Source organism: Enterococcus timonensis (genome assembly GCF_900104595.1).
GTDB lineage: Bacteria > Bacillota > Bacilli > Lactobacillales > Enterococcaceae > Enterococcus_J > Enterococcus_J timonensis.
Map to the genome: position 1 here is coordinate 575,887 of NZ_FNVY01000004.1, position 57,671 is coordinate 633,557.

At 37.9% G+C, this 57,671-nt stretch carries 60 protein-coding genes (2 of these 60 only partly in view); 49 read left to right on the forward strand and 11 right to left on the reverse strand.

Features of this window, described 5'->3' with window-relative positions:
• Positions 1-2,157 carry the 5' portion of an ATP-dependent Clp protease ATP-binding subunit gene (locus BQ5341_RS07465; RefSeq protein ID WP_071131386.1) on the reverse strand. 192 nt of this gene lie to the left of the window's left edge, so 2,157 of the gene's 2,349 nt are visible here — the first part of the coding sequence; it begins with the start codon at positions 2,155-2,157; its stop codon lies off the left edge, out of view.
• 306 nt (positions 2,158-2,463) lie between these two features.
• Here BQ5341_RS07465 and BQ5341_RS07470 point away from each other — a divergent pair, with 306 nt between their 5' ends.
• The 12 genes from BQ5341_RS07470 (at position 2,464) to yihA (ending at position 14,985) form a co-directional block, all read left to right on the forward strand.
• A complete protein-coding gene (locus BQ5341_RS07470) occupies positions 2,464-2,730 on the forward strand; it encodes a phosphocarrier protein HPr (protein ID WP_071131387.1) in 267 nt (88 codons plus the stop codon).
• Positions 2,730-4,457: a phosphoenolpyruvate--protein phosphotransferase gene (gene ptsP, locus BQ5341_RS07475; RefSeq protein ID WP_071131388.1), complete on the forward strand. Its 1,728-nt coding sequence runs from the start codon at positions 2,730-2,732 to the stop codon at positions 4,455-4,457. Before BQ5341_RS07470 ends, ptsP begins: the two co-directional genes overlap by 1 nt.
• Before the next feature lie 73 nt (positions 4,458-4,530).
• Positions 4,531-6,231: a M3 family oligoendopeptidase gene (locus BQ5341_RS07480; RefSeq protein ID WP_071131389.1), complete on the forward strand. Its 1,701-nt coding sequence runs from the start codon at positions 4,531-4,533 to the stop codon at positions 6,229-6,231.
• A gap of 130 nt (positions 6,232-6,361) precedes the next feature.
• Positions 6,362-7,390, forward strand: coding sequence for an LTA glycolipid anchor biosynthesis glycosyltransferase, IagA/BgsA family (locus BQ5341_RS07485; RefSeq protein WP_071131390.1), 1,029 nt, complete (start codon positions 6,362-6,364; stop codon positions 7,388-7,390).
• Positions 7,391-7,392: 2 nt separating this feature from the next.
• Positions 7,393-8,619: a glycosyltransferase family 4 protein gene (locus tag BQ5341_RS07490; protein WP_071131391.1), complete on the forward strand. Its 1,227-nt coding sequence runs from the start codon at positions 7,393-7,395 to the stop codon at positions 8,617-8,619.
• 17 nt (positions 8,620-8,636) lie between these two features.
• The gene (locus tag BQ5341_RS07495) at positions 8,637-9,515 is read left to right on the forward strand and encodes an NAD(P)-dependent oxidoreductase (protein ID WP_071131913.1); all 879 of its coding nucleotides are present in this window, start codon (positions 8,637-8,639) and stop codon (positions 9,513-9,515) included.
• Positions 9,516-9,606: 91 nt separating this feature from the next.
• The gene (locus tag BQ5341_RS07500; RefSeq protein ID WP_071131392.1) at positions 9,607-9,837 is read left to right on the forward strand and encodes a YkuJ family protein; all 231 of its coding nucleotides are present in this window, start codon (positions 9,607-9,609) and stop codon (positions 9,835-9,837) included.
• A gap of 129 nt (positions 9,838-9,966) precedes the next feature.
• Positions 9,967-10,320 carry a hypothetical protein gene (locus BQ5341_RS07505; RefSeq protein ID WP_071131393.1) on the forward strand — a complete coding sequence of 118 codons (354 nt, stop codon included), beginning with the start codon at positions 9,967-9,969 and terminating at the stop codon, positions 10,318-10,320.
• The gene (locus tag BQ5341_RS07510; protein WP_071131394.1) at positions 10,310-10,924 is read left to right on the forward strand and encodes a hypothetical protein; all 615 of its coding nucleotides are present in this window, start codon (positions 10,310-10,312) and stop codon (positions 10,922-10,924) included. Before BQ5341_RS07505 ends, BQ5341_RS07510 begins: the two co-directional genes overlap by 11 nt.
• 645 nt (positions 10,925-11,569) lie before the next feature.
• The gene (tig, locus tag BQ5341_RS07515) at positions 11,570-12,853 is read left to right on the forward strand and encodes a trigger factor (RefSeq protein ID WP_071131395.1); all 1,284 of its coding nucleotides are present in this window, start codon (positions 11,570-11,572) and stop codon (positions 12,851-12,853) included.
• 198 nt (positions 12,854-13,051) lie between these two features.
• Positions 13,052-14,299 carry an ATP-dependent Clp protease ATP-binding subunit ClpX gene (clpX, locus tag BQ5341_RS07520; protein ID WP_071131396.1) on the forward strand — a complete coding sequence of 416 codons (1,248 nt, stop codon included), beginning with the start codon at positions 13,052-13,054 and terminating at the stop codon, positions 14,297-14,299.
• Positions 14,300-14,397: 98 nt separating this feature from the next.
• Positions 14,398-14,985, forward strand: coding sequence for a ribosome biogenesis GTP-binding protein YihA/YsxC (gene yihA / locus BQ5341_RS07525; protein ID WP_071131397.1), 588 nt, complete (start codon positions 14,398-14,400; stop codon positions 14,983-14,985).
• Positions 14,986-15,041: 56 nt separating this feature from the next.
• Here yihA and BQ5341_RS10595 read toward each other — a convergent pair whose 3' ends face one another.
• Positions 15,042-15,191, reverse strand: a complete 150-nt coding sequence (locus tag BQ5341_RS10595; RefSeq protein ID WP_162840227.1) for an SPJ_0845 family protein — start codon at positions 15,189-15,191, stop codon at positions 15,042-15,044.
• Between the two features lie 241 nt (positions 15,192-15,432).
• Between BQ5341_RS10595 and BQ5341_RS07530 the strand changes: the two genes are divergently transcribed.
• Complete coding sequence (locus BQ5341_RS07530; RefSeq protein WP_071131398.1) at positions 15,433-16,764, forward strand: hypothetical protein; 1,332 nt, start codon at positions 15,433-15,435, stop codon at positions 16,762-16,764.
• Positions 16,765-16,800: 36 nt separating this feature from the next.
• On the opposite strand, the gene BQ5341_RS07535 is transcribed toward BQ5341_RS07530, so the two are convergent.
• A complete protein-coding gene (locus BQ5341_RS07535) occupies positions 16,801-17,289 on the reverse strand; it encodes a hypothetical protein (protein WP_071131399.1) in 489 nt (162 codons plus the stop codon).
• Between the two features lie 138 nt (positions 17,290-17,427).
• On the opposite strand from BQ5341_RS07535, the gene BQ5341_RS07540 reads away from it, so the two are divergent.
• From BQ5341_RS07540 to BQ5341_RS07585, 10 genes are all read left to right on the forward strand, one after another.
• On the forward strand, positions 17,428-18,789 hold the full coding sequence (locus BQ5341_RS07540) for an MATE family efflux transporter (RefSeq protein WP_235836385.1): 1,362 nt from the start codon (positions 17,428-17,430) through the stop codon (positions 18,787-18,789).
• 176 nt (positions 18,790-18,965) lie between these two features.
• Positions 18,966-19,493: a YqeG family HAD IIIA-type phosphatase gene (locus BQ5341_RS07545; protein WP_071131400.1), complete on the forward strand. Its 528-nt coding sequence runs from the start codon at positions 18,966-18,968 to the stop codon at positions 19,491-19,493.
• A 16-nt stretch (positions 19,494-19,509) separates the two neighbouring features.
• Entirely contained in the window at positions 19,510-20,610 is a 1,101-nt protein-coding gene (yqeH, locus tag BQ5341_RS07550; protein ID WP_071131915.1) for a ribosome biogenesis GTPase YqeH, read from the forward strand.
• A gap of 10 nt (positions 20,611-20,620) precedes the next feature.
• Positions 20,621-20,932, forward strand: a complete 312-nt coding sequence (gene yhbY, locus BQ5341_RS07555; RefSeq protein WP_071131401.1) for a ribosome assembly RNA-binding protein YhbY — start codon at positions 20,621-20,623, stop codon at positions 20,930-20,932.
• A 35-nt stretch (positions 20,933-20,967) separates the two neighbouring features.
• The gene (locus BQ5341_RS07560) at positions 20,968-21,600 is read left to right on the forward strand and encodes a nicotinate-nucleotide adenylyltransferase (RefSeq protein ID WP_071131402.1); all 633 of its coding nucleotides are present in this window, start codon (positions 20,968-20,970) and stop codon (positions 21,598-21,600) included.
• Complete coding sequence (gene yqeK, locus BQ5341_RS07565) at positions 21,590-22,168, forward strand: bis(5'-nucleosyl)-tetraphosphatase (symmetrical) YqeK (protein ID WP_071131916.1); 579 nt, start codon at positions 21,590-21,592, stop codon at positions 22,166-22,168. Before BQ5341_RS07560 ends, yqeK begins: the two co-directional genes overlap by 11 nt.
• Positions 22,169-22,183: 15 nt before the next feature.
• Positions 22,184-22,552 carry a ribosome silencing factor gene (gene rsfS, locus BQ5341_RS07570; RefSeq protein ID WP_071131403.1) on the forward strand — a complete coding sequence of 123 codons (369 nt, stop codon included), beginning with the start codon at positions 22,184-22,186 and terminating at the stop codon, positions 22,550-22,552.
• A complete protein-coding gene (locus BQ5341_RS07575; protein WP_071131404.1) occupies positions 22,553-23,287 on the forward strand; it encodes a class I SAM-dependent DNA methyltransferase in 735 nt (244 codons plus the stop codon).
• Between the two features lie 34 nt (positions 23,288-23,321).
• Complete coding sequence (locus tag BQ5341_RS07580) at positions 23,322-24,467, forward strand: nucleotidyltransferase (RefSeq protein ID WP_071131405.1); 1,146 nt, start codon at positions 23,322-23,324, stop codon at positions 24,465-24,467.
• 95 nt (positions 24,468-24,562) lie between these two features.
• Positions 24,563-25,285: a YebC/PmpR family DNA-binding transcriptional regulator gene (locus tag BQ5341_RS07585; protein ID WP_071131406.1), complete on the forward strand. Its 723-nt coding sequence runs from the start codon at positions 24,563-24,565 to the stop codon at positions 25,283-25,285.
• A 29-nt stretch (positions 25,286-25,314) separates the two neighbouring features.
• Here the strand turns inward: BQ5341_RS07585 and BQ5341_RS10715 are convergent, their stop codons facing one another.
• Positions 25,315-25,449, reverse strand: coding sequence for a hypothetical protein (locus BQ5341_RS10715; protein WP_268873196.1), 135 nt, complete (start codon positions 25,447-25,449; stop codon positions 25,315-25,317).
• 291 nt (positions 25,450-25,740) lie between these two features.
• Between BQ5341_RS10715 and lplA the strand changes: the two genes are divergently transcribed.
• The 5 genes from lplA to BQ5341_RS07610 all read left to right on the forward strand — a co-directional run bounded on the left by lplA (position 25,741) and on the right by BQ5341_RS07610 (position 29,644).
• Positions 25,741-26,769 carry a lipoate--protein ligase gene (lplA, locus tag BQ5341_RS07590; protein ID WP_071131407.1) on the forward strand — a complete coding sequence of 343 codons (1,029 nt, stop codon included), beginning with the start codon at positions 25,741-25,743 and terminating at the stop codon, positions 26,767-26,769.
• A complete protein-coding gene (locus tag BQ5341_RS07595; protein WP_071131408.1) occupies positions 26,762-27,496 on the forward strand; it encodes a methionine ABC transporter ATP-binding protein in 735 nt (244 codons plus the stop codon). The genes lplA and BQ5341_RS07595 overlap by 8 nt, the downstream gene beginning before the upstream one ends.
• Positions 27,493-28,179, forward strand: a complete 687-nt coding sequence (locus BQ5341_RS07600; protein ID WP_071131409.1) for a methionine ABC transporter permease — start codon at positions 27,493-27,495, stop codon at positions 28,177-28,179. The genes BQ5341_RS07595 and BQ5341_RS07600 overlap by 4 nt, the downstream gene beginning before the upstream one ends.
• An 8-nt stretch (positions 28,180-28,187) precedes the next feature.
• Positions 28,188-29,003, forward strand: coding sequence for a MetQ/NlpA family ABC transporter substrate-binding protein (locus BQ5341_RS07605; RefSeq protein ID WP_071131410.1), 816 nt, complete (start codon positions 28,188-28,190; stop codon positions 29,001-29,003).
• Between the two features lie 209 nt (positions 29,004-29,212).
• Entirely contained in the window at positions 29,213-29,644 is a 432-nt protein-coding gene (locus tag BQ5341_RS07610) for a hypothetical protein (RefSeq protein WP_071131411.1), read from the forward strand.
• A 109-nt stretch (positions 29,645-29,753) separates the two neighbouring features.
• Here BQ5341_RS07610 and BQ5341_RS07615 read toward each other — a convergent pair whose 3' ends face one another.
• The gene (locus BQ5341_RS07615; protein WP_071131412.1) at positions 29,754-31,040 is read right to left on the reverse strand and encodes an ISL3 family transposase; all 1,287 of its coding nucleotides are present in this window, start codon (positions 31,038-31,040) and stop codon (positions 29,754-29,756) included.
• Positions 31,041-31,243: 203 nt separating this feature from the next.
• On the opposite strand from BQ5341_RS07615, the gene BQ5341_RS07620 reads away from it, so the two are divergent.
• Positions 31,244-32,248 carry a nucleoid-associated protein gene (locus BQ5341_RS07620; protein WP_071131413.1) on the forward strand — a complete coding sequence of 335 codons (1,005 nt, stop codon included), beginning with the start codon at positions 31,244-31,246 and terminating at the stop codon, positions 32,246-32,248.
• A gap of 46 nt (positions 32,249-32,294) precedes the next feature.
• On the opposite strand, the gene BQ5341_RS07625 is transcribed toward BQ5341_RS07620, so the two are convergent.
• From BQ5341_RS07625 to BQ5341_RS07640, 4 genes are all read right to left on the reverse strand, one after another.
• Positions 32,295-32,753 carry a GNAT family N-acetyltransferase gene (locus tag BQ5341_RS07625; RefSeq protein ID WP_235836386.1) on the reverse strand — a complete coding sequence of 153 codons (459 nt, stop codon included), beginning with the start codon at positions 32,751-32,753 and terminating at the stop codon, positions 32,295-32,297.
• Positions 32,740-33,516 (reverse strand): class I SAM-dependent methyltransferase, encoded by a 777-nt coding sequence (locus BQ5341_RS07630; protein WP_071131414.1) that lies wholly within the window; start codon positions 33,514-33,516, stop codon positions 32,740-32,742. Before BQ5341_RS07630 ends, BQ5341_RS07625 begins: the two co-directional genes overlap by 14 nt.
• 57 nt (positions 33,517-33,573) lie before the next feature.
• Complete coding sequence (locus BQ5341_RS07635; protein WP_071131415.1) at positions 33,574-34,413, reverse strand: helix-turn-helix domain-containing protein; 840 nt, start codon at positions 34,411-34,413, stop codon at positions 33,574-33,576.
• 558 nt (positions 34,414-34,971) lie between these two features.
• Positions 34,972-35,718, reverse strand: a complete 747-nt coding sequence (locus BQ5341_RS07640) for a peptidylprolyl isomerase (RefSeq protein WP_071131416.1) — start codon at positions 35,716-35,718, stop codon at positions 34,972-34,974.
• A 191-nt stretch (positions 35,719-35,909) separates the two neighbouring features.
• Between BQ5341_RS07640 and BQ5341_RS07645 the strand changes: the two genes are divergently transcribed.
• Positions 35,910-36,998, forward strand: a complete 1,089-nt coding sequence (locus BQ5341_RS07645; RefSeq protein ID WP_071131417.1) for a DUF871 domain-containing protein — start codon at positions 35,910-35,912, stop codon at positions 36,996-36,998.
• A 326-nt stretch (positions 36,999-37,324) separates the two neighbouring features.
• Here the strand turns inward: BQ5341_RS07645 and gap are convergent, their stop codons facing one another.
• The gene (gene gap / locus BQ5341_RS07650) at positions 37,325-38,335 is read right to left on the reverse strand and encodes a type I glyceraldehyde-3-phosphate dehydrogenase (RefSeq protein WP_071131418.1); all 1,011 of its coding nucleotides are present in this window, start codon (positions 38,333-38,335) and stop codon (positions 37,325-37,327) included.
• A 259-nt stretch (positions 38,336-38,594) separates the two neighbouring features.
• Here gap and obgE point away from each other — a divergent pair, with 259 nt between their 5' ends.
• From obgE to BQ5341_RS07715, 14 genes are all read left to right on the forward strand, one after another.
• On the forward strand, positions 38,595-39,905 hold the full coding sequence (obgE, locus tag BQ5341_RS07655) for a GTPase ObgE (RefSeq protein WP_071131419.1): 1,311 nt from the start codon (positions 38,595-38,597) through the stop codon (positions 39,903-39,905).
• Positions 39,906-40,017: 112 nt separating this feature from the next.
• A complete protein-coding gene (locus BQ5341_RS07660; RefSeq protein WP_071131420.1) occupies positions 40,018-40,755 on the forward strand; it encodes a polyphosphate polymerase domain-containing protein in 738 nt (245 codons plus the stop codon).
• Positions 40,745-41,428: a DUF4956 domain-containing protein gene (locus BQ5341_RS07665; RefSeq protein ID WP_071131421.1), complete on the forward strand. Its 684-nt coding sequence runs from the start codon at positions 40,745-40,747 to the stop codon at positions 41,426-41,428. Before BQ5341_RS07660 ends, BQ5341_RS07665 begins: the two co-directional genes overlap by 11 nt.
• A 12-nt stretch (positions 41,429-41,440) precedes the next feature.
• A complete protein-coding gene (locus tag BQ5341_RS07670) occupies positions 41,441-43,441 on the forward strand; it encodes a carbohydrate-binding domain-containing protein (protein ID WP_071131422.1) in 2,001 nt (666 codons plus the stop codon).
• Positions 43,442-43,550: 109 nt separating this feature from the next.
• Positions 43,551-44,234 carry a response regulator transcription factor gene (locus BQ5341_RS07675; protein WP_071131918.1) on the forward strand — a complete coding sequence of 228 codons (684 nt, stop codon included), beginning with the start codon at positions 43,551-43,553 and terminating at the stop codon, positions 44,232-44,234.
• A gap of 1 nt (position 44,235) precedes the next feature.
• Positions 44,236-44,658 carry a hypothetical protein gene (locus BQ5341_RS10335; RefSeq protein WP_083378641.1) on the forward strand — a complete coding sequence of 141 codons (423 nt, stop codon included), beginning with the start codon at positions 44,236-44,238 and terminating at the stop codon, positions 44,656-44,658.
• A gap of 39 nt (positions 44,659-44,697) precedes the next feature.
• Positions 44,698-45,564, forward strand: a complete 867-nt coding sequence (locus tag BQ5341_RS07680) for a sensor histidine kinase (RefSeq protein WP_083378642.1) — start codon at positions 44,698-44,700, stop codon at positions 45,562-45,564.
• 66 nt (positions 45,565-45,630) lie between these two features.
• On the forward strand, positions 45,631-46,560 hold the full coding sequence (gene rnz, locus BQ5341_RS07685; RefSeq protein ID WP_071131423.1) for a ribonuclease Z: 930 nt from the start codon (positions 45,631-45,633) through the stop codon (positions 46,558-46,560).
• Positions 46,557-47,357, forward strand: coding sequence for an SDR family NAD(P)-dependent oxidoreductase (locus tag BQ5341_RS07690; RefSeq protein ID WP_083378643.1), 801 nt, complete (start codon positions 46,557-46,559; stop codon positions 47,355-47,357). Before rnz ends, BQ5341_RS07690 begins: the two co-directional genes overlap by 4 nt.
• Before the next feature lie 11 nt (positions 47,358-47,368).
• Positions 47,369-47,794: a LapA family protein gene (locus tag BQ5341_RS07695; protein WP_235836387.1), complete on the forward strand. Its 426-nt coding sequence runs from the start codon at positions 47,369-47,371 to the stop codon at positions 47,792-47,794.
• A gap of 150 nt (positions 47,795-47,944) precedes the next feature.
• Complete coding sequence (locus BQ5341_RS07700; protein ID WP_071131425.1) at positions 47,945-48,598, forward strand: ABC transporter ATP-binding protein; 654 nt, start codon at positions 47,945-47,947, stop codon at positions 48,596-48,598.
• Entirely contained in the window at positions 48,595-49,353 is a 759-nt protein-coding gene (locus BQ5341_RS07705; protein WP_071131426.1) for an ABC transporter permease, read from the forward strand. Before BQ5341_RS07700 ends, BQ5341_RS07705 begins: the two co-directional genes overlap by 4 nt.
• Before the next feature lie 74 nt (positions 49,354-49,427).
• Positions 49,428-51,704, forward strand: coding sequence for a single-stranded-DNA-specific exonuclease RecJ (gene recJ / locus BQ5341_RS07710; protein WP_071131427.1), 2,277 nt, complete (start codon positions 49,428-49,430; stop codon positions 51,702-51,704).
• A gap of 11 nt (positions 51,705-51,715) precedes the next feature.
• Positions 51,716-52,234: an adenine phosphoribosyltransferase gene (locus BQ5341_RS07715; protein WP_071131428.1), complete on the forward strand. Its 519-nt coding sequence runs from the start codon at positions 51,716-51,718 to the stop codon at positions 52,232-52,234.
• 41 nt (positions 52,235-52,275) lie between these two features.
• Here the strand turns inward: BQ5341_RS07715 and BQ5341_RS07720 are convergent, their stop codons facing one another.
• Positions 52,276-52,707, reverse strand: a complete 432-nt coding sequence (locus BQ5341_RS07720; RefSeq protein ID WP_071131429.1) for a hypothetical protein — start codon at positions 52,705-52,707, stop codon at positions 52,276-52,278.
• Between the two features lie 205 nt (positions 52,708-52,912).
• Between BQ5341_RS07720 and uppS the strand changes: the two genes are divergently transcribed.
• The 5 genes from uppS to BQ5341_RS07745 form a co-directional block, all read left to right on the forward strand.
• Positions 52,913-53,704: an undecaprenyl pyrophosphate synthase gene (uppS, locus tag BQ5341_RS07725; protein ID WP_071131430.1), complete on the forward strand. Its 792-nt coding sequence runs from the start codon at positions 52,913-52,915 to the stop codon at positions 53,702-53,704.
• Positions 53,701-54,501 carry a phosphatidate cytidylyltransferase gene (locus tag BQ5341_RS07730; protein WP_071131431.1) on the forward strand — a complete coding sequence of 267 codons (801 nt, stop codon included), beginning with the start codon at positions 53,701-53,703 and terminating at the stop codon, positions 54,499-54,501. The genes uppS and BQ5341_RS07730 overlap by 4 nt, the downstream gene beginning before the upstream one ends.
• A gap of 69 nt (positions 54,502-54,570) precedes the next feature.
• The gene (gene rseP / locus BQ5341_RS07735; protein WP_071131432.1) at positions 54,571-55,845 is read left to right on the forward strand and encodes an RIP metalloprotease RseP; all 1,275 of its coding nucleotides are present in this window, start codon (positions 54,571-54,573) and stop codon (positions 55,843-55,845) included.
• 11 nt (positions 55,846-55,856) lie between these two features.
• Positions 55,857-57,518: a proline--tRNA ligase gene (proS, locus tag BQ5341_RS07740; protein ID WP_071131433.1), complete on the forward strand. Its 1,662-nt coding sequence runs from the start codon at positions 55,857-55,859 to the stop codon at positions 57,516-57,518.
• A 111-nt stretch (positions 57,519-57,629) separates the two neighbouring features.
• On the forward strand, positions 57,630-57,671 hold the 5' portion of the coding sequence (locus BQ5341_RS07745; protein ID WP_083378644.1) for a PolC-type DNA polymerase III. The gene runs 4,287 nt beyond the window's last position; 42 of the gene's 4,329 nt are visible here — the first part of the coding sequence; the start codon lies at positions 57,630-57,632; its stop codon lies beyond the right edge, outside the window.

The following is a 57,671-nucleotide window of genomic DNA, read 5'->3' on the forward strand; positions in this document are numbered from 1 at the left end:
CAAATGATCTTGAATTGTTCGACGCAAAGGACGAGCGCCCATGGCCGGATCATATCCTAAATCGACTAATTTTTCTTTAACTGTTTCATCAACAGCTAAATGTAAATTCTGTTCAGCCAACATGACATTGACTTGGTCGATCATCAAGCTAACAATTTTCAAGAGGTTTTCTTTAGTTAATGATTTAAATTCCACAATCGCATCAAAACGATTTAGAAATTCTGGTTTGAAATAATCTTTTAATTGTCCTAAAACAGAATGGGTTTGCCCGCTTAAAATCGCTCCAAAGCCTACATTGGCTTCCGCATTTCCCGTGCCAGCATTACTCGTCATAATAATTAAAGTATCTTTAAAGCTGACGGTTCGTCCTTGGGCATCGGTGAGGCGGCCGTCATCTAGAATTTGTAAAAACATATGCATCACATCAGGATGGGCTTTTTCAATTTCGTCCAGTAAAACTAATGAGTAAGGATTGCGGCGAACTTTTTCAGTTAATTGACCCGCTTCATCGTAGCCAACATAACCGGGAGGTGAACCAATCAGTTTTGAGACCGAGTGTTTTTCCATATATTCACTCATATCAAAACGAATCATCGCATCTTCTGAGCCAAACATTTCTAAAGCTAGTTGTCGTGCCAGTTCAGTTTTCCCGACACCAGTTGGTCCGACAAATAAAAATGAACCGATTGGCCGATTTTTTTGACCTAAACCAACGCGATTACGGCGAATAGCTTTAGCCACTTTTTCGACGGCTTCGTCTTGACCAATAACGCGTCCTTCTAAATCTTGGGCCAAATTCTTCAGTTGAGTTTGTTCTTTTTCTTTTAAATCACCAACTGGAATACCGGTTTTTTCTTCAACAATTTTTTCCATTTCTTTTTCAGTAATGACGGGTGTTTTTTCATCTGAAACTTGTTTTTCTTGCATTTTTTTCAATTTATTTATTTGATCACGGTAGTAGGCTGCTTTTTCGTAATCTTCTTCTTGTGAGGCGACTTGTTTTTGATCTTCTGCTTCTTTTAATTTGCTTTCAATGACTGCTGGATCCAAACTTTGAATCGTTAAATTTAATTTTGATCCAGATTCATCTAACAAATCAATAGCTTTATCAGGTAAGAAGCGATCTTGAATGTAGCGATTGGATAAAGTAGCTGCAGCGACAATGGCCGCATCAGTGTATTTTACATGATGATAATCTTCATAACGCGGTTTCAACCCTTTTAAAATTTCGATTGTTTCTTCCACAGAAGGTTCATCCACGCGGACGGGTTGCATCCGGCGTTCCAAGGCGGCGTCTTTTTCAATAATGCGATATTCTGAAAGAGTGGTGGCCCCAACTAATTGCAACTCGCCACGAGCAAGCGCTGGTTTTAAAATATTTCCAGCATCCATATTGCCATCGCCAGCAGAACCGGCGCCTACAATTTCATGGACTTCATCAATAAATAAAATAACGCGTTTATCGGCGGTAACTTCACTAATCAGCTGTTGCATCCGTTCTTCAAATTGACCACGAATGCCAGTTCCTTGAACTAAAGAAGCAACATCTAAACGAATGACCTCTTTATCAAGTAATTTTTGGGGCACTTCACCGTCAACAATTTTTTGGGCTAATCCTTCGACGACAGCTGTTTTACCAACACCAGGTTCGCCAATTAAAACAGGATTATTTTTCGTCCGGCGATTTAAAATCTCAATGACGCGATTAATTTCTTCATCCCGTCCAACGACAGGATCAATTTCCCGATTCCGTGCTTGTTGGGTAATATTAATCCCATATTGACCTAGCAGGCTATCGTCTTGTTGCGGATTGGGACTCTTTCTAGAAGGTCGACCACTGCCGCCGCCAGATCCACCAGGGAAGTTAGGACCGCCAAAGAAATTATTGCCGCCATTTCCACCACCAGTTTGTGTTGGCGGGGTAGGATCGTCTTGATTTTGTGAACGTTCTTGTAATGATCTAAATAAATCATCCAAAGTTCCAAAGCCAAATGGATCACTGGCAGACATTTGCGGATTATTGCCACCGTTTGTATTTTGCATTTTTTTAATTTTTTGATAGCAACTTTGACAATAATCTAATTGTTTACGTTGACCATTTACATTGGCATATAAATGGATTGTTGCTTCGTTTTTACCACAGTTTTGACAGAGCATAAGTGCACGTCCTTTCGTTAGGAAAGTTAAAGTCAAAAAGTTATTTGACCTTTATTGACCTTTGAAATTAATTATAGTCACTCGCTAAATAATTGGCAAGTAAAGTGCAATGGGCGGGATTTTTTTTTTTATTTTTCGATTATTTTAAAAAAAAAGCAGTAAAAACCTAAAAAGCAGTAAAAAAGCGATTATATTAGTTGTATCTCGGTTTAAAAAATGGTAATCTTGATAATTGAAGAGGGCTTTCTTTTAAAAAAGTAACCCCTCACAAATACTATTTTTACACACAAAGGAGACCGATTTATTATGGAAAAAAGAGATTTTCACATTGTAGCTGAAACAGGGATTCACGCTCGTCCAGCAACTTTATTAGTACAAACTGCTTCAAAATTTAATGCCGATATTAACCTTGAATATAAAGGTAAATCTGTTAATTTGAAATCAATCATGGGTGTAATGAGCTTAGGCGTTGGCCAAGGTTCTGACGTGACTATTTCAGTTGAAGGTTCTGACGAAGCTGATGCTATCGTTGCTATCGAAGAAACAATGAAAAAGGAAGGACTATCCGAATAATGTCTGATACGTTGAAAGGGATCGCAGCTTCCGACGGCGTTGCCGTTGCTAAAGCCTACATGCTCGTTCAACCGGATTTGTCTTTTAACAAAAAAAGCGTCACAGATACTGACTCTGAGCTAAAGAGACTAGATGATGCCTTGACACAATCCGTAAGCGAACTGCAAGTGATTCGCAATAAGGCCGCTGAGAATTTAGGTGAAGAAGAAGCCCAAGTTTTTGACGCCCATATGATGGTTTTGTCTGATCCTGAGCTCATTGGCCAAATTAAAGAAAATATTAAAACCAAAGCTGTAAATGCCGAATCTGCTTTAAAAGAAGTAACGGATTCATTTATCGTTATTTTTGAAGGTATGGAAGACAATCCTTATATGCAAGAACGAGCTGCGGATATTAAAGATGTAACTAAGCGCGTTTTGGCTCATCTTTTAGGTGTTACTTTACCGAACCCGGCCATGATTAACGAACAAGTTATCGTGGTGGCTCATGATTTAACGCCAAGTGATACAGCGCAATTAGATGGCAAATTTGTTCAAGCTTTCGTAACAGATGTCGGTGGGCGCACTTCGCATTCAGCGATTATGGCGCGTTCTTTAGAAATTCCAGCAATTGTTGGGACTCGGGAAATCACCCAAAAAGTTACTGCCGGACAAATGCTTGCAGTCGACGGCGCTGCAGGTGTGGTTATTATTGAACCTACAGAAGATGAAATTTCATCTTTTAAGGAAAAGAAATCTGTATTTGTTGCTCAAAAAATAGAACTTGAAAAGTTGAAAAATACTGAAACCTTGACTCAAGATGGTGTGCATTTTGAATTGGCTGCTAATATTGGAACGCCTAAAGATTTAGATGGCGTTATTAATAATGGCGCTGAAGCCATTGGTTTATATCGGACAGAATTTTTATATATGGATTCTCCTGATTTTCCAACTGAAGAAGCACAATTTAAAGCATATAAAGCTGTTCTTGAAGGCATGGAAGGTAAACCTGTTGTCGTCCGGACGATGGATATTGGTGGCGACAAAAAGTTGCCATATTTAACTTTACCTGAAGAAATGAATCCTTTCTTAGGGTATCGGGCGTTGCGCATTAGTTTATCTGACTTAGGTGAAGGGATGTTCCGCACGCAATTGCGGGCACTTTTACGGGCTTCTGTTTTTGGTCATTTACGAATCATGTTTCCAATGGTAGCGACAGTTGGCGAATTTAAAAATGCTAAAGCTATTTTTGATGAAGAAAAAGCGAAATTAGTCGCTGAAAAAATTGATGTAGCCGATGATATTCAATTAGGAATTATGATTGAAATTCCAGCCGCAGCTGTTTTAGCTGATAAGTTTGCAAAACATGTCGACTTTTTCAGTATTGGAACCAATGATTTGATCCAATACACAATGGCTGCTGACCGGATGAATGAAGAAGTTTCTTATTTATATCAACCGTATAATCCTTCGATTTTGCGATTAATTAAACACGTCATTGACTCAGCACACGCTGAAGGAAAATGGGCTGGTATGTGTGGTGAAATGGCGGGCGATCAAATGGCGGTTCCAATTTTAGTTGGACTTGGTTTGGACGAATTCTCCATGAGCGCAACTAGCGTATTGAAAACACGGAGCTTAATGAGTCGATTAGACACGAAAAAAATGGCTGAATTAGCTAACAAAGCAGTTAACGATTGCGACACACTTGAAGAAGTAGTGGCACTTGTTAATGAGTATGTAAAATAATTTTAAAAAAATTAAACCGAAATGTCGTGAGATGTTTCGGTTTTTTTAATTTATCAAAAAGGAGTTATTGAATATGCAATTTAAAGATTTTCCTTATACGCGACCTGATTATAAAACTTACGAGAAAAATTTTAAACAAGCACTGGAGACTTTAACAAAAGCACAATCACCTGAAGAAGCCGTTCATGCGATAACGACGATCAATGTTTTGCGGAGTCAAGTAGATACGATGGCCAATATTGCCTTAATTCGTTATTCAGTCAATACAGAAGATAAATTTTATGAAGGAGAAGACACGTATTGGAATGAATATTCGCCGTTATTTGACGCATTAGATGCAACGTATTACAGTGAACTTTTAGCTAGTTCTTTTCAAGAAGAATTGCGGGCTGTTTTTCCAGCAACGATTTTTCTAATTGCTGAAGGCAAAAAACGTTTATTCGATGAAGCAATTATTCCTTTACAACAAAAAGAAAATCAATTAGTTTCCGCCTATAGTAAATTGGTGGCCTCAGCGCAAATTTCTTTTCAAGAAGGAATTTATACGTTAAGTCAATTAATTCCATTTTTGCAAAGTAGCGACCGCAGTGTGCGGAAAGCAGCTGAAGCGGCGCGTTTTGGTTATTTTGCAGAACATGAAGATAAATTTGATGATATTTATGATCAAATGGTCCATGTCCGCACGGAAATTGCCCATAAGTTGGGATTTAAAGATTATGTAGATTATTCTTATGTTGCGATGAATCGTTGGGGTTATGATCGAACGATGGTAGAAACGTATCGGAAAAATATTTTGCAAGATGTTGTCCCGGTAGTGGATAAATTAGACGCCCGCCAAAAAGAGCGTTTAGGTCTTGATAATTTGTATTCTTATGATTTGGATTTCACTTTTCCTAGTGGCAATCCAAAACCTCAAGGCACACCAGAAGAATTAGTGGAAAATGCCCGCCAAATGTATCATCAATTGTCTAAAGAAACGGGAGAATTTTTTGATTTCATGGTGGAAAATGGTTTGCTAGATTTATTAAGTAAACGTGGCAAACAATCTGGTGGTTATTGTACGTACATTATGAATGAAGAAGCGCCGTTTATTTTTGCTAACTTTAATGGTACTTCTGGAGATGTGGATGTTTTAACCCACGAAGCTGGCCACGCGTTTCAATGTTATCAATCGCGCTGGATTAAAGAGCCGGAAATTATTTTTCCTAATAATGAGGCCGCTGAAATTCATTCCATGTCGATGGAATTTATTACTTATCCTTATATGGATAAATTTTTCGGCGATGAAACAAATAAACATAAATTCAATCACTTAAGTAGTGCAGTGAAATTTTTACCATATGGTGTTTTAGTGGATCATTTTCAACAAGTGGTTTATGAAAATCCCGACTGGTCTCCTAAAGAGCGGAAAGATGCTTGGCGTAAATTAGAAAAAATGTATCAACCAGGAAAAGATTACAGCGAGAATCCAGATTTGGAACGTGGTTTATTTTGGATGAAACAAGGTCATATTTTTGAATCACCTTTTTATTATATTGACTACACGTTGGCTCAAGTTTGTGCTTTCCAATTTTGGCAACGATTCAATGTTTCTAAAGACGAAAATGCTTGGAAAGATTACATGGCAATTTGTCAGGTAGGTGGCAGCCAAACATTTATGGAAATTTTAGAAACTGGACATTTAACATCGCCTTTTGAAGACGGGGCAATGACTGGCATTATCGAAAATATTTCCAATTATCTATCCAGTATTTCTGAAGATCAATTAAAATAAAAAGTAAAATGTAAGACGCCGGCCAAAAAAATGGTCGGTGTTTTTATTTTGCCATCTATAATTCAGACTTAAGGAGGAAGTTTCTCTTAAGAGTTATGCTATAATTGGAAATAGTTTAGGAGGGGTATGTTTGAAAGTATTGCTTTATTTTGAAAGTGAAAAAATGTTGTCGAAATCCGGAATTGGTCGGGCTTTGGAGCATCAAAAAAAGGCCTTGAAGAGTGTCGGAATTGATTACACTTTGGATCCGGATGATACATATGATATTTTACATATCAATACGTACGGGGTGAACAGTCGAAATATGGTGAACAAGGCCCGTAAAGCAGGCAAAAAAGTGATTTATCACGCCCATTCCACCGAAGAAGATTTTCGCAATTCATTTATTGGTTCTAATCAATTATCGCCGATTGTTAAAAAATATTTGATTTCTTTATATGAAAAAGCCGATTGCCTAATCACCCCGACGCCTTATTCAAAAGAACTATTAGAAGGCTACGGAATTAATTTACCAATTCATGCGATCTCAAACGGAATTAATTTAAAAAGATTTGCTCCTAGTCCAACAAAAGAAGCTGCTTTTTACGATTATTTTCATTTGACACCGCAAGATAAAGTAGTAATTTGCGTCGGATTATTTTTTGAGCGCAAAGGAATTATTGATTTTGTCGATATTGCCCGCCGGATGCCAGAGTATACTTTTATTTGGTTTGGTCATGCGCCGCTTTTATCGATTCCTAAAAATATTCGCCAAATCGTTAAAGAGGATCACCCGGAAAATGTTATTTTTCCAGGCTATATTAAAGGGAAAATTATTGAAGGAGCTTATTCGGCAGCTGATTTATTTTTCTTTCCTTCTTATGAAGAAACAGAAGGGATTGTCGTTTTAGAAGCGCTCGCTAGTCGGCAAAATGTACTCGTTCGAGATATTCCTGTTTATACGCCTTGGCTTAAAAATAATGAAAATTGTTATATGGCAAATAGTAATGAACAATTTCAAGAAAAAATTTCAGGTATTGTCGAAGGGCTTTTGCCTGATTTAAAAGAGGCCGGCTTTAAAGTTGCCAAAGAGCGAAGTATTGAACAAATTGGGCTCCAATTAAAAGAAGTATACGAATCAGTTTTAGATCAAACCAACCAGCTGGAAAGTGAGGCATAATAATGAAGATTGGTTTATTCACCGATACCTATTTCCCCCAAGTGAGTGGGGTGGCTACTAGTATTAAAACGTTAAAAGAAGCCTTAGAGAGTCGCGGACATCAAGTGTATATTTTTACAACGACAGATCCTAATGTCCTGGAGCAAGAAAAAGATATTATTCGCATGCCGTCAGTGCCATTTGTTTCATTTAAAGATCGGCGGATTGTGGTGCGGGGGATGTTGTCGGCTTATTATATTGCCAAAGAGTTAGGTCTAGAAATGATTCATACTCAAACAGAATTTGGCTGCGGGATTTTAGGAAAAATGGTCGCTCACCAAATGAAAATTCCTTGTGTCCATACGTATCACACCATGTATGAAGATTATTTGCATTACATTGCTAAAGGAAAAATTTTCCGGCCAAGTCATGTAAAATTATTGTCACGTTTTTTCTCTCATCATTTGTCCGGTCTAGTTTGTCCGTCGATGCGGGTAGTTGAAACGTTACAAAAATACGGCGTCTCCACGCCACTACGGGTGATTCCAACCGGGATTAATTTGCAAAAATTTTCTAAAGATCAAGTGGAAGAAGCAGCAATTGTTGAATTGCGACAACGTTACGGCTACACGAAAGATACGATTTTATTGTTGTCTTTAAGCCGCTTGTCTTACGAAAAAAACATTCAAGAAGTATTGCACGGCTTTACTGAAATCATTAAAGAAATTCCTGAAGCGCGCTTATTAATTGCCGGAAACGGTCCGTATGTGGAAGAACTCAATGAACTTACCCAAAAACTTGGGCTAGAAGATGTCGTAACTTTTGCTGGAGAAGTCAATCAAGAAATCGTTCCTGTGTATTATCGGGCGGCGGATTATTTTGTTTCTTGTTCTACTTCTGAATCGCAAGGGTTGACCTATACTGAGGCGATGGCCAGCAGCACGCAATGTGTAGTTTGTGGAAATGAATATATCGATTCTTTATTTGATCATCCTTCCTTTGGTCAGACTTTTAAACAGCCGGAAGAATTTGCTGAAAGTTTTTTGAGTTATTATCAGAGCAAACAAATTAAAGATTCACAATTATTGGCAGAAAAATTGTATAGTTTGTCCTCAGAAAAATTTGCCGAAGATATTTTGGAATTTTATGATGCAGCCCAAAATTATTTTGATATGACCTTGGCGACTGAAGAATCGTATCCAACGCGGATTTTAAAAACAAGGAAAATTTTACGACGAAAAGAACAGTAAGAAGGAGTACAATGTTGATGAAAAAAATTGGTTTTATAGGTCTTGGCGTCATGGGTGGAGCAATTGTCACTCATTTGCTTCAAGCAGGTTTTGAATTACATGTTTATAACCGGACGCAAGCTAAGATGCAACCTTATGTGGCACTTGGGGCGATTTCTGAAAATAGTCCGCAAGAAGTTGCAGCACATGCAGAAATTATTTTTACAATGGTGGGTTTTCCCCAAGATGTTAAATACGTTTATTTTGGAGAAAATGGTATTTTTAAAAGTGATATTGCCGGAAAATATTTGGTAGATCTGACGACGAGTACGCCAACGCTTGCTAAAGAAATTTTTCAAGAAGCAACACTACGCGGTGCTCACGCCATGGATGCGCCAGTTTCCGGCGGCGACTTAGGAGCTAAAAATGGGACGCTGACCATGATGGTGGGGGGAAATTTAGCAGATTTTGAAATATTGACGCCAATTTTTGAAATATTTACGAGTACTTTGAATTTGCAAGGACCTGCTGGAAGTGGTCAACATACAAAAATGGCCAATCAAATTATGATTGCCGGCACGATGACTGGACTGACGGAATTATTAGTTTATGCCTATGCAGCTGGACTTGATCTTGAAAAAGTATTGGCAACAGTAGGTGGCGGTAGTGCAGCCAATTGGTCGTTAACTAATTATGCACCACGGATTTTGGCGCAAGATTTTACCCCTGGATTTTTTGTTAAACATTTTGTCAAAGATTTAAAAATCGCTTTAGATGAAGCGGAAAAAATGAATCTGCAATTGCCAGCAACGCAACAAGCCTTGAAGATGTATGAAGAATTGGCAAAAGACTATCCTAATAGTGGCACGCAAAGTTTGATAAAACTTTTTTGGCCAGAGGGAACGCCAAAAAAATAATTTAAAAATTACTTTTTTTTACTGCAATCTCGGTTTCTTTTTGATACAATGAACAAGTAGAAAAGCAGATGAAATAAAGGGGGCAAGAGCCATGCATTCACAACTAGTGGCCATCATTAAACGATTAGAAGCCATGACTGAATCAAACGATGGAGACCAACAAGTCCGCCGTTTTGAAAAAGAAGGCGTTGAAAAATGTGTCGTAACTTATGATAAAGCAACGGCTACATTTGAACTATTGGAATCTTCTACTAATCAAAGTTATCAATTTGACAACATTGACTTGGTGGCAATCGAAATTTATGATTTAATCTCTGAATAAAAAAAATACGTTAAAGAATTTACTAAGGTGAATTTTTTGACGTATTTTTTTATGCATTGGGCTTTCTCTATGTTAGAATTAAATTAGAGAATAATGATAAAATATTTTTTAATGAAAGAAGGTGCCCAGATGGTGGAGATTCCATTTCCTTTAAAACGAGAACGTTATTTAGATTTAGGCCAAGAAGCGATGAATAGCGGAAAAATCCAGCAAGCGAGTGATTATTTTAAAGAAGCCTATGCTTGTCAAAAAGATTTCCCGCTCAATTTTTTATTGGTATCCACGTTACTAGAATTAAAAAAATGTGACGAAGCCTTAGCGGTGGCCGAAGAATTTTTACCCGATTATGAGAAACATCTCGACTTTTTGGGCCTTTATTTGCAATGCCTATTAGAAACGGAAAATTTCCGGCGCCCATCAAATAGTCAACCAAAAACTATTAAGCACCTCAGGCATTCAGCAAAAAAAAATTATGGCTTATAAACAAGTAGTCCAACAAAAAGAATTAATGCATCAACAGCTCACCCAAGAAGCTCAAGCAAAGTTAAAAGAAAAATTAGCGCAATTGCCAAGTGTAAGTCCAGTCCAACAATTAGCGGCGGTTAAAGATTGTATTGCGTTAAATCAAGATGATTTTCTAGAAGTCAGCAAACAATTGTTGATAGATCCAAAAGTTCATTACTTAGTGAAAGCTTTATTATTAGAAGAAGTAGCTAGTTTACAAGGTGTCGGGACGGTGAAAATTTTATATCGCAATCAAAATATGCGCCAAGTTTCTTTAAATAAAATTCGTTCCATTCCAGAATCGCCACTTTTTGAACGACTACAAACAATTTTAGAAGTAAAGTTGCGGCATAAAGATCCTATTTTGCAGATGAATTTGCTGGAAGAAATGCGTTTATCTTATGCGTTACTTTATCCATTTAACCAGGAATATATTACTGACCCCCAAGCTTGGGTGGACGCGCTGATTTACCAATACAATCCTGAATATGTTAGCTGTCAAAATAATTTGCAAAATATACTCCAACTCGTCGCCATCCAAGAAGAACTAAAACACGACCTAAACCAATTCCAACCGATATAGAGGTTCACTTTTCTGCGCTCTGCAGTGTAGAGAATTAGGAAAATAAATAGAAATCCCGGTTTTGGATTTCAAATTATTTTATCTATTCTCCTAACTGCAGCAAAAAAGTGACCGTCCAAAAAAGGTTCACTTTTAGGTGTTCAGTCGCGTAGAGAATTAGGAAAAAGAGTTTAAATCCCGGTTTTGGATTTGAAGTCTTTTTATCTATTCACCTAGCGATTGCCTAAAAGTGACCGTCCAAAAAAGGTTCACTTTTCTGCGTTCTGCAGTGCAGAGAATTAGGAAAATAAATAGAAATCCCGGTTTTGGATTTGAAGTCATTTCATCTATTCTTCTAACAACGGCGTCAAAGTGACCGTCCAAAAAAGGTTCACTTTGACGCGTTTAGTTGTGTAAAGAATTAGGGAAATGACAAAAAATCCCGCATTTGGATTTGAAGTCATTTCATCTATTCTTCTAACAACGGCGTCAAAGTGACCGTCCATAACGTTCACGCAAACGCCTTTAGAAATCCTGACAAAAATAATTTGTCGGGATTTTTTTTGGCAAAAGGCACTCTACTGTTTACAAAACCGTGCCTTTCGTGTACTATTTAAAGGTATGTAAAACCGTCTCACATTGAGATTACGACACGGAGGGAAACAAATGACAGCGAAGTGGGAAAAAACCGCCACTAACGAAGGCATTTTAACATTTACAATTGAACAAGAAAAAATCCAAGCCGGACTTTCTAAAGCTTTTAATAAAGTGAAGAAAAACTTGAACGTACCGGGCTTTAGAAAAGGGAAAGTTTCACGGCAAGTTTTTGACCGGATGTACGGGGAAGCTTCATTATATGAAGATACCTTAAATGATCTATTGCCTGAAGCCTACTCAAAAGCTTTGGAAGAAACAGCTATTGAACCAGTTGCTCAACCAAAAATTGATGTAGAAAAAATGGAAAAAGGTGAAGCTTGGGTAATTAAAGCCAACGTCACTGTGAAACCAGAAGTAAAATTAGGCCAATATAAAGATTTAGTTGTTCCTAAACAAAATCGTGAAGTGACTGAAGAAGACGTTAACGATCGTTTGACTCAAGAACAAAATAAATTAGCTGAATTAACTTTAAAAGAAACACCTGCTGAAAATGGCGACACTGTTGTCATCGACTATGAAGGATTTAAAGATGGTGTTGCTTTTGAAGGCGGCAAAGGTGAAAATCATTCCTTAGAATTAGGATCTAATTCCTTTATTCCAGGTTTTGAAGAACAATTAGTTGGTCATGCAGCCGATGAAGAGGTGGAAGTGAAAGTTACTTTCCCTGAAGATTACCAAGCTGAAGATTTAGCTGGTGCCGAAGCTGTATTCAACGTGAAAATTCATGAAGTTAAAACAAAAGAACTTCCTGCTTTAGATGATGAATTTGCTAAAGATGTTGATGAAGAAGTTGAAACTCTTGCTCAATTGAAAGAAAAAATTCAAGCTGAATTAGTAGAAAATCGCACCCAACAAGCCGACGATGCTAAAGATGAAGCAGCAATTAAACAAGCGGTTGAAAATGCAGAAATCGTTGAATTACCTCATGAAATGGTTCATGAAGAAGTTCACCGTGCTATGGAAGAATTCTTAGGCAATATGCAACGTCAAGGAATCGCTCCAGAAATGTATTACCAATTAACAGGTACTACTGAAGATGATTTGCATCATCAATTTGAAGGCGACGCTGAAGTGCGCACCAAAACGAATTTAGTAGTCGAAGAAATTGCTAAAGCTGAAAAATTAGAAGCATCTGATGAAGATGTGGAAAATGAAATCAAAGAATTAGCTGGCCAATACAATATGGATGAAGCGCAAGTCCGCAAAGTCTTGACTCCTTCTATGTTAAAACATGACATCGTTATGAAAAAAGCGGTTGAACTTATTACTGAAACAGCTAAAGAAGAAGCATAAAAAAGATTAGATTAATCTTCTGTTTTGAAAAATTTTAAATGCTCAAAAAAATGGATAAGAAAAGTCATTTCGACTTTTCCTATCCATTTTTCGTTTCTTTTACAATGTCAAACTAGGCCAAAAGCTTTATATTTGCCCATACTTATGCTATGATACAAATTGACTTTGAATGTCAAAAACAAAAAAGGGGTGTATCCTATGTACGATGGAAATAGCACGAATGGCGCGGTTCGCTGTTCATTTTGTGGAAAATCCCAAGAAGAAGTACGCAAGATCGTCGCCGGCCCCGGCGTATATATTTGTAATGAATGTATTGATTTGTGTAAAGAAATTATCGATGAAGAATTCCAAGAAGAAGCGATTCGTGAATTTACCGATGTGCCAAAACCATTAGAAATTTTAAAAGTATTGAACGATTATGTTGTGGGGCAAGATCAAGCCAAAAAAACTTTGGCCGTAGCGGTTTATAATCACTACAAACGGATCAATCAGATGGCTGTGGAAACTGACGAAGTGGAACTGGCCAAAAGTAATATTTGTTTGATTGGACCAACAGGCTCTGGGAAAACTTTTCTCGCTCAAACGCTAGCCAAAACATTAAATGTCCCATTTGCCATTGCTGATGCGACTAGTTTAACTGAAGCAGGTTATGTAGGGGAAGATGTTGAAAATATTTTGCTGAAATTACTGCAAGCGGCTGACTTTAACGTGGAAGCTGCTGAACGGGGCATTATTTATATTGATGAAATCGATAAAATTGCCAAAAAATCAGAAAATGTTTCAATTACCCGTGATGTTTCTGGTGAAGGTGTCCAACAAGCATTGCTGAAAATTCTTGAAGGAACGACCGCTTCCGTGCCACCACAAGGCGGGCGCAAACATCCGCATCAAGAATTTATCCAAATCAACACTGGCAATATTTTATTTATCGTAGGTGGTGCCTTTGATGGGATCGAAACGATTGTTAAAAATCGCCTCGGTGAAAAAGTAATCGGTTTTGGATCAAATAATAAAAAAGTCGACGAAGAAAAATCGGTGATGCAACAAATTATTCCAGAAGACTTACTTAAATTTGGTTTGATTCCTGAATTTATTGGTCGCTTGCCGGTTATGGCAGCTTTGGAAAAATTAACCAATGAAGATTTGGTTCGGATTTTAACTGAGCCGAAAAATGCTTTAGTCAAACAATATCAAAAATTATTATCACTTGATGATACGGAATTGGTCTTTGAAGATGATGCTTTAAAAGCCATCGCCGCTAAAGCCATCGCTAGAAATACTGGCGCTCGGGGATTGCGTTCCATTATTGAAGACATTACGATGGATATTATGTTTGAAATTCCAAGTAATCCTGAAATTAGTAAAGTGATTATTACCAAAGCCGCGGCTGAAAAAACGGATCAACCGACAATTATCTTAAAAGATGATGAAAAGATGGCCGGCTAAACATTTTTTCTAGCCAAAACAGCAATAAAATAGTAAATAAAAGCGAAAGCAGCTAAGTCACTTAGGGCTTTCGTTTTTTTGTGAATGGAGGTTTTTTTTTGGATGTACATCAAGCAAAAATTGTTATCTCGGCCGTGAGACCTAATCAATATCCAGCAGATGGATTGGAAGAAATTGCTTTAGCGGGACGCTCTAATGTGGGGAAATCTAGCTTTATCAATACGTTGATCAAACGACGGAATTTGGCTCGGACTTCAAGTAAACCAGGGAAGACGCAGACGCTTAATTTTTATTTGATTGAAGAGAAATTTTATTTTGTCGACGTTCCCGGGTATGGTTATGCCAAAGTTTCCAAAACAGAGCGGGCTAAATGGGGCCAGATGATTGAAGAATATATGACTGACCGCCAAAAATTAAAAGCAGTAGTCGTTGTGGTTGATTTTCGCCACGAACCAACTATTGATGATAAACAAATGGTGGAATTTCTAAAATATTACCAATTGCCGATTGTGATTGTGGCTACCAAAGTGGATAAAATAACGCGCGGACGCCGCGATGGACAAAAACAAATGATTCGTAAAGCTCTTCAGTTAGATAAGGAAGATCCTATGGTGTTATTTTCCGCCGTGGACAAAACCGGATTTGATGAAGCTTGGGAAGTATTAGAAAGTTATTTAGAACTTTAAAAGTAAAAAGAAAAGACAAACACGAAGTCGCGGGACTTTAGTGTTTGTCTTTTTGCTTATTTTTGTTCTTGTTTTTGTTTTTCGTCAAATTTTTCCATTGCTTTTTTTAATGCTTCGTCTTCTTTTTTTTCAGGGACGGCATCAACACGTGCGAATTCTTCAAACATCCGATCTAGATTATTTTCCCGTTCAAATTTTACAGCCATAATTTTCGCCTCTTTCTGTATTTTTAAATTTCTCTAGTTTTAGTAGTATTACTTGCCGAAGTTCGGCTAACATTTTTTAGATTGCCTGGTGAACTGTTTTTTAAATCTGTTTTTTACAGCTCATTATTTTGCTAGTTCTTCGTATATTATCGACGAATTTCATCAGAAAGTAAAGTCAATGATTGTCGCAGATGGGTGAGATTTGGTATAATTAGATTAAGATGAGAGAGAAGGTGAAGTCATGGCTCCTAAAAGAATTATCATGTGTCACACCGTTTGGGCCGATAAATTAACGCAAAGGGCCGAAGTTATTTTTGATGCGGCTACTTTGTTGCGACTATTAGGAGGAGAACTTTGGACCGTCTCACCTGAAATAAATAGTGAAAAGGACCAACCATGCAATCTTTTAGCAAATATAAAAGAAAACTTAGCAGATGAAAAAAATTATTTTTCCTTTGTGGCGCCCGGTTGTCAGTTAACAATTGAAATCAAGCTGCAGCAAGTCGAATTGCAGTTTTTAATGATTGCTGAGTTATTTGAAAAATACCAAGCGTTAATTATTGACTATGCCGATAGATTACAAAAAGAGCGGGGCATTTTTGGCGTCGTGCGAGCGGAAACGGAATATTTGCAACACAATGAGCGGGACCTGGGTAAGCGCTTAGCAATCAATACGCCAGCAGAAATTGCTGAATTACCGAAGCGACTCAATCAAAAGCGTCAAGAAGTAGTAGATGTCCAGAAATTTTCTGGTTATGACTTTTTTATTGAAGGATTTCTTTTCACTTCTTGTTGGTTAATGTATGTCTCAAAAAGTTATGAAAATATTGTACCGCGGGAGATTTTTTTAGAAGCGCAACAAGTGGATGAAATTATTTTTTTCAAAGACAGTCCGCAAAAAATAATTCGCACTAAACTTTTTAATGATCCATTTTCTTGGGATCATCCAGCCAATCGCGCGTTCCAAACTTTATATGCTCAGCAAATTGGCATCCAATATTTATCAGTGGAAAATGGTGTCGGGATGTTGACGGAACCAAGAGTGGAATACGTTCGGCGGCCGAATTTTTTTCAGTCGATGCAATATTTCGACAAAAATTTCCAACCGGCCAAAAAATCAGCGGCGCATTATTTTTTATCCCGAACAATGAATTATCAAACGGGAGAAAAGACTGCCCATTTGATTGAAGGCCAGCTCAATGTCAAAGCCTATTTCCCTTTTGTTGATGAGCGGAAGTCTTCTTTAGTGAATTACCAAGTCATTCAGCCGGAAAAAACCCTTGATCAAGGGATTAGCGGTATTAGTTATTATATTAATCTTCATTTTAATTTGGAGTTGGTGAAAGATTATCACCACTATCAAAAAGTGTTGATGATTTTTGTCCCCAAGTATTATTTGGATAAATTACCAACGGAGGAGATTGCCGCCCAATTTCCAGAAGTTAAAATTAAAAAACGGCGCCACAAAACATATACTAGTTTGAACTTAAAAAAAAGCGACCAAGAATTATCCGTCCTTTTTGCAGCAGTAGAAGAATTTTCTCATTTTAAAGCATTTAAAAAGGAGCTGTGACAAGATTAAGTCACAGCTCCTTAATAATATTTAAATTTAAACCACTTGAAAATCGGGATTTGATTTTTGCGGCTGCGGGTCGTCAATAACTAACGTCAATTCATCAACGAAAGTCAAAGTTAAATCGGTATAGGTCAAAATAGCGTCCAAAAGATGCATGGTATCATAAGTTTCATGAAGCATTTCAATTCGCTCGGGGGTAAATTCTTCTATCGGTTCAGCGGAAAATTCGGCAATCAATTGTTCTTTAAAAGAAAACGGATCGTCTTTCATATCTTCTACTAGTTGATCAAAATCAGCTTTGTTCATTTTTAAAACAAAATTAGTAGCCGTAGCTTCCACCATCTGATGATCGCTATCAGAAAACTCCTGATTTTTGCGATTCCAAGTAAAACTAGTTCCTTCTAAACTAAAAGTCACATCGGCATTAGCCAGCTGGTCATTATTTTTCAAGCCGTGTTCTAACATTTCAATTAGAAAACCGACGCCCCATTTAAAGCGAAAACTTGTTTCGTAATAGTCCATTTCTTCACTCCTTTTTCTTTAATTATGGACAACTTGAAAACATTTGTCTACTGAAAAATGATTTTGTCTTTTTTTCGTCGTCTTTTTTTTTCGTTCAATGGTATAATTAGTTCAACAAGAGTGAAAGTAGGCAGTGAAGTGTTAGATAAGTTAAAAGGTTATTTTTCAGGAACAGATTTAAGTTACAAAGATGTGACCGCTTTATTGATTCCCGTCATTATTGATCAATTTTTTCTCGTAAGTTTTAATTTTATCAATACCGCCATGATTTCCTCATCGGGTACAGCGGCAATTTCAGCGGTGAATATGGTAGGGACGCTAAATGTTTTTATGGTGCAGCTTTTTGCGGCCATGGGTCTTGGAGGAACCGTGTTAATTTCTCAAGCATATGGGCGAAAAGCTTGGCGAAAAATTTCGGAAAATTGTCTTGGGGCCATTTACGGGGCGTTTTTTATTGCTAGTTTATTGACGATTGTTGTTTTGGTTTTTCATAAACAAGTGTTAGGGTTATTGTTTGGCGATGCGGAACAAGCGGTGTTAAATAATGCAGAAATTTATTTGACAGGGATTTTGATTTCTTATCCAATGCAAGCAATTGTTGAAGGGACAAATGGGAGTCTGCGAGGGGTCGGCCGAACCCGCTCGTCTTTAAAATTATCACTACTAATGAATTCTATTTACATTGTCATGAATTTTATTTTTGTTTTCGGCTTACAACAAGGGGTTTTAGGTTTAGTTATTTCGCTAAATATTTCTCGATTTGCGGCGATGATTTTCGCTTTTGTGATGATTTACTTACATCGGGATATTTTTCATCTGCGCCTTCCCGATTTTCTCCACGTAAAATTACAAAATATTCTTCATGTTATTACCGTCAGTATTCCTTTTGCCGCCGAGACAATGTTTTTTAACGGCGGGAAAATTATCGTTCAAACGCTGATTGTTTCACTAGGGACTAATGTGATTGCCACCAATGCCATCGGGACTAGCTGGGTCCAAATGTCAGAAATTATTCCAGCGGCGATGCAAACCGCTCTTGTGCCAATTGTCGGCCAATGTATCGGGCGTAAAAATATTCAAGATGCGCGTAAATTAACAAAATCTTTTGTAATTGCCGGATCAGTTAGCTTACTAGCCACCGATTTACTAATGTTGCCATTTTTCCATTTAGGAATGAAATTATTTAATCCGCCAGCTGAGATTTTACCAAATATTTTTCAAATCATTTTAATTGCGCTAGTTATGCATCCAATTACTTGGAGTATTAGTTTTATTTTGCCAAGTGCCTTGCGGGCGGCTGGAGATGCCAAATTTACAACCACGGTCAGTCTGATTTCTATGTGGGTCGTTCGAGTGGGAATTGGTTATTTAGTTGGGATTGTTTTAGGATTTGGCTTGCCGGGCATCTTTTTTGTTATGACTGTTGAGTGGGGCTTTAGAGGTTCGATTTTTCTCCTTCGTTACCGAGGGGATAAATGGCATCAAAAAGAGGTTTTGTAAATCCTTTTGTCAAGATATTAAAAATCGTCAATTTTTACTGACGGTTTTTTTATTTGCCACTCATTTTTACCCCAAACACGCTCTAGCATAACTTTTACTGTTCCTTCCGCTGTTTTTCAGCTATAATAGGAACGAAGTGCGACTAGATGCACATTATTTTTTTTAAGGAGTGGCTCATGTTTTCAAAATATCGCCCAACGTGGACGGTGGATGCTTTATATCATTTAGACACGGAAGAATTAGCACAACAGAAGATTAAAGGCGTTTTAGTTGATTTAGATAATACATTAATCGCTTGGAATAATCCTGACGGCACGCCAGAACTACTCGCGTGGATTGCCGCGATGAAAGAAGCCGGGATTCCGGTGGTGGTCGTTAGCAATAATTCAGCGAAACGAGTGGATCATGCCATTGCACCATTTGGCTTAATGTATGTTTCTAGAGCGATGAAACCTTTTACCCGTGGACTAAAAAAAGCCCAACAAAAACTAAATATCCCTAATGAGAATCTCGTCATGGTGGGAGATCAATTGATGACCGATATTAAAGCGGCCAATAGTTTTGGTATTCGTTCGATTTTAGTGAAACCATTAGTGGAAAGTGATGCTTGGAATACTAAAATCAATCGCGCCCGCGAAAAAGTTGTCAAAAAAAATATTTTTCCAACAGGGATTACCTGGGAGAGGAAACTAATTAATGATTGAAAATGAAGTAAATGAAATGGAAGAGGATTTATATTGTATCGGCTGTGGCGCTAAAATCCAAACAGAGGATAAAGAAGCATTAGGTTATACACCAAAAGCCGCGCTAGAAAAAGGATTAGAAAGTGGACAAATTTATTGCCAACGCTGTTTTCGCTTGCGCCATTACAATGAAATTGCCGACGTCGCTTTAACTGATGATGATTTTTTGAATTTATTAAATGCTTTAAATCAAACCGAGTCCTTAATTGTTAATGTGGTGGATATTTTTGATTTTAACGGATCAATTATTCCTGGTCTGCAACGCTTTGCCGGAAAAAATCCGATTCTTCTCGTGGGAAATAAAGTCGATCTTTTGCCAAAATCGACGAATTTAAATAAACTAAAATCTTGGCTCCTACAACAAGCACACGCTGCCGGATTGCGACCAGTGGATGTTTTATTAACGTCTAGTAAAAATGCTGAGACTATTACAAGCTTACTGAAAAAAATCGAACAATTGCGCCAGAAAAAAGATGTCTATGTGGTTGGTGTGACGAATGTCGGTAAATCCAGTTTGATTAATGCAATTATTTCTCAAACAGCTGGCGAAGAGAATGTGATTACTACTTCTCGTTTCCCGGGAACGACATTAGATAAAATTGAAATTCCGCTAGCAGATGGGCATTATCTCATTGACACGCCGGGAATTATTCACCGTCATCAAATGGCCCATTTACTTGATGCTTCCGGGCTAAAAATGATTACACCACAAAAAGAAATTAAACCACGGACTTTCCAATTAAATGATGGGCAAACATTATTTTTTGCTGGACTGGCGCGTTTAGATATTTCTAGTAAAGAAAAAACCAATGCTACCGTTTATTTAGCTAATGATTTGTTAATTCATCGCCGGAAAACAGAAGGCGCAGATGAATTTTACCAACAACATAAAGGTGGCTTGTTAACACCACCTATGACAGAAGATTTTCCAAAATTAGTTAGTCATGATTTTAAAGTTACGGAAAAAAGTGATATCGTCTTTAGCGGACTTGGTTTTGTCACCATTCATGAACCATGTTTAGTTCGCGCATTTGGTCCTGCGGGGATCGATGTTGTGATGCGAAAAGCGATTATTTAAGGAGGATATTATGGAATTAACTGGAAAACAAAAGCGGTATTTAAAAAGTGCCGCCCACCATTTGACGCCGATTTTTCAAGTGGGAAAAGCTGGCGTGAATGACGATATGCTAAAAAATATCGATGAAGCACTCGTTAAAAGAGAATTATTTAAAATTTCCCTCTTGCAAAATACAGCCTTGACTACCGATGAAGTTGCCGAGATTATTACTAAAGAAATCGATGCAACCGTGGTCCAAAAAATTGGTCGGGTCTTAGTTTTATTTAAAGTATCGCCACAAGAAAAATTTCGCAAAATTTCTAATGAAATTAAAAATTTGTAACCAGTAGCAGGCCAGACAAAAAAGGGGGGGCTTAAATGTACACAGAAACGAAATTAAAAACGACCGTAGCCCTTGAAAAGCCGAGGCATCAAGTGGGGCTTTTGGGTGGGAATTTTAATCCAGTCCATAATGGTCATTTAGTAGTAGCTCAAGCTGTTTTAGAAACATTGGGCTTGGAGCGAATTGATTTTTTGCCGAGTTTTTTACCCCCGCATGTGGATGTGAAAAAAACCATCGCCGCCACAAATCGTCTGGAAATGTTGGATTTGGCCACTAGAGACAATCCGAATTTTACCATTGAAGATGTTGAGATTCAGCGTCTTGGAAAATCTTACACGATTGATACGATGCGCCAGTTAAATGCCAGCCATCCTGATACGGATTATTATTTTATTATCGGTGGCGATATGGTGGAATATTTGCCCAAATGGAAAGATATTGATGAGTTAATGACAATTGTTCGTTTCGTTGGTGTGAATCGTCCCCATTATGAACGATTGTCGCCTTATCCGATTATTTATGTGGATGTGCCGCAATTGGAAATTTCTTCTTCATTGATCCGAAAAAAAATTCAATTGGGCCAGTCCATTCGCTACTTGTTGCCTGATTCTGTGGTACACTATATTCAGAAAGAAGAGCTATATAAAGATGACCGAAATTTCTTATAAACGATTCGGACTGGATCGGACAGAACTTTTAAAAAAAATTCAACAAGCCATGTCGGAAAAAAGATTTCAACATGTGTTAGGCGTGGAACAAGCTTGCATTGAGCTTGCGGAGCGTTTTGATGGCGATGTTGAAAAATCTGGACTAGCTGGTTTGACCCATGATTATGCTAAGGAACGACCCGATAGTGATTTTATTAAAATCATTGGACAAAAAAATTTAGATCCCCAGCTTTTAAACTGGGGAAACGCCATCTGGCACGGAGTAGTGGGTGCTTACATTGTTGAAGATGAATTAGGCATAACCGATGCCGAAATTTTAGAAGCGATTCAGCTACATACTTCAGGAAAAGCCCAGATGTCAAAACTCGCTAAAATTTTATATGTGGGTGATTATATTGAAGCGGGGCGAAATTTTCCCGGAGTCCATGAGGCTAGAGAAGCTGCTAAAAAATCATTAGATGATGGCGTGGCTTTTGAAGCACTACATGTTTTAACTTATTTAACGCAACAACGAAAAAAAATCTATCCACTTAGTTTAGAAACGTATAACAACTATGTGGGACAATAATTTTTAGGAGGATTTATGACCGAGATTTCTAGTGAACAAATTTTACAAACAGCTGTTAAGGCAATTGATGATAAACGTGGGGAAGATATTGTGGCCCTTGATGTGCGGGACGTGTCCTTATTGGCGGATTATTTTTTAATTGCCAATGGTTCTTCGGAACGACAAATGAACGCCATTGCTGAAAATGTGGTTGACCAAGTGGGTGAATTAGGCCACACAGTTAAACGCGTAGAAGGTAAAGCTGGCGGCAAATGGATTTTAATTGATTTAGGCGATGTTATCGTCCATATTTTCTCAAAAGCCGAACGCGAATTTTATAATTTAGAAAAATTATGGTCCGATGCGCCCATGGTCAATATTGATGCGTATTTAGGAGTGGAATAAATGAATTACGAAACCTTTGCGGCCGTTTATGATTCTGTGATGGACGATAGTTTGTATCCGCAATGGCTCGATTTTACGAAAAGACATTTAAATGAAAATGTCCAGACGATTTTAGAATTGGCCTGTGGAACCGGAGATTTGGCCATCTTACTGGCGCAAAATAATTATCAAGTGACAGGTTTAGACTTATCCAATGAAATGTTAACGATAGCTGACCGGAAAGCTTTTGACGCAGATTGCCAAATGCAATTTTTGCAAGGGGATATGCGGGATTTAAAAGACGTTGGCGCTTTTGATGCGGTGACGTGCTTTTCTGATTCTCTTTGTTATTTGTCGGATGAACCAGATATGCAGTTAACTTTTGATGAAGTATTTTCCGTTTTAAATGACGGCGGAACCTTTATCTTTGACGTCCATTCAGTTAAGCAAATCGAAGAAGGATTTAAAGATTATAGTTTCCACGATCAAACAGAGGAATTTGCTTTTTTATGGGATAGTTATCCCGGACTTGTCCCTCATTCAGTGGAACATTTTCTGACTTTTTTTGTGCAAGAAAATGGCGAAACTTTTATTCGTCATGATGAATTGCATCAAGAACGGACGTATCCGGTGGCAGATTTTCTGCGGATGTTAGAAAATGCTGGATTTACTAAAGTGGAAGTATTTGGCGATTTTACCGATGAGGCGCCAACAAAAGAATGCAAACGAGTCTTTTTCGTGGCTCACAAAGATTAGACGGCAACGTCTTTTTTTTGTAGAAAGGATAAAAATGAAAGCAGTGGGCGTAATAGGTGAGTATAACCCATTTCATTTAGGACATGAATACCAATTGCAAGAGGCAAAAAAATTAGCCCAAGCCGATGTGGTCGTTGGGGTGATGAGTGGGAATTGGCTCCAACGAGGTGAACCGGCCATCATTGATAAATGGACGCGGGCAGAAATTGCTTTAGCTCATGGTTGTGATTTAGTAATTGAACTGCCGGTTCATTATGCCGTTCAGAGCGCCGATTTTTTTGCCAAAGGAGCGATCACTTTAATGAATGCTCTGCAAGTGGATGCTTTGAGTTTTGGCAGCGATTTGCCTAATTTTGATTATCAAGCGTTTGGTGCCAAATATTTAGTGCTTGAAGATAAGTTAGCTATTGAATTTCAAAAAGCAGGTCAAACCGGCGTAAATTATCCGACCCAGATGCGGCAAATTTATGAAAAATTTGATTTGGCTTATTTTGATGCCAATACCCCCAATCATTTACTCGCTTTAAGTTATGCTAAAGAAGTCGCTAAGCAAAATCCCAAGATGGATTTGATTGCAGTCAATCGAGTCGGGCAAGGATATCACGAAATAGAAATGAAAAAAATTTTTGCTTCGGCGACGGCGATTAGAGCTAGTGCGCTTGCTGAAAATTACGAGGCCATAAAGTCATTTGTGCCAAAAGAAACGGCGGATCAATTAAAGAAAAATCAAAATCTTAGTTGGGAGGATTTTTTCCCGCTTTTACAATATCAGTTAACGGCAAGTTCGCCAGAACAATTGACTAAAATTTATCAAATGACTGAAGGACTGGAACATTATGTAAAAAAAGGACGGGCAGTAAAAAGTTTTGCAGAATTAATGGCGATACTTAAAACGAAGCGTTATAGTTATGGCCGCTTGTCGCGCTTGCTTTGTGCTGTGTTACTACAAATAACGAAAGAAGATATTTTACAACAAGAAGATTTTTTGCAAGTCTTAGCTTTTAACAAAACAGGACAAAGTTACCTCAAACAAATAAAAAAAGAGTTGACTTTGCCACTAATCGTTAAACCATCTAAGCAGCAAAAAAATCTATTGGCGCTAAATCAGCGCTCGGATGCTATTTATCAACTGCAAAATGGTCATGAGCAAGTTGCCGGAAGATTTCCTGTGCAAAAATAGTTGGAAAATTGGCAAGAAAATTTAAAAAAACTTTGCAAACAAGTGGGCAATCTGTATAATCAAAGGTGGATTTAATTTGAAAGGGAAGTGAAATTGTGGGACGTAAGTGGTTCAATATTAAAGATAAAAAAGCAGCTAAAGATAAAAGTAATTCGCGAGTTTACGCAAAATTCGGCGTGGAAATTTATATGGCGGCTAAATCAGGGGATCCAGATCCTACGACGAATCAAAAACTTCATTTTGTGATTGAAAAGGCCAAAACGTATAATGTGCCGAAACATATTATTGATCGGGCGATTGAAAAAGCAAAGGGCGCTGGCGATGAGCAGTTCCAAGAATTGCGTTATGAAGGATTTGGGCCGAATGGTTCCATGATTATTGTTGATGCAGTGACGAATAATGTCAATCGTACGGCAAGTGATATTCGTGCAGCTTACAGTAAAAATGGCGGCAATATGGGTGTGACGGGTTCGGTGAGCTACTTGTTTGATAATACGGCAATTATCGGTTTACCTAATGGCGATCCAGATGAAATTTTAGAAATTTTAATGGAAGCAGATCTGGATGTTAAAGATGTGCTAGAAGAAGACGGCCACGTAATTATTTACGGCGAGCCTAATGAATTTTATGCGTTACAAGAAGCATTGAAAGAAAAAGGCTATACGGAATTTACTTTAGGGGAAATTCAAATGATTCCGCAAAATGAAGTGACTTTAACCGGCGATGATCTAGAAAAATTCGAAAAATTAATTGATGTTTTAGAAGACAACGAAGATGTACAAGAAATTTATCATAACGTCAATTTAGACGAAGAATAAACAATAATTAAAAAAAGCTAAGCGGCTGCTTAGCTTTTTTGTGTTTTATCGCCAGTGGCGCAATTTTTTCCAGCACCACAGCCGCAATCTTTTTTCTTAAAACGAAATTTCAACGCTAGCGTGATAGCGACAATGATGACGATTGCTAAAATTATTGTGGACACGAATTTCCTTCTTTCTTGATTTCATTTTTAGTGTAACATAAAAAACTTTTTGGCGATTTTTTTTCTTTGCTAATACACAAAACAGGTGACAAGACAACAAGTGAAAAAAATCATTAGAATAAATAGTACAGATTAAAAACAGATGGCGCTAAAAAATATTATTTTTCAAGAGGAAAACTCTTGCTTTTTTGTCGAAAGAAAGGCACAATGGTAACGAAATAGAAATTATACAAAAAAGAATAAACGAAAATAAATAAATGGAAAACAAAGACAGAAGGAGTGGCTGTTACAATGTATTTTTATCGTTTGCCTAGTCGAGATATTCGAGTCAACTTAGCAACGGAACAATATTTGATGAACAATAAAGATTTCGATGAACCACTGGTGCTTTTTTATATTCAAGAGCCGTGTATTATTATTGGCCGCAATCAAAATCCGCTGGAGGAAATGAATCTTGAATTTGTTAAAAAACAAGGAATTACTTTAACGCGGCGTCTTTCGGGTGGTGGTGCGGTTTATGATGATCTGGGAAATGTTAGCTTTAGCTTTGTAGTTAAAAAAAATGATCAAACATTTGGCGATTTTAAATCTTTTACAGCACCCATTGTCACAGCGATTCAAGAAATGGGGGCAGTCGGTGCCAATGTTTCTGGGCGTAATGATTTAATGATTGATGGCAAGAAATTTTCCGGTAACGCTATGTACACAAAAGAAGGTAAAACATTTTCCCACGGCACGTTGATGTTTGATGTCAATCTAGATGTTTTACCGCAAGCTTTAACTGTCGCTCAAGATAAAATTCTTTCAAAAGGAACCAAATCAGTTCGCAGTCATGTGACGAATTTGCGCCCTTATTTATCAGCAGAATTCCAAAAATTTTCCACCGAAGAGTTTCGTGATGCGTTACTGATGCGCTTGTTAGCAGTTGATGATTTAAAAAAAGCAGCCCACAAAGAACTCGTCTTAAATGCCGATGATGAAAAAGCAATTGCTCAATTAGTTGAAGAAATTTATGGCAACGATCAATGGATTTACGGCGCGGCTCCTGAATTTACGATAAAAAAACGCCGGCGGATTCCCGCAGTGGGAATTATTGATGCCCGCTTAGAAATCGTTCATGGAAAAATTGAACAAATGCAATTTTTTGGTGATTTCTTTGGCGAAAAGCCCGTCGAACAACTAGCGGAATTATTAAAAGGAACTACTTTTAGTCGTCAGGCTATTAAGGAACGGATAGAGGCAGTTGACGTGGGAGATTATTTCACCCACTTAACCAATGAGCAACTGGTGGAAATTTTAGGTGAGGATTTACATGATTGAATTACGAAATGTTAGTAAAATTTTTACCGAAAAAACTGAAGTTACCTCAGCTGTAAAAAATATATCTTTAAATATTACCCAAGGAGAAATTCTTGGTGTGGTGGGCATTAGCGGCTCGGGCAAATCAACTTTACTAAAATTATTAAACTTAGTGGAAAAGCCAACTTCAGGGGATATTTTACTAGATGGAAAAAATACTAACCTTTTTTCAAAAAAAGAAATACGCCAACAAAAAGCTGCCACAGCAATGATTTTTCAACAATTTAATTTATTGCATAATTTAACGGTGGAAGAAAATGTCGCGCTGCCTTTATCGCTCCAAGGAAAAAAAGATCCACACAAAATCTCCGAACTTTTAGCCTTTGCTGGACTAACAGAACTAGCGAAACGTTATCCCATCCAACTTTCAGGCGGGCAAAAACAAAGAGTCGCCATTGCCAGAGCGCTAGTTTTAAATCCGCAATTATTATTGGCCGATGAAGCCACCAGTGCTCTTGATGCTAATAGCACGCAAGAAATTTTAGCTTTACTAAAAAAAGTCCACGAAAAATTTCAGCCGACGATTATTGTGGTCAGTCATGAACTTGAAGTCGTAAAAAATATTTGCCAACGTGCCATTATTTTAGAAAATGGACAGCAAGTAGGAGAGACGACAGTAGTAAATTCACCAGAACAAGCCAGCGCTGAAAATTATGCCCAGCTAGCATTAAGGAGGCTGAGTTCATGAAAGGCGCCTTAAATACTTATTTTGAAACTTTAAATTATTATGCTCCTGAACTTTTAAAAAGTTTACAAGAAACCGGAATAATGTTGGGAATTGCCGCCGTCATTGGTGGTATTGGCGGCTTATTCATTGGTACAGCGATTTTTTTTGTAGGGAAAAATCGCCTAAAACCGCATCGTGTAATTTCTGCTGTGCTGAATTTTTATGTTAATGTGACGCGATCTTTTCCATTTTTACTTTTTGTCGTGGCGCTAATTCCTTTGACCCGTTTTTTACTTGGATCGGCTTTTGGACCACTAGCAGCAAGTTTTCCTTTAAGTTTAGTTTCCCTGGCGATTTTTAGTCGCTTAGTGGAGCAAGTTTTACTAGATGTTCCGACAGAAGTTTTTGTTTTAGCAGATTCGCTAGGGGCCACTTCGATAAAATTTATTTGGAAAATGCTGTTTGTCGAAGCACGTTCGGGTTTAATTTTAAGTTTCACCTCGACGATGATTTCACTAGTTTCATATTCAACCGTTATGGGGGTAGTTGGTGGCGGTGGAATTGGGGATTTTGCGCTGAGGTACGGCTATCAACGGTATGAATATGGCATTATGTATACCGCAATTGTGATCATGATTTTATTTGTTTTTGCGCTACAATTTTTAGGGACCCATTTGGCAGTTAAATTAGATAAAAGAAAGTAGGAAATCAGATGAAAAAATTATTTATTACCGTATTAGCACTAGCTAGCATTACCTTATTGGCCGCTTGTGGCAGTCAAGAAAAAGCGGGAGATTCCGCCGACAAAACAATAAAAGTCGCTTCCCAAACTTCACCTATGACGGATGTTGTCAAATTAGCTGGCGAAGTTGCCAAAAAAGATGGCTGGACCATTGAACTTGTGACCGTGGCCGATAATATTCAATATAATGAATTATTGAAAAATAAAGAAGTCGATGCAAACTTTGCCCAACACCAACCATTTATGGAAAAATTTAATCAAGAAAAAGATGCTAATTTAACTGTTATTTCTAAAATTTATAACGCCAAAGTTGGTTTTTACTCAAAAGATTATCAAGATGTCAATGATATTCCAGACGGTAGCACCGTGGCATTGCCCAATGATGTTTCTAACGAAGGGCGGGCGTTGGCCATTTTGGCTGAAGAAGGATTGATAACGTTAAAAGAAGGCGTTGGAGCAGAAGGAACGATTAAAGATGTTACTGAAAATCCCCACGATTTACAATGGCTTTCAGTGGACCTTTTAAATTTAGCGGAAGCTTACAGTGAACCTAATGTGGCGTTAGTTTATAATTATCCGACGTACATTGCTAAAATCGGCTTGAAACCAAGTGACGCGCTATTTTTAGAAAAAACAATTGATGATCGCTTCGCCATTTCACTAGTAGCTAGAGAAGACAATCAAGATTCTGAAAAAATCAAAGAACTGAAAAAAGTCATGACCTCAGATGAGGTGCGGGACTATTTAGAAACAGAACACGGCGATACATTGTTACCGGCCTTTTAAAAATTTTAAATCACTGCCAATCGATTCTGAGTTGGTGGTGATTTTTTTTTTGCCATTTTGAATATTATCTGAGGATGGCCCTGAAAAGTTGGAAAAGCCTTATTTAACAATTTAAAGTCATTTTTTATAAAGAAATCTTTGTAATTTGACTTATGAAATCATTTTCGTTAGAATTAAGTTAGCAATAAATGCAGAGGGGGAAAATTATTATGGATTTAGCCTTTCATCTCGTATCTAACTTGAACATTTTTAACTTGGCATTTGTCTCAATGACAGAAACTCTAAAGGATATTAAAGAAGAACAAGTCAGCAAACATCAAGAACGGGTACTCTGTGATTCTCTGCAGCGTTCAATGGAACGAAATACCCAAAAATTAATTAGTAAAGTAGAAACAGTTGGCAAAGCCTGTGATGTGCAGACCGACCCTCTTGATAAGGAAATGACCACCTTATTGCTGAAAAAACTGCATCCTTACATCAAAAATGTAAAATTAATCCAAAAAATAATGAATCAGCCTATTGATTCGCAAACGTATCAAAAGTGTTTACCCATTTTTGAGCTGATGAATCAACAAATGTCTGAGATGATCGAGACCATTCAAAAAGATTTGAAAATTACTACGAAAGCTATTTTTAAATAAGCAAAGACTAAAAATTCTCGGCAAGAAATTGCGGCTCAATGTCAAATCGGACTGATAGGATTATTTAAAACAGTTAAGGCAGAATTTATTTTCTGCTTTGGCTGTTTTTTTATTTAATAGAAATAAGGTTGTTGGTTAAGAAGATTCGAGCGCGCATGTTGGAGAAATTTCGATACCCGTAAGCGACTCTTTTGAGGACTTTTATATGGGTGTGGATATTTTCTAATTTTGCATTGGAATAGGATTTCTCTAAAGACAGGCGAATGCCTGCTTCGTGTTTACGGAAAGTACGTTTTAATATTTGTAGTTCGGCGGGAATTTCTTCAGGCATCTCACTTAAAAGACGATAAAATTCGCCGCCATCCTTATGATTGAAGGCGTAAATCAAATCTTGGTAGTAGTTGTAGCCCAGGGAAAGATCCTCAGAAATGGTTAAAAGTCGGTCCACGATTTCGGTTTGTGTTAAGTAGCTCCAACTAAAATTGGCTCTTTTTTTAAATGTTTGAAAATCTAATTTATCGTGACTCATTAAAAGAAGACGATTGAGCTTTTTTAATTGCCGGTATTGTTTGGCCTGTTCGGGATCGTTTTGATTGAGGCTTTTCATCACTCTGACCCGCAGGTTATCAAAGCAACGGTTCATGTGCTGGACAATATGAAATCGGTCAATGATAAGCTTAGCGTTAGGGAAACAGATTTTAACAACTTTTAGATACGGGGCATTCATATCCGACACCACGTAACGAACACTGTGCCGGGCCTGGCGATCGAAGCTCATAAAATAATCCACAAGGTCATTCTTTCTGCGGCTAGGAAGAATATCAAACAGTTTGCCCGTATCACCATCCATACAAGAAAAAGCAAATTTTCCTTTGTCAGTGGTTAAAGAACGAAATTCATCAAATAGTAAACATTTGGGCAACCAATTCTTTTTAATGTTGATTTCCTGACCTAATAAGTCGATTGATTTTTGTAAAGTAGAACTAGAAACGAAACAATGTTTGGCAATATTTTTAGCCGTATTTTTTTCAGTGAGCTCCTCAAATGCCTTGTAAAATACTTGTTTAGCAATAAAGCAAAAGCGATCCACTAGGTACGTTTTGGCGGTAAAATAACTATGGCAGTTGCGGCAGAGATATCTTTGTTTCTTGAGATTGAGATAAGTCCTCTGGTTGCCCGCAGAATTTAAAAGGATTCGAGACTGTTTTCCGCCATTTTTAACAATCGTTTTTTCATCTGCCTGACCACACTCAGGACAGCGTGAAACTTGATTCGTTAAGGAAGCATAGACGACGAGATGCCCACCTTTTTTGTCCCTTTCTTCCTCAACACTATGAATTTCAATATTTGAGTCTTTTATTCTAAGCAATTTTTTGATATCATTGAATTCGAACATACAAATTTTCCTCCCCAGAATGTGATGATGGTGATTCTATTCTAACGGAAAATTTGTATGTTTTCTTGTTTTTTTATACAAATAGGGACCGACAGAATTTTTATTCTATCAGTCCAATAAATTATAGAGCCGAAATTGCTGGCGGATTTTTAGTCTTTTTTTGTGTTAAAATAAATTGTTCATAGAAAGAAAGTAGGGTTAGCGTGGATATTTATTTAAAAAAAGCAGTTTTAGAAATTGTTGACCGCAATTCAGGAACCGTGGTAACTTCCAGTAATGAGCTGGATTTGACCAATAGTTTTGTGCGGGAATTTTTAGAAAAGAAAATTAGTGCGTTGCATTCGTCAAAAACAAAAGTCGGTACTTTAAGTCCGGGAGCGCCATTTACGAATTATTTTCAGCAACTCCCAGAAAATTTTATTGAAAGTGCTGGTGCTTTGACCAAATTATGGGACGATGTGTACCAAGAAAGCGAAGAAGCGCCTAGTTGCGACTTATTTATCGTTTCATATGAAGAAGATGCCAAGTTACATGGGGCTTTTTTGAAAGTGAATTATCAAGAAAGTTACACGCATTTTTTGGATAGTGTGGATGGGCAAATTAGTAATGAATTGATTTTGCACAAGGCACTTTTAGGGAGCAAAAGTCAAAAAGCTGACGAAGGCTTAACGGTGAATTTAGAAACGTTAGCTTATCAACTGCAAGAAAAAAAATATGTATTTTCCGGCGAGAAAATCTATTATTTTTCTCAGCAAGTAATCGGCACCGTGCCAGCGCCCTCCTTAGAAGAAAATATTCGGGTGATTAAAAAAGCGGCTGAAAAAGTCGGCGCCCAATTTTCAGCAGAAAAATACGATACCGCAGCTACCGTCAAAGAAGCAGTAGTAGAAAATATTCAAGAAGTCGGCGCTATTGCCCCAGAAAAAATCGCCCAAAAGATTTTCCATGACAATCCAGCGGCGCAAAATGCTTTTCAAGAAAGCTTGGCTGATTATGGATTTGAAACAGCAGCACCACTTATTTCCGAGGTGAAAGAAATCACCGAAAAAAAATATGGCAAGCAAAAACTAAAATTATCCAATGGCATTGAACTGATTGTTCCTTTAGAAATTTACAAAGATCCAGAAAAAATTGAATTTGTGAACAATCCAGATGGAACGATTTCAGTAATTTTAAAAAATATCGATGAAGTCGTCAATAAATTTTAAGCAAAAAAGCCCGCGAGTCTATCGCGGGCTTTTTGTCTACCAAAATTTAAAAAGTTAAACGTAAACCAACTTGATCTTTTAAGACGAGTCCATTTTCAATAATTTGCTCTGGATAATGAGTTAAAAAATAATCAGGCACGATTTTCCACATTCTAAAGCCAAGTTTTTGATAAAGATAGAGCTGGAGCAGGCCAGTCGATCCGGTGGCAATTTCGATTTGCTGAAAATGTCGCGCCTTACTCCAATTAATGGCTTCTTTAAGCATTTGTTGGGCGAAGTGTTGCTCGCGATAATTTTCATCAACGCAAAGATTCATAATTTCAACAACTTTTGGCGTTTTAGCAACTAAGGCCAAAACAGCGACCACGTGACCATCAACTGTTCCTTGGAAAAAGGTGGCTTGTCCTAAGTAAGATTCAATCAACTTTTGATTGGGATCGGCTTCAAGTAAAAGTTGCCAATAGTCACTAGAAAGCGGTGGGGTGATGATTTCAATTTTCATCATGATTTTTGGGCGTCATTATTTTTTTCTCAGCGGAAATAATTAACATCATAGGGCGTCGTAATTCATTTTCCCAGTGAAATTGTTGAATTACTTCGCTAGTAGGAACAGGTTCTACCAAGTGACGCAAGCTAAAGCCATTTTCCAGTAACGGTTCAATGAAATCTTCCACCGTCCGATGAAATTTTTCAACGGGACTGCCAAGAAAATGCGTTTGGCGCGCGCCAGTTTTAAAATAATTATCTACCGGAAAAAAGAGGGCTTGACCGTTGGCATCGTAAATAAAATCTTGCTCTTTTCTCGAAGTATAGATCGGGTGCTCCACCGAAAATAAAAATTGACCACTAGGACGAAGGATTCGCCGGACATCTTGAACCAATTTTGGAAAATCCGCCAAGTAATGAATCGTTAATGAACTAAAAACTAAATCAAATTGTTCTGATGGAAAATCAAATTGTTCTGATGGAAAATCGAGATTTTCCATCGAACCTACGACATAAGTAATGTTTTGATGGTTATTTTTTTGACGAGCTTGGGCAATCATTTTTTCAGAAGCGTCTAGGCCGATGACCTCAGCGCCATTTTCGGCAAAATATTGACAATGCCAACCATAACCGCAACCGAGATCTAACACTTTTTTTCCTTTTAAATCAGGAATCAGGCGCTTCAATGCCGGCCATTCGCCAGCAACTTTTAGACCATCTAAGCTGCGGGGGAGTTTGCCGTATGCTTTAAAAAAGGTCTGATCATCATAAATTTCACTCAATCGTCATTTCCTCCTAAAAAAAACAGAATCCGTCAGTGGACAGATTCTGTTTTCAGACTATTTTAATTTCTTTAAATCTTTGTCAACAGTATCCATCACATGGCGATTATTATTGAAGGCAGCAATTTTTTTAGCATCTTCATAAAATTCAATAGCCCGATTGTCATCAAGTTTTTGCAAGTTGAAGGCTTTTTCATAAAGAAGAAAATCTAATAATTTAGTAGAGGCATATTGTTTGTTAATAGCAATCCCACGATCACATAATTCAACGGCAAAAGCATATTTTTCAATTAAGCTATAAAATTTCGCCGCGTTAAACAAGACCCGATTTAAGAGCAGTGGTTGTGGACGCATAGTAATTTCAATGCCGTCAATTGCTTTTTGGTAGTAGATTTCTGCAAAGTTGTATTGTTTTTTCAATTCATACGTTACAGCGATCCCTGTATTTGCCAAAATACCATAAACATCTTCATCAGCGGTTACGGCTAATACTTGATTAAAATGGAATAGGGCGGAATCAAAATCATGTTTCCCTAAAAGTAGGCAATTCCCGAAGTTATAATAGTAGCGGTTGATAATTTTTTTGTCATGAATGCCTTCAATGGACATTTTTTCTAAAATTTCAAGACCTTCATCATGTTTTGACAAAGCGGCCAACCGTTCAACTTCATCCAAACGATCATCCAACCAATCTTCAGGAGAGGATTGAACAACTTCTGCTAAAGTTAAATCTAAGCGGCGGCAAACTTTAGATAAAATTTCAATATCTTTACAAAAGTTTTTCCGTTCAATATTACTGATCGTCGCTTGTTTACAAATACCTTCAGCTAATTCCGTTTGACTCATTTTTCTTTTCTTACGTTCTGATTTAATAATTTCTCCATGTACTAAAGCCATTTTTGTTCCTCCTAAATAAAATTATTTAATAGTAAGCTAACTTTGATCCAGAAACTTCTCTGTTAAAATCGCTCTAACCATTATTATAGTTATATTTCAAATAAAGGCAAGAGGAAAATACGAGATTTTCACATTTATAAAATGTTTTTTTGACTTTTTTCCTATATGGAAATTATATAGGCTATTAGCGTTCCATCAAGGTTAAAAGTTTCCGAAACTTAATTAGAAAAATTTCCCTAAAAAAATTTCAGCTCACTTTTTTAAGAAAAAATCGGATAAGTTCCGGCATAATATTCTATAATTGTTCACTAGTAATATAGCATATTTTTAAGAAAATAACAATATATACTTACTAAAAGTAAAAAAAATGCAAAAAAATCAAGATTTCTTCACAATTTTTTAGTAAAAAGTTTTATTTCAATGTTCAGTAGCTTTTTCTATTAGAAAAATAGCTGAGCTATTAAAAGAATAATACGCAACTAAGAGTAAACAAAAAACTTCTGCCCATTTGAAATGGACGGAAGTTTTTATTTTATCTAGCGTGAGGGCCGTTAATTTTTACTTTCCTTCACTAATGACGTTGACTTTTTCGATTTTGACTTCTTCCGTTGGTTTATCAGAATCATCGGTTTCTACTTCAGCGATAGCGTCCACTGTTTCCATGCCGGAAATAACTTGCCCAAAAACGGTGTAGCTGCCATCAAGGGAAGGAACGCCACCATTTTTATAAGCTTCAACGATAGCTTCAGGATAATCATCGTATAAAAGGCCATCAGAAACATTGTCCGTATTTTGAACAATATAAAATTGTGAACCATTAGTATCAGCCCCAGCATTAGCCATGGCTAGCGCGCCGCGGACGTTATACAATTGATTTGAGATTTCATTTTCAAAAGCCTCGCCCCAAATACTTTCCCCGCCAGCACCAGTACCTTCTGGATCGCCAGATTGAATCATAAACTCATTGATCACCCGGTGGAAAGTCAAGCCATCGTAATAGCCTTCTTTAGCGTGAGTTAAGAAGTTTTCAACTGCTTTAGGTGCTAATTTTGGAAAAAGTTTCAACATGATAGTCCCTTTAGAAGTGACCATTTCTACTTGCGCCTCATCAGCGGCCACGGTCAGATCAAGTTGGGGAAGAGCAAGACTATTCAAATCAACTGTAGAAGTACTTTCAGTAGTAGTTGATGAATTAGTAGTGGCACTTTCGCTGTTATTGCTCCCGTCAGTTGTGTTTGACGACGAGCAAGCACCTAAACTTAAAAGTAAAACGGACATTAATGGAAATAAAATAATTTTTTTCATAGCGACTCCTTTTTCAAATGAATGTTGACTCAGTTGAATCACAAGATTAATCTTAACAAAGCTTTTCCAAAAAGAGAAGTGAATTTTTTGTGAAGATGAGGAAATACGTGGCATCTGTCTAGACCTTTTTTATTTTTTTTGATATGATAGAAGAGTAATTAAAACGTTTTATTCAACTAGGAGGCTTACACATGGGAAAATTGGGTATTTCAGTTTATCCAGAACGATCAACGTTTGAAAAAGATGCAGCATATTTAGATTTGGCGCATCAATATGGTTTCAAACGAGTTTTTACCAGTTTGTTGCAAATCAAAGATGACCAAGAAAAAGTATTGGCCGGGTTTAAGAAAGTTGTCGATTACGCCAACAGCTTAGACATGGAAGTAATGGTAGATATTAATCCTGATTTGTTTGGACAATTGGGTATCACTTATGATGATCTATCGTTTTTCCATAAGTTAGGCGCTTATGGCGTGCGACTTGACCTTGGATTCACCGGCGCTGAAGAAGCGCGGATGACTCGTAACCCTTATGGCATCAAAATTGAAATCAATATGAGCCAAGGCACCAACTATGTAGATAACATTATGTCTTATTCACCTAATACGAATAATCTATTAGGATCACATAATTTTTATCCTCATCGTTATTCAGGCTTAGGGTATGACCATTTTGTTTATTGTTCTGAGAAATTCCGCAAATATAATTTAAATACGATGGCTTTTGTTAATTCACATGCCGCAACTTTTGGACCTTGGCCCACACAAGATGGATTATGTACATTAGAAGAACATCGCGAATTAGAATTAGCTACGCAAGTGAAACATTTGATGTTAACGGGTTTAATTGATGATATTTCGATTGGAAATGCTTATGCTTCAGAAGAAGAACTGCAAGCTATGAGTGAAGCCTTCAATGCAGCTTATCCTTCATTGAAAGTTGTACCAGCTGAAGATATCACTGAAGACGAACGGATTTGTTTATTTGAAAATATGCACGCTTATCGTGGCGATCGCTCCGATTATTTATTGCGTTCATCAAGCACGCGAGTAATTTACGCCGACAAACCATTTCCAGCGCATAACACAGTCGATATGACCCGCGGCGATGTTTTAATTGATAATGTCAAGTTCGGTCAATACAAAGGTGAAACCCAAATCGCCTTACTACCAATGAAAAATGACGGCCGTGTCAATGTCGTAGGAAGAGTTGCCGACGACGAACTTTTCTTATTAGGATTCCTAAAACCATGGTCCAACTTCAAAATGATCGAAGCATAAGGTTGTCTTTTGAACGTACTGCTGTGTAGGAAAATAGGAAAATTTTTCGAAATCCCGGTTCTGGATTTTAAAAATTTTATCTTTTTCCCAACAGCAGTTCAAAAGACACCGTCAATAAGGTTGTCTTTTGTGCGATAAGTGGTGTAGAGAATTAGGAAAATTTTTCAAAAATCCCGGTTCTGGATTTTAAAAATTTTATCTATTCTCCTAATCGCTGCACAAAAAATACTGTCAAATAAGGTTGTCTTTTGAACGTTTAACAAAATAACAAAAACAAAAAAGTCACGCCGCGGCGTGACTTTTTCTTTATTCATTTAAATTTTATTTTACAAATTTGCAAATGTTTCTAATAAACGAATCATTTGGCAAGTAAAACCGTATTCGTTATCGTACCAAGCAACAGTTTTAACTAATTGAACGTCACCAGCATCAGTAATTTCAGTTTGTGTTGGGTCAAAAATTGAACCAAATGTTGTACCAATTACGTCGCTAGAAACGATTTCGCGATCATTGTAACCAAATGATGGGTTATCAACGGTATGTTTTTTCATAACTTCATTTACTTGTTCAGCAGTCACTTTTTCATTTAAAACAGTAACTAATTCTGTTAATGAACCATCAACTACAGGGACACGTTGCGCATGACCTTGAAGTTTGCCAACTAAATCAGGAATAACTAAACCAATTGCTTTAGCAGCGCCAGTTGAATGAGGGATAATATTGGCAGCAGCTGAACGAGCAGCCCGCAAATTACCACCACGAACAGGTCCATCTAAAAGCATTTGTGTTGAAGTGTAAGCATGGACGGTGGTCATTGTTCCGCCTTTAATGCCAAATTCTTCATTTAAGAAATAAGCCATTGGTGCTAAGCAGTTGGTTGTACATGAGCCGGCAGAAATAATTTTATCATCTTTGTCTAAAATATCATGGTTCACGTTGTAAACAACTGTTTTCATTTTACCAGCAGGTGCAGAAATTACGACACGTTTAACACCAGCATTTAAATGGGCTTGCGCTTTTTCTTCAGAAGTATAAAAACCAGTACATTCTAAAACAATATCTACGCCGTTTTCTTTTACCCAAGGAATTTTGCTAGCATCAGGTTCTGCGTAAACGCGTGTTTCTTTGCCGTCAACAACGATACTGTTATCATTGGCGGTAACTTCACCTGGATACGTACCATGTGTGGAGTCATATTGAAGAAGTTGAGCCAACATCACAGGACTAGTAAGGTCGTTAATTGCTACTACTTCAATATCATCTGAAACTTCCATAATCCGCCGAAAAGCGAGACGCCCAATCCGGCCGAACCCGTTAATACCTACTTTGACTGTCATGAAAAAATCCTCCTTTGTTCGGCTTTTGCCGAAACATTTTAAAATGGTTTTATATTTTGGAACCATTTACATCTAAATTTTCGTTTATTTTCATTTTTTTGTCAAAAAATTTGTCTCGGCCAGAAGACTTTGCCGAATCTATTAGACTTTTTGCCCGTTAGCAAGTACAATAAACAAGACAAAAGTTCCAGTAAGTGCGAAATTATGATAAAGTTGCTGGGTTAACGTTAACAGTGTTTTGAGATGAGGAGAAAAATTTATGTCCATGTTTTTAGATCAAGTAACAATCGAAGTGAAAGCTGGTAAAGGCGGCGACGGCATGGTAGCCTTTCGTCGGGAGAAATATATTCCAGATGGCGGACCCGCTGGTGGCGATGGCGGACGTGGCGGCGATGTGATTTTTATCGTTGATGAAGGGTTACGGACACTTTTAGATTTCCGTTACAACCGTCATTTTAAAGCCCAACCAGGTCAAAACGGAATGAACAAAGGGATGCACGGCCGTGGAGCTGAAGATTTATATGTGAAAGTACCTGCCGGAACAACGGTCAAAGATGCCGAAACAGGAAAAGTTTTAGGTGACTTAGTTGAGCAAGGGGAAACTTTAGTTATTGCTCACGGTGGTCGTGGCGGTCGTGGCAATACACGATTTGCAACACCAAAAAATCCAGCGCCTGAAGTAGCTGAAAATGGTGAACCAGGACAAGAACGTCAATTAGAAATGGAATTAAAAGTTTTGGCTGATGTTGGTCTTGTTGGTTTTCCTTCTGTAGGTAAATCTACTTTACTTTCGATTATTTCAGCCGCCCGTCCAAAAATTGGTGCCTATCCTTTTACAACGCTAGTACCTAATTTAGGAATGGTAAATGTTACTGACGGTCAAAGTTTTGTCGCCGCCGATATGCCAGGACTAATTGAAGGTGCTTCACAAGGTGTCGGTCTTGGGACACAATTTTTGCGCCATATTGAACGGACGCGGGTTTTGTGGCATGTTCTTGACATGTCTGGCACTGAAGGGCGCGACGCCTATGAAGATTATGTAACCATTAATTCCGAACTAGAAACGTACAATTTGCGTTTATTAGAACGGCCGCAAATTATTGTAGCTAATAAAATGGATATGCCAGAAGCCCAAGAAAATTTAGCTGCCTTTAGAGAAAAAATGAATGCTGGTCGCGATGAATTTGCTGACCCATTGCCAATTTTCCCGATTTCTGGAATTACTAAAACAGGGATTCAACCTTTATTGGAAAAAACAGTGGAGCTGTTAGATGTCACACCAGAGTTTCCTTTATATGAAATTGAAGATGCATCTGATACAGTCGTTTATAAATTCTCAGATGAAGAACCTGAATTTACGATTACTCGTGATCCTGACCGGACATTTGTTCTGGGCGGCGAGAAAATCGAAAAATTATTTAAAATGAGTAATCTTGATCACGATGAATCGGTTCGCCGTTTTGCTCGCCAATTGCGGAGCTTCGGGGTGGATGATGCCTTACGTGCCCGTGGTGCTGTAGATGGCGACCTCGTTCGAATTGGTGATTTTGTTTTTGAATTTGTCGACTAATTTTGAATTAAATATGAACAAAAAAAGACGAAATCTAGTATTTTACTAGGTTTCGTCTTTTTTTAAGCTTCATTTATGCTAGCTTCGTTATGCTCATTACGAGGTGAGGAACATGAAATTAAAAAATAGATTTCAACGGAAAGAAAAAAAATATTTATTAACCGAAGAACAATACGCCTATTTGCAACAACATTTTTCTCTAATGCAAATGGATCAATACGGGAAACATACCATTTTGTCTTTGTATTATGACGACAGTGATTTCACTTTAATTAAACGGTCAATCGCCAAACCGAATTACAAAGAAAAATTTCGCGTCCGTTCTTATGGCTGCCAAGAACAAAATGGTCCGATATTTTTAGAAATTAAGAAAAAAGTCAACGGCATTGTTTATAAACGTCGGCTGCAAATTGAAGACCAGCAGTTAGCAACGTTTAATCAACAGCCAAAAAGAATTGCAGTTGATCCATCTGATCAACAAGTGAAAAGTGAAATTGATTATTTGGTGGAACGGATGCATTTGTATCCGCAAGTATTGATTGCTTATGATCGGGAAGCTTTTTTTGGAGTTGACGATGAAGATTTTCGAATTACTTTTGATCATCAGATCCGTTTTCGGACCGATCAATTAGACTTTCATCACGGCAGCTCAGGAGAAAAAGTAACGAGTGAGTTTGCCATTTTAATGGAGGTCAAAGCGTTAGGTGCTTATCCATTATGGTTTTCGCAATTATTATCGCAGGCTAAAATTTATCCCGGGTCTTTTTCGAAATACAAAGATGTTTATCAACATCATTTAAGTACAACGAACAATATTCAACGAAAAGAGGAGATGCATTATGCTAGCTAGTTTATTTTCTACGGCCACCACGACAGTTACTTTTTCTATGGTGGATTTATTATTATCTATGGGAGCCTCATTGCTCTTAGGCTGCGTTGTAGCAGCAAGTTATATGTATAAAAATTTCTACACGAAAAATTTTGTGGTGACATTAGCCATTTTACCATTACTAGTACAGCTAGTCATTATGTTGGTCAATGGCAATCTTGGAGCTGGGGTAGCCGTCTTAGGTGCTTTTAGTCTGATTCGTTTTCGTTCCGTGCCCGGCGGCAGTAAAGAAATTGTTAGTATTTTTTGGTCGATGGGCATTGGCCTAGCTACTGGGATGGGCTATATCGGGTATGCGGCGCTATTTTCAGTCGTTACTTTTGTTTTTTATTTCCTACTGAATACGTCACACTTTGGCAAAATGAGACCAAGTCCATACAAACATTTAAAAGTGACTTTAGCTGAGGATCTTGATTTTCCAGAAATTTTTGATGATCTATTAAAAAAATATACGGTCTCAAATGAATTACAACAAGTGAAAACAACTGAAATGGGTAGTTTGTTTGAACTCAATTATTTAGTTGAGTTGAAAGATTTAAGCCAACAAAAACAATTTATCGACGAACTGCGGGTGCGCAACGGGAATTTGCCAATTTCTTTAAACCGAGTGGGCACCCAAAAAGAAGAATTATAGGAGGAATCCATCATGAGAAAGAGAAAAATAATTTCAATCTTACTAGTCAGTACAAGTATCTTATTAGCCGCTTGTCAAAGTTCAGCTGACGCCACAGATTCAAGCACAACGACTGACAGCACAACTGCAGCTGTTGATACAAGTGATGTGACGATGACGGCTTTAGCTTTAGAAAAAGAAGATGACTTGTACGGAGATTATAAAGAAGAAGATTACAATGACGATGAAACAACAGTCGATACAACAATTACTTTAGCAGATGATACGGCCACCATTGACGGTTCCGGAGCGAGTCTAAAAGGCACAACTCTTTCGATTACTAAAGGCGGCAATTATTTAATTAGTGGTACATTTACCGGAACAATTGAGGTCAATACCACCGAAGAAGTTCATTTTATTTTAGACGGAGTGACTTTAACTAATGAAACGGGTCCAGCTATTAATATTATTGAAGCCGAAAAAGTAATTGTCACTTTAGCTAAAGATAGCGAAAATACCATTTCTGATGGCGCTGATTATGCCGCTGTCGGGTCAGATGATCCTAATGCGGCGATTTATTCTAAGACCGATTTAACTTTTAACGGCAGTGGTGAACTCACGGTAGAAGGAAATTACGATAATGCCATTCAGTCTAAAGATGATTTAACTTTTATTGCTGGCACTTATCAAATAACTGCCGTCAACAATGCTATAAAAGGAAAAGATAAAGTCGCTATTTTGGACGGGGACTTTACTTTAACAACGACATCAGGCGATGCGATTCAAGCTAGCAATGCTGATGAAACAGATAAAGGATTTGTCGCCATTGACGGTGGAACTTTAGTCGTTGATTCCGGATCGGATGGTATTCAAGCCGAAACCGCCCTTTATGTTCAAAATGCAACAGTGGATATTACTACGGACACCACCGATGAAACTCTCAGTGCAAAAGGGTTAAAAGCTGGAAATAATTTAGTTGTCGACTCTGGTACAATAAAAATTTCAACCGTTGATGACGGCTTGCATTCTGATGGCGATGTTACGGTGAACGGTGGTGATTTTACCATTGCTTCTGGCGATGATGGTATTCATGCTGAGGTGAATTTAACGATTAATGCCGGCACGATTGATGTGACAGATTCAGTGGAAGGAATCGAAGGCGAAAATATTGTCATCAACGATGGTGTTGTAAATATTGTTGCCAGTGACGATGGAGTCAATGCTGCTGCAGCCTCTACTACTACAACGACCGGGGCGACTGAAAATACCGAACAGACTGTTCCAGAAGATGCCCAAGGTCAAGCGCCTAGTGATTTACCAGCAACAGACGACCAGACGGCGATAACTGAAGGGGATGCACCAACCGATTCTGAAGTTCCAACTGAAAATGGAGGAACGCCCCCTGAAAGACCCGACCGAGATGAGAGTGCAACTGGAGAAAATGCTGATGCTACAAGTGGACAACAACCAACTGGCGGCCAAATGGGCGGCGGAGGCGGCGGTGGCATGATGGAAGACGATGGATCAACTTTAACGATTAATGGCGGCACACTCACGGTGGATGCTCAAGGGGATGGTCTGGATAGTAATGGCGACATCATCATGACCGGTGGCACCGTAACTGTTAATGGTCCAACGAATTCTGGCAATGGCACTTTAGATTATGGTGGGACTTTTGAAATTAGCGGGGGCACTTTGCTTGCCGCCGGATCTTCTGGCATGGCCCAGACTGTTTCGGAAGATTCCACTCAAGTCAGTCTTGCTTTTTATCTCGATCAAGCCACAACAGCAAAATCAGTTGCTTTAACGCAAAATGGAAAAACTTTGGCTGAATTTTCGCCAACTAAATCATTTCAACAACTTGTTTTTTCTACAAGTGAACTTGCGACAGGCGATGTCACAGTCACTATTGACGGAACTGATTATCAAGTGACGTTAAGTGATACTTTAAATAGCATCAGTCAAGACGGTTCTGCCTATACCGCAACTGGCATGGGTGGCATGCCATCTGGTGGCGGATTTATGCAACAATAATAAGCTAAAAAAAATAAAAAAAGCGATAGTGGCAAAAGGAGTCTCCTTAACGCCGCTGTCGCTTTTTTCATGGTAAAATAAAACCAAATAATAAGGAGGAAGGACTATGATGTTTCGCTTTTTAGTTGTGGAAGATGATGAAAAATTAGCCGCTTCGGTGGCAGAATTTTTAAGTGATTTAGCTGACATAACTGTCGTTTATGATGGGTTAAGCGGATTGGACGAGGCGCTAACTGATTTATACGATGTCATTATTTTAGATTTAATGTTGCCTAAATTAGACGGCCTCAGTCTTTTAGCCAAATTGCGCAAAGAACAAATTTTCACCCCGGTGCTCTTGTTAACCGCCAAAGATCAACTAGCCGATAAAGTGGCAGGGTACGAATCCGGAGCTGATGATTATTTAACGAAGCCATTTTTCCGAGAAGAACTTGTTCTGAGAATTAAAGCTATTTTAAAACGAACAAAAGGATTAACCGAAGAAAAAAATTTAGTAGCGGGGACACTTCAATTAAATTTAGTTACGCACCAAATTTTAGTCGGAGAAGAAAGTTTAGAATTATTAGGAAAAGAATTTGATTTGCTCGTGTATCTAATGCAAAATCAAAAACAAATTTTAACTAAAGAACAGATTTTCGATCGCATCTGGGGCTTTCAATCGTTAACGACTCTTTCAGTAGTGGAAGTGTATATGTCTAATTTGCGTAAAAAATTACGACTCGCCGGATTTTCTGGGACGATAAAAACTTTGCGCAATGTTGGCTATCAATTTATCCCAGGATCTGGTGATTAATATGGAAGAACAACTGATCCATAAACAAAAGCGCCGTCTTTTTTTTGGTTTTTTACTTGCTTTTGCGCTGATTTTTTCCTTATTAGGTGTTTTGGTCTTTCAAGCAATTAATTTTAATTTATATGCCTCAACGGACGAGCGGCTAAATGAAGCGGTCCAAAGTGAAACAACGATAACAAGAGAAATTTCTTTTTCAAATGACTCACAAAATGATTTGCCTGAAGAAATGCCTAATCTCGGACCTAGCGCGCAAGAGAAACCCGCTGATAATCAAAAACCTGGGGACTTTCAACAAATTGTGATTTTGCGCACCGCTACGGGAACGATTTTAAATGAAGAAGCGTTAGGTGTGCGGTATAATGAGTTGCAACAAGTTCAATTTGATCCGCAAAATCTTGATGAAATTACGAGTGTCACCGTCTAAAATCAAGATGGAACGACGCATCATTTTCATCAATTAACGGTGGAAAAAACCAACAGTCAAGTTTCAGAACTTGCCTATTTGCAAGTATTAATTAACACCGATCAATTGCAAGAAAGCATGAATTCTTTTAAAATAACTTTACTGATTGCTATGGCGATTGCCTTTTTGGTTTCGGTTTTCTTAAGTCTGGCCTTAACAAATCGGGCCTTAAAACCAGTCTTGAAAAGTTGGGACAAACAACAAGCCTTTGTCGCCAATGCTTCTCATGAATTACGAACGCCGCTAGCTGTGATGCAATCTCAACTGGAAGCTTTATTTTTAACGCCAGAAAAAACAGTAGTGGAAGCTTCTGAGCCCATTGCCACTACTTTAAGTGAAATTCGCCGGCTGACCAAATTATCTAATGACCTATTGCTTTTGGCGCGCTTTGACGCTAAGCAATCTTTCAGCCAAAAAAAATCAGTCGATATCGCTGATTTTTTAGAAAATATTACCGAACCGTATACAGAGCTTGCGGCAAGTTTGGGCAAACAATTGGTGATTGATAATTCGGCTTTTGAAAAAGTTCTCGTTGACCCTGAACAAATGCAACAAGTCTTGCTAATTTTATTAGATAACGCGTTGAAATTTACTGGTACAGATGGGAAAATTGTCATTACTTCTCGAGTGACGGATAAATATTGGCAGCTGTCTGTTGCCGATAACGGCGTTGGTTTTGATGAAAAAGATCAAGAGAAGATTTTCGAACGCTTTTACCGGGAAGATACTGCTCGGACGACTAAAGGAAGCGGTTTGGGATTGTCGATTGCCAAGATGATTATTGAAAGTCACGGCGGAAAATTAGTGGCTAAAAAAAATCAGGGAAAAGGGGCCATTTTTTCATGGCAAATTCCCCTAAGATTTTAAAAAATGTGGTATGGTTAGTGTATAGTTCGCTTATTAAACAATAACGTCAATAGAAAGTAGAGATTTATGGAGATTCAATTTTTAGGAACGGGATCCGGGGTGCCGGCCAAGCAACGCAATGTAAGTAGTATCGCTTTAAAATTATTAGATGAACGCAATACCATTTGGCTTTTTGATTGTGGTGAAGGGACGCAAATGCAAATTTTGCACACGACTATCAAGCCTAGAAAAATAGAAAAAATTTTTATTACTCATTTACATGGCGATCATATTTTTGGTTTGCCGGGTTTATTGAGTTCTCGTTCTTTTCAAGGAGGAACTGAACCGATAGAAATTATTGGGCCTAAAGGAATTAAAGAATATGTCCAGACTAGTCTGAGACTTACGGGAACTCATTTGACTTATCCGCTGCAGTTTCAAGAATTAACGGCAGGCGGCGTGGTGGTAGATGATGCAACGTTTAAAGTCACCGCCGCACCATTAGATCACGGGATAAAATGTTTTGGTTATCGGATGGAAGAAGCCAGCCATGTCGGTGAATTGCAAGTGGAAAAATTGCGGGCTGAAAAAATTCCTGCCGGACCAATTTATGGTCAATTAAAAGCGGGAAAAACCGTTAATTTGCCAGATGGCAGACAAATTTTTGGCGCTGATTATATTGGCAAAGATCGACCAGGGCGCATTGTGACTATTTTAGGAGACACGCGGATTAGTCAAAATGGCGAACAATTAGCTGTTGGCGCTGATCTTTTAGTTCATGAAAGTACTTTTGCATTTGGCCAAGAAAAAATGGCCCGCGCTTATTTTCATTCGACTAATGTCCAAGCTGCTCAAATGGCCAAACGCGTTGGCGTGAAAAAATTATTACTAACCCATATTTCTGCGCGATTTTTAGCAAAAGATGCTTTGCTTTTACAAAGTCAAGCGCAAGAAATTTTTCCAGATACAACCGTTGTGAAAGATTTTGATCAATTTGAAATTCCAATGAAGGAGTGAATCAAACGAAAAATTTAACAGATAAAGTAATTTTGATTACTGGGGGATCGTCAGGAATGGGCGAACAGATTGCCTATGAAGCTGCTAAACGCGGCGCTGTTGTGGTAGTAAGTGCTCGGCGGGCAGAATTATTAGCCGATGTCGTTGAACGCTGCCAAATTTTATCCGGTAAACAAGCTTACGGTTTTCCTTGTGATGTTTCTGATCCAGATAGTTGCGATGAGCTGATTGAAAAAGTAGATCGGACAGTAGGCGCAGTCGATGTCTTAGCCAATGTGGCGGGTTTTGGTATTTTTGAAAATTATTTAGATATTGATTTTAAAGATGTTCGCTCGATGTTTGCTGTTAACGTTTTAGGTTTAATGTATTTAACGCAACATTATGCGGCTAAAATGGTGACGCGCGGCCACGGTCAAATTGTCAACTTTTCCTCGCAAGCTGGAAAAATTGCCACTCCTAAGTCTAGTGTCTATTCCGCAACTAAATTTGCGATTGTTGGTTTTTCAAATGCGCTACGCTTAGAATTAAAACCATTTGGCGTGCAGGTGTTGACCATTTGTCCAGGACCAATTACGACCTCTTTTTTTTCCAAAGCGGATCCTTCCGGCGATTATATTGAAAAAGTAAAACAATTCGCCCTAGAACCTGAAGCGCTGGCTAAAAAAATTGTCGATGCTTTCTTAACGAACAAACGGGAAATTAATGCACCGTGGTATATGGAGGCAGCTGGCAGATTTTATGTTTTATTCCCCCATGTAGGAGACGTATTAGCAGGATCTATTTTTAATCAAAAATAAATAGGAGGGTCATGATGAAACGTTCATGGCAAGTCATTTTAGGGTTTATCTTGGTTTTTTTAGTAGTTTTATTTGCAGTAGTCAATGTTAAATCGGTGCCGGTAAATTTAGGCATCGTCCAATTAAATGCGCCGTTAATTTTAGTGATTTTAGCGTCCGCATTTGTCGGAGCGATTGTAGTTTTTTTAACCAGTTCCGCTAGTTTGCTACAAAAAAATCGCCAAATAAAAAAATTGAAACAAACAGCTACTAATAATCAAGCCGAACAAGAAAAACAAATCGCAACAGTAAAAGAAGAACAACAAAGAGAATTTGAACGGCAAGTAGCAGAATTAAAAGCAGATTATGAAACACAGTTAAAAGTCGCCAATCAACCAATTGCGCCCGTAACAGAAGAACAATTACCTAAATCTGGAAATATTGATTATTTTGGCTAAAAAATGGCATTAGCCATTTTTTTTTGCCGGAATTAAGAATACTTTCAACCATCATTCAATAAGGCAGAGTGCGAGTGCTTATTCATTTAGGCCAAGTATCGAGCCAATTTTTATGAAATCAACTCGTGAACAACTCGAGGAGGAAAATTCATGGAGATACCACTAATAAAAACCATAGATTTAGGATATGAAGTAGATGGTAAAACTATTTTAAAAGGGATTAATCTAGCGATTGAACCAGGAGAATTTTTAACGATTACAGGTCCATCTGGAAGTGGTAAAAGTACGTTATTAAAAATTATGGCCACAATGTTGTCGTCGACTGAAGGTCAGTTATTTTATCAAAATAAATCCATTGAAGAGTATGAACCGACTGCTTACCGAAAAGAAGTTTCGTACTGTTTTCAAACGGCAACTCTTTTTGGAGAAACAGTAAAAGATAATTTAGCATTTCCTTTTGAAATTAGAGACCAGACTTTCAACCAAGAAAAAGCTTTTTCTGCTTTAAAAAGCGTTGGCCTAGAAAAAGAGTATCTCACGAAATCGGTCAATTCATTATCTGGCGGGGAAAAACAAAGAGTAGCATTGATTCGTAATATGTTGTTTATGCCTAAAGTATTATTGCTCGATGAAGTGACCAGCGCCCTGGATGAAGAAAATCAGATAATTATTCGTTCTTTAATCCATCAATTAAATCAAAAGCAAGGACTCACTATAGTTTGGGTCACCCATAATGCGCAAGAGATTCAATCTTCAAATCGTATGATTCGCTTAATTAATGGAGTAGTGGAGGAAGCAAAATGAACTTAGCTATTAATAATGTATCTTTATTATTTGCAACGGCTCTGGTGGGAATAGCACTTATTGTTGTTTATAAAGAGAAATTAGGCTTAGGTAAAGATATTTTAATTAGTGTCGTTCGCGCAGTGGTTCAATTAGTGGCGGTCGGTTATTTATTAGGCTACGTTTTTAAATTAAATAATGTCGTTTTGACCTTAGCACTTGTTTTAGTTATTATTTTTAACGCGTCATATACGGCCGGTAAGAAAAGCAATGGCATAGCAAATGCTTTTAAAATATCATTTATTGCTATATTATCAGCAACTAGTCTTACGTTAGTTGTGTTGATCTTATCGGGATCGGTTTTATTTATTCCTTCACAAGTTATTCCAGTATCCGGCATGATTGCCAGTAATTCAATGATTGCTATTGGAATTTGTTATCGAAACTTAAATGCAAAATTCAAAGATCAGCGGCAACAAGTACTAGAAATGTTATCTTTAGGAGCAAATTTAAAACAAGCCTCGATTAGCATTGTTCGTGACAGTATTCGCTCAGGGATGTTGCCCACAATTGAGTCTGCAAAAACAATCGGAATTGTTAGTTTGCCTGGGATGATGTCTGGCTTAATGTTTGCAGGTGTTGATCCGACAGATGCCATAAAGTATCAAATTATGGTTACCTTTATGTTATTATCAACAACGAGTATTGCTTCTGTAATTGCAAGTTATATGGCGTATAAAGAATTTTACACAGCAAGTAAACAATTAAAAAACTGAAAGACAATCTTTTTTTTGCGTGAAACAAGTTTACTGAATTGAAAAAATTAAAATAAATATCCGGAGGTGGAGCCGTGAAAGAGACAAAGTATCAGTGGGAGCTACTGGAAAAAGAAACTATTCCTGAAAACTATGAAAAACAATTAGCGCCATTTGGGGTTAGTGCAGAATTTGCTCAATATGCTTGGCAAATCGGTTTGAAAACAGACGAAGACTTACGGATTTTTTTTCAGCCGACGTTAGCTGATTTATTAGATCCCTATTTATTATTTGATATGGAAAAAGCGGTGAATCGGATTCGTCAAGCCATTGAAAATCAAGAAAAAATATTAATTTATGGAGATTACGACGCCGACGGAATTACTAGTACGACTGTTTTAAAAGAAGCCATTGAAACATTAGGTGGCGATGTCGTTTATTATTTGCCCAATCGTTTTAAAGATGGTTACGGACCGAATCTTCGGGTTTACCAAGAATTTATTAATTTTGGTGTCGGCTTAATTATCACTGTTGATAATGGTGTGGCCGGTCACGAAGCGATTGCCTATGCAAAAAATGCCGGAGTCGATGTAGTAGTAACCGATCACCATGAATTGCCAGAAGTTTTACCAGATGCTTTGGCGATTGTTCATCCTAGACATCCAAGTGGGGCGTATCCATTTGGCCAACTAGCCGGCGTGGGCGTTAGTTTTAAATTGGCTTGTGCGCTGTTAGAAGAAATTCCAACTGAATTATTAGAACTAGTGGCGATTGGGACGATTGCTGACTTGGTACCAATGACCGGAGAAAATCGCACCTTAGTTCAATTAGGATTAGCGCAAATGAAATATTCTGATCGGGTGGGGTTACTAGCCCTTTTTCAAGTGGCGAAATTAGACGCCGAAAAAGTGAATGAAGAAGATATTGGTTTTCAAATTGCGCCCCGCTTAAATGCTTTAGGTCGCTTGGACGATGCAAGTTTAGGCGTTGAGCTATTATCGACGTTTGATTTTGACGAAGCCAAGGCGATGGCTTTAAAAATTGATGAAACAAATAATCAACGCAAAGAACTAGTAGCCTCTTTGACCCAAACTGCGCTAGGACAATTAACGCCTGACGATTCAATTGCCTTTGCCGCTGGAGACAATTGGCATGAAGGAATTTTAGGCATTGTCGCGGGAAAATTATTACAAGAAAAAAATGCGCCGGCCTTTGTTCTAACGTTGAATTTAGAAACGGGAATAGCAAAAGGATCAGCCCGCAGTGTGGATCAATTTAATGTTTATGAAGCGTTAAGGCAGCACGAATCATTATTTAGTGCCTTTGGTGGACATCATGCGGCAGCTGGTTTTTCATTGCCAGTGGAAAATTTGGCAGCTTTTAAGTCGGCGATGATTGAAGCTTTTTCTCAAGTGAAAAGGCAAGAAGTGAAAGAAGTAGTTAAAGTCGCTTTTTTAGAGCCAATCGATAAAATTTCTAAAAGTTTTTACCAAACATTAACTCTTTTTGGTCCATTTGGCACAGAACATAAGCGCCCGTTCGTTCAGTTGAATAATCAAACGGTAGAAAATGCTAAAACAATTGGCGATGGGACGCATTTGAAATTTCAATTAGCTAATTTATCAGGTGACCCGGTGGATGTGTTAGGTTTTGGCAAAGGCGATCAAGTGCTAGAATTTACCAACAATCAGCCGGTGGATCTCTTAGTAAATATTAGCCTTAATGAGTGGAATGGAACGAGCAAAATTCAACTTATGTTAGTCGACTTTGGTATTTCTGGTGAGCAAATCTTTGATTACCGCAGTCAAAAAAATCGCCTGCCACATGTAACAGGCAAGACGCGTTATTTGATTTTTAATGCTAAAAACAAAAAACGTTTGCAACTAGAAGACCAATCGGTGATTGATCTTAATCATATTACGCCAATTGCTGCTGCTGATAATTTAGTAATGGCCGACTGTCCGGCTGATTTACAACTAGCGCAAGAAATTTTAAAAAAATTAGCACCCACCCGAATTTTTCTTTGGTTATACAGTTTTGAAGAAGCTTATTTAAATGGTTTACCAACGCGGACTGTTTTTTCGCAAGTCTTTAAATTTTTGCAACAACAAAAAAATTTGGACGTGCGTCATAAGGTGCCGCAAGTGGCTCAATTTTTAAAAATTTCTGAAAAAAATTTAATTTTAATTATTCAGGTGTTTTTTGAATTAAATTTTGTTACAATAGAGGACGGCTTGTTAAATCCGGTGGCTAATCCAGTAGCGCATGATTTAACAACGAGCCCAAGTTATCAAAAATATCAACAACAAATGAAAACAGAAGAATTTTTACTTTATGCTCCAGTAGCGGCGATTGCCGACTGGCTGAAGTGAAGGAGGACTTTATGAATTTAAAAGATTATGTAGCGAGCATTCCAGATTATCCAGAACCCGGGATTATTTTCCGCGATATTTCCCCATTAATGGCTGACGGTGCGGCGTATCGTGAAGCGACGAAACAAATCGTTGATTATGCCAAAGAAAAAAATATCGATATGGTTGTTGGACCGGAAGCACGCGGATTTATTGTGGGCTGTCCAGTGGCTTATGAGTTAGGGGTCGGTTTTGCTCCTGCTCGTAAAAAAGGAAAATTACCTCGTAAAACTGTCGAAGTAGACTATGCTTTGGAATATGGTCATGCCACGTTGACTTTACACGAAGACGCGATTAAACCTGGCCAACGGGTTTTAATTTGTGATGATCTTCTAGCTACCGGTGGAACCATTGCAGCTACGATTGAACTTGTTGAAAAACTGGGTGGGATTGTAGTCGGTTGTGCTTTCTTGATTGCTTTAAAAGATCTCCACGGGAAAAATAAAATCAACCAAGATAAATATGAAGTTCTAACTTTAATGGAATTTTAAAAAAAAAAAGAGCACACTCATCAGCGAGTGCGCTCTTTTTTTTATTTAGCAGGTTCTAAAACTAGTTCATCGACGTCTTCATCGGCATCTGAAGCTTTAAAAATAATATTTTTTCCGTCTTTTTTCATAGTAAAATCGTCATCTAAGTCAAGATCTTCACTTTCTAAATGAATCTTATTGCCGTCGATTTTATAGTCGATTTCAAAGACCATCATGGCCAACAATTCTTGCGCAAAATCTTCGCCCAATTCGCCTAAATCTCCTAAATCTTCGGTATCCATTTCGTCAAGTTCTGGGGTCATGGTCATGGTTGAATCAGTGAAACTAGTTTTCATAGTCAGTTGGGTGTCGTCTTCTTCCATTACGGTTTGCCAATCATTTTTTTGCAAATCTTTTTGGGTAATCTTTGAACCACAACCGCCTAGAGCCAATAAACTCAAACCTAAAACTGTAAAAGCTAATATTTTTTTCATTTTAACTCCTCCTTGCTTTGTAGTATAACAATTGTTTCTTTATTTTAAAAGGGGAAAACTGGGGGAATTGGCCGTGTTTTTGGATTTTTTAGGGTAGAAAATTAATATTTTTTTCGGATTTTCTGAATTTCATCAATTTTTGTAGGTTTTCTGGTACGATATTGTTATAATATGAATGAATTGTCAAGAAGAAGGGGGAAACAAGATGTTTCGCATTTTCCCACAGAAGGAAAAATATTTGCACGCGCACCAACATGATTTTGATGCTCAAGGTGTGATTCCAAAACATGTGGCGATTATTATGGACGGCAATGGTCGCTGGGCGCAGAATCGACGGCTTCCAAGAGTGGCCGGCCATAAAGAGGGCATGGAAAATGTTAAAAGTATTACTAAAGTAGCCAGTCATCTTGGCGTTAAAGTTTTGACTTTATATGCTTTTTCGACAGAAAATTGGAAACGGCCCACCGATGAAGTAAATTATTTAATGCAGCTGCCGGTAGATTTTTTTGATGTCTTTGTGCCCGAACTGATTAAAGAAAATGTCCGGGTAACAGTGATGGGTTATACAGAATTTTTACCAGAAGCGACCCAACAAGCAGTTTTTAACGCCATTGAACAGACGAAAAATAATAGCGGCATGATTTTGAATTTTGCCCTAAATTATGGAAGTCGCGCTGAAATTGTAACCGCAGTTCAAGAAATTGCCCAACAAGCAAAAGACGACCAATTACAAATCGACGAAATTAATGAAGACGTTATTAGTCAACATTTAATGACGGCTATTTTACCAGTGGAGTTTCAAGATCCTGAACTGGTGATTCGCACTAGTGGAGAAGAACGGATTAGTAATTTTTTATTGTGGCAATTAGCCTACAGTGAATTATTTTTTACTAAAGCGTATTGGCCTGATTTTGATCAAGAACATTTGCAAGAAGCCATCGGTGCTTTTCAAAATCGCAATCGGCGCTTTGGCGGATTGAAGGAGGAGAAAAAATGAAACAACGTGTGATTACAGCAGTAGTCGCTCTGGCTATTTTTATTCCTGTCATTATTTTAGGCGGCCTTTATATGGAACTGATGGGGGCTTTATTAGCTGGGGTCGGTTTGTACGAACTTTTTAAAATGAAAGGTTTAACTTTATGGAGCTTTGAAGGAATCGTGGCACTTTTGGCGACGTTAACTTTGGTCTTACCTTTAAGTGATTGGCTGACATTCTTACCAAATGAAGTGGTGAATTACAGCTTATTTTACTTTTTTGTGATGGTTCTTTTAGCCGCCCAAGTGATTTCAAAAAATTTATATACACTTGATGAAGCAGCGTTTCCTGTATTAGCCAGTCTTTATGTGGGCACCGGGTTTCATTATCTTGTCCAAGCCCGTCAAGAAAGTTTGCATGTTTTACTTTTTGCCTTATTTATTGTTTGGGCGACGGATATTGGAGCTTATATGATTGGTCGAAAAATGGGAAAAAACAAATTGTGGCCAGAAATTTCACCTAATAAAACGGTGGAAGGGGCAATTGGCGGTGTAGTCAGTGCCTTAGTAGTTGCTTTTATTTACTTGTTGATTTATCCAGGGAAAGAATTTTTTGGCATGCCAAGTACTTATTTATTTTTATTGACGATTGTCTTTTCAGTTGTCGGTCAGTTTGGTGATTTAGTGGAATCAGCGATTAAACGCCATTACAACGAAAAAGATTCTGGAAATATTTTACCAGGACACGGCGGCATTTTGGATCGCTTTGATTCACTGCTGTTTGTATTTCCCATGATGCATCTTTTTCAATTATTTTAAAATGAATGTAAGCGACGGCTATCGTTTCGTCGCTTTTTCATAAGTTTTATTAATTTTTAGGAGGTTTTTATGAATATTGCAAGTACCATTGTGACGTTTATTTTTGTCTTTGGCGTTTTAGTCATTTTTCATGAGTTCGGTCATTTTTATTTTGCGAAAAAATCCGGCATTTTAGTGCGGGAGTTTTCTGTAGGAATGGGACCTAAAATTTTTTCTCGCCAAAAAAATGGCACCACTTACACGATTCGTTGGCTTCCTTTAGGCGGGTATGTGCGAATGGCCGGCTGGGGTGAAGATGAAAATACTTTACCGGCGGGCTCTAATGTGGGGCTAGTGTTAAAAGATGAAAAAGTGCAACGGATTAATTTATCCGATAAAATTCAACTCACCGACGCGCTGCCACTAGAAGTGACGAATGCGGATTTAGAAAAAGATTTAAAAATATCTGGTTTTGTTTATGGACAAGGAGAACAAGTATTTACTTATCCAGTCGCTCATGACGCGACGATTATTGAACAAGATGGGACGGAAATTCGGATTGCGCCGATTGATGTGCAAATGCAAAGTGCAAAAGTGTGGCAACGAATTTTAGTGAATTTTGCTGGACCTTTAAATAATTTTATTTTGTCGCTCGTCTTATTTATCGCTTTGGTCTTTATCCAAGGGGGCGTGCAAGTCACGAATACAAATTTAGTTGGCGAAATTCAAGCCAATTCCGCCGCTGAAGTAGCGGGTCTAAAGGAAAATGATGCCATCACAGCAATCGATGGAACAAAAATTACCGATTGGCAAGATTTAACGGCCATCGTCTCGCAATCTCCTGATACCCCATTACAGCTAACTGTCCAGCGCAATGGTCAAACACAAGAAGTCACGCTAATTCCAGAACCAGTGGAACAAGATGGCGTCGTGGTTGGCAAAATGGGTGTCGCCGCTCCTTTGAAAACAGATCTTACGAGTAAATTATCGGGGGGTTTTCATTTATTTATTGACAATTCCTTGGCCATTTTTAAAGTACTAGGATCGCTTTTGACTGATTTTTCTTTAGATAAATTAGGCGGACCGGTAATGATGTTCCAATATTCCTCTCAAGCCGCGCAAAGTGGGTTCACAACAATTTTAGCGTTGATGGCGATTTTATCAGTGAATCTCGGCATTATGAATTTATTGCCAATTCCAGCATTAGATGGTGGAAAAATTGTGTTAAATGTCATTGAAGGCATTAGAGGCAAACCTTTAAGCCCTGAAAAAGAAGGCATTGTCACGTTAATTGGTTTTGTTTTTATGTTTGGATTGATGATTTTAGTCACCTTCAACGACATTAGTCGCTACTTTATGAAATAGTGAGGGAAATTATGCGCCAAAGTGAATTATTTATTCCGACCTTACGCCAAACCCCAAAGGATATTACAACCGATGCTCATCAGCTCTTGATTCAATCGGGTTTTATCCGGCAAGTGGCTGCAGGCGTTTATGCTTACTTACCATTGGCCTTTCTTGTTTTAGAAAAAATAAAAAAAATTATCCGGGAAAATTTTTCTAAAGAGCAAGCCGGAGAAGTGGATTTTCCTTATTTAATGCCGGCTGATATTTTAGAAAAAAGTGGTCAATTAGACACCTTATCGCCAGAATTATTTATGATTAATGATCGCGCCCAGCGACAATTTGTACTAAGTCCTAGTGCTGAAGCCTTGTTTGCCAGTGTCGTTTTCGGTGAAGGATTATCTTATAAACGTTTTCCATTGACTTTATTTCATGTGCAAACAAAATTTCGCGACGACCAAAAAGTGCGCCACGGTTTGTTTCAAGCGCGGGAATTTTTGGTGGCAGCAGCTTATTCATTTCAAGCAACGTCTGAGTCTTTACAAACGGTCTTCAATCATTTTGAAGGAAGTTTTAATCATATTTTTCAAAGTTGCGGAATTACTGCTTTGTCCGTTCTTTCAGAAAATAGTATTTTAAAAGGTGGACTGGCCAAACAATTTGTCGCTTTAACAGATATTGGATCTGTGGAAATTGCCCGCTCCAGTGTAGGCGATTATTTAGTAAATCGACAGCTGGCCACGAATTATTTTTCAGAAAAAATAACGCATGTTAAAGAAGAAGAACTGCAAGTTGTCACAACCAGTGAATTACCAAAAGAGCTCACGCCGATTGTAGCTTGGCCGTACCAAATAGACGACCAAAAAGTATTGATTTTGCTCCCGGCTCACCGCACGCTTAATGAAAGTAAATTAAAAAACTTTTTTCTAGGCCAAACAGTTAGCAAAATCCCTGCTGAAAATTTACCATGTCCGCAAGCTTTTTTAGGGCCAATTGACCAAACTGATTTTGTTATCTACGCCGATCGGACAATTGCTCAGCAAACCAATGGCATTTATGGAGCTAATCAAGAGGATCGTTATTATCTTCATGGGAATGCCCCAAGAGATTTCATGATGCAAGCGGTGGCGGATTTTCTTTTAGTCGAAGATGGCGATACGGCTCCTGATGGCGTCGGTCAAATAGAAATTTTACGAGGCATTGATATTGCGGATTTATTAAAGCTTGATGATTTTTACGCCCAGACGCTCAATGGTTTTTACACCGATGAAAATGCTGAAAAGCAGCCGATTTTAATGAATTGTTTTGAAATTGGTATTTCCAAAATGCTCCAAGTCATCGCCCAACAACATCATGATGAAAAAGGACTCCTGTGGCCCAAAGCGGTCGCTCCTTTTGATGTCCATATTTTATTAGTAAATTTGGCTGAAAAAGTGCAAGGGGAGTTATTAACTTTTGTCGAAGAACAATTAACAGGTAGTGATTATTCTTATTTAGTAGACGACCGGCCGGAACATATTGGGGTGAAATTTGCTGATAGCGAGTTGATTGGTTGTCCGATTCGGATTGTAATTGGTAAAAAAGCTAGCGAAGGGATTTTAGAAATTACTTTGCGCCAAAGTGGCGAAAAAGTCGAAGTGAAAAAGGAAGATTTAATGGAAATTTTACCCATTTTATCAGCCTCTCAATTTTAATTCGGCTTTTTGACCCATTGCTAATTTGGCAAAAAAAGTTATAATAAACATAACGAAACACAAGTGGGCATTTTTATTTGATGCCCGCTTTTTTATGCAAAGGAGCCGATTATGGAATTAACCAATGGACAATTATTTACCAAATTGTTGGAA

Coding starts and splice junctions, on each gene's coding strand:
- rseP (WP_071131432.1), top strand. CDS start 54,571: ATGAATATTGCAAGTACCATTGTGACGTTTATTTTTGTCTTTGGCGTT.
- clpX (WP_071131396.1), top strand. CDS start 13,052: ATGTACGATGGAAATAGCACGAATGGCGCGGTTCGCTGTTCATTTTGT.
- BQ5341_RS07610 (WP_071131411.1), top strand. CDS start 29,213: ATGGATTTAGCCTTTCATCTCGTATCTAACTTGAACATTTTTAACTTG.
- BQ5341_RS07505 (WP_071131393.1), top strand. CDS start 9,967: ATGGTGGAGATTCCATTTCCTTTAAAACGAGAACGTTATTTAGATTTA.
- BQ5341_RS07635 (WP_071131415.1), bottom strand. CDS start 34,413: ATGGCTTTAGTACATGGAGAAATTATTAAATCAGAACGTAAGAAAAGA.
- tig (WP_071131395.1), top strand. CDS start 11,570: ATGACAGCGAAGTGGGAAAAAACCGCCACTAACGAAGGCATTTTAACA.
- BQ5341_RS07705 (WP_071131426.1), top strand. CDS start 48,595: ATGAACTTAGCTATTAATAATGTATCTTTATTATTTGCAACGGCTCTG.
- BQ5341_RS07580 (WP_071131405.1), top strand. CDS start 23,322: ATGAAAGCAGTGGGCGTAATAGGTGAGTATAACCCATTTCATTTAGGA.
- BQ5341_RS07625 (WP_235836386.1), bottom strand. CDS start 32,753: ATGATGAAAATTGAAATCATCACCCCACCGCTTTCTAGTGACTATTGG.
- BQ5341_RS07605 (WP_071131410.1), top strand. CDS start 28,188: ATGAAAAAATTATTTATTACCGTATTAGCACTAGCTAGCATTACCTTA.
- BQ5341_RS07700 (WP_071131425.1), top strand. CDS start 47,945: ATGGAGATACCACTAATAAAAACCATAGATTTAGGATATGAAGTAGAT.
- BQ5341_RS10595 (WP_162840227.1), bottom strand. CDS start 15,191: ATGGCTGTAAAATTTGAACGGGAAAATAATCTAGATCGGATGTTTGAA.
- BQ5341_RS07675 (WP_071131918.1), top strand. CDS start 43,551: ATGTTTCGCTTTTTAGTTGTGGAAGATGATGAAAAATTAGCCGCTTCG.
- BQ5341_RS10335 (WP_083378641.1), top strand. CDS start 44,236: ATGGAAGAACAACTGATCCATAAACAAAAGCGCCGTCTTTTTTTTGGT.
- BQ5341_RS07665 (WP_071131421.1), top strand. CDS start 40,745: ATGCTAGCTAGTTTATTTTCTACGGCCACCACGACAGTTACTTTTTCT.
- BQ5341_RS07670 (WP_071131422.1), top strand. CDS start 41,441: ATGAGAAAGAGAAAAATAATTTCAATCTTACTAGTCAGTACAAGTATC.
- yhbY (WP_071131401.1), top strand. CDS start 20,621: ATGGAATTAACTGGAAAACAAAAGCGGTATTTAAAAAGTGCCGCCCAC.
- rsfS (WP_071131403.1), top strand. CDS start 22,184: ATGACCGAGATTTCTAGTGAACAAATTTTACAAACAGCTGTTAAGGCA.
- BQ5341_RS07645 (WP_071131417.1), top strand. CDS start 35,910: ATGGGAAAATTGGGTATTTCAGTTTATCCAGAACGATCAACGTTTGAA.
- BQ5341_RS07730 (WP_071131431.1), top strand. CDS start 53,701: ATGAAACAACGTGTGATTACAGCAGTAGTCGCTCTGGCTATTTTTATT.
- gap (WP_071131418.1), bottom strand. CDS start 38,335: ATGACAGTCAAAGTAGGTATTAACGGGTTCGGCCGGATTGGGCGTCTC.
- BQ5341_RS07720 (WP_071131429.1), bottom strand. CDS start 52,707: ATGAAAAAAATATTAGCTTTTACAGTTTTAGGTTTGAGTTTATTGGCT.
- BQ5341_RS07600 (WP_071131409.1), top strand. CDS start 27,493: ATGAAAGGCGCCTTAAATACTTATTTTGAAACTTTAAATTATTATGCT.
- proS (WP_071131433.1), top strand. CDS start 55,857: ATGCGCCAAAGTGAATTATTTATTCCGACCTTACGCCAAACCCCAAAG.
- BQ5341_RS07510 (WP_071131394.1), top strand. CDS start 10,310: ATGGCTTATAAACAAGTAGTCCAACAAAAAGAATTAATGCATCAACAG.
- BQ5341_RS07500 (WP_071131392.1), top strand. CDS start 9,607: ATGCATTCACAACTAGTGGCCATCATTAAACGATTAGAAGCCATGACT.
- BQ5341_RS07640 (WP_071131416.1), bottom strand. CDS start 35,718: ATGAAAAAAATTATTTTATTTCCATTAATGTCCGTTTTACTTTTAAGT.
- yqeH (WP_071131915.1), top strand. CDS start 19,510: ATGGAAGAGGATTTATATTGTATCGGCTGTGGCGCTAAAATCCAAACA.
- BQ5341_RS07595 (WP_071131408.1), top strand. CDS start 26,762: ATGATTGAATTACGAAATGTTAGTAAAATTTTTACCGAAAAAACTGAA.
- BQ5341_RS07470 (WP_071131387.1), top strand. CDS start 2,464: ATGGAAAAAAGAGATTTTCACATTGTAGCTGAAACAGGGATTCACGCT.
- uppS (WP_071131430.1), top strand. CDS start 52,913: ATGTTTCGCATTTTCCCACAGAAGGAAAAATATTTGCACGCGCACCAA.
- BQ5341_RS07495 (WP_071131913.1), top strand. CDS start 8,637: ATGAAAAAAATTGGTTTTATAGGTCTTGGCGTCATGGGTGGAGCAATT.
- BQ5341_RS07560 (WP_071131402.1), top strand. CDS start 20,968: ATGTACACAGAAACGAAATTAAAAACGACCGTAGCCCTTGAAAAGCCG.
- BQ5341_RS07615 (WP_071131412.1), bottom strand. CDS start 31,040: ATGTTCGAATTCAATGATATCAAAAAATTGCTTAGAATAAAAGACTCA.
- BQ5341_RS07545 (WP_071131400.1), top strand. CDS start 18,966: ATGTTTTCAAAATATCGCCCAACGTGGACGGTGGATGCTTTATATCAT.
- BQ5341_RS07530 (WP_071131398.1), top strand. CDS start 15,433: ATGGCTCCTAAAAGAATTATCATGTGTCACACCGTTTGGGCCGATAAA.
- BQ5341_RS07715 (WP_071131428.1), top strand. CDS start 51,716: ATGAATTTAAAAGATTATGTAGCGAGCATTCCAGATTATCCAGAACCC.
- ptsP (WP_071131388.1), top strand. CDS start 2,730: ATGTCTGATACGTTGAAAGGGATCGCAGCTTCCGACGGCGTTGCCGTT.
- BQ5341_RS07575 (WP_071131404.1), top strand. CDS start 22,553: ATGAATTACGAAACCTTTGCGGCCGTTTATGATTCTGTGATGGACGAT.
- BQ5341_RS07695 (WP_235836387.1), top strand. CDS start 47,369: ATGATGAAACGTTCATGGCAAGTCATTTTAGGGTTTATCTTGGTTTTT.
- BQ5341_RS07535 (WP_071131399.1), bottom strand. CDS start 17,289: ATGGACTATTACGAAACAAGTTTTCGCTTTAAATGGGGCGTCGGTTTT.
- BQ5341_RS07490 (WP_071131391.1), top strand. CDS start 7,393: ATGAAGATTGGTTTATTCACCGATACCTATTTCCCCCAAGTGAGTGGG.
- obgE (WP_071131419.1), top strand. CDS start 38,595: ATGTCCATGTTTTTAGATCAAGTAACAATCGAAGTGAAAGCTGGTAAA.
- rnz (WP_071131423.1), top strand. CDS start 45,631: ATGGAGATTCAATTTTTAGGAACGGGATCCGGGGTGCCGGCCAAGCAA.
- lplA (WP_071131407.1), top strand. CDS start 25,741: ATGTATTTTTATCGTTTGCCTAGTCGAGATATTCGAGTCAACTTAGCA.
- BQ5341_RS07480 (WP_071131389.1), top strand. CDS start 4,531: ATGCAATTTAAAGATTTTCCTTATACGCGACCTGATTATAAAACTTAC.
- BQ5341_RS07660 (WP_071131420.1), top strand. CDS start 40,018: ATGAAATTAAAAAATAGATTTCAACGGAAAGAAAAAAAATATTTATTA.